Here is a 46,582-nt window from a genome sequence, read left to right on the forward strand (position 1 = left end):
CAGCGCGGCCAAACCATCTTTTTTATGACCAGCTCCTTTCAGCTCAATATCGACAGCTTTGATCACCAATCAGAAATGCCTGACGTGCCGCCACCAGAAAACCTACCAAAGGAAATGGAATTATCTGCAGAGGCGATACGCTTAACACCGGAAGAGTGGCTACCCAAATTTAATGCCGTTCGCGCCATCGATTTTCGCGCAGTCGGTCATGACGACCCCAGCATGCCAAGCAATCACAAGCGCATGTGGATGAAGCCAAACGGACCGCTACCCAATAATCCCTGTGTACACAATTACCTCTTAGCCTACGCTTCGGACTTTTGTTTTTTATCTACCGCGAGCCATCCGCACAATGTGTCGTTTATGACCGAGGATATGCGCATGGCCACCATCGACCACAGCATGTGGTATCACCGTCCATTTGATTTTAACGACTGGTTGCTCTACGACATGGACAGCCCTAGTGCCTCTAACGGCCGAGGTTTCGTGCGCGGCAAGATTTATGACCGCGCCGGAAGGTTAGTGGCCAGCAGCACTCAAGAGGGCATCATGCGTATGAAGCGCGGTAGTTAAATAGCCCCATAACAATACAAACGACAACAATTAATAGCCTACAATCACCTTTAGCGGCGACCTAAACCGGTACAAGAAGAAGGTCGCCCAACTATTTAGCCACGCCATTTAATCCCAGTCGCAACAGCTGCGACTCAATACATATTCTTTTTATAGTCAATCTCCAAACCCTTCTTCATCGCACCAGGCAAAGACACCGCTGCACGGGCGATTTTTGCTTGTATGGACCGCGCATTACTTTGTTGTATGTGGGACTTAAATATTTCTGATGGAATCAGGTCTTTAGGCGCAATTTGCGGCGGCCACAGTGCAGACTTGGTAAGCGCCATACTCGACCGTATTTGTAACGAGTTAGGGTTGATTTTTGTGACCAGCATTGGCTCCTTGTTCTGGACTTTGAAACGCTGCAAGAGATGCTTACCCGTACAAAGCTCTGCAGTGCCCCGCAGCGCTAGGATGTCCTTACAGCCAGACACTATCGCAAAAATACTGATCTTCGGTTGCTCAAGAATATTACGAAAGTTGTCAATTCTGCGATTACCGGGCCGATCAGCCAAATAAATGAAGCCATATTCCTCTTGTATCAAGACGTTCTCCGGGTCGCCCTTGGGGCTAACCCGCTTGCCCGCTGCTGTTGATAATGGCCAGCGCTAAAAATTGCACCTGCTGTATAAATTCCAATACCTCGTGGATTGATTGTTCTAATGAGCGAGGCGCCCAAAAATTTGAGCGACGGAAGGCCTTGGCGCAATGCAAATAGCACTCTTCTACTTCTAGGCTCAGCAGTCCGTCAGCGACATTCGCGACCTTGTCATTCATGCTCGTCGATATGATCGATAACTTTACGGTCACGAGGCGCAGACAGTGTTCCCACTCTTTTCTGCACTTGTTCAAGGCTAGTCAATTTCAAAAGTATTTATTCCCCGTAAACCTTGAGCATAACGGGTTGCTATGCCGAGCGAGTCGAGCACGGTGGCTTTTTCCATGCGAAGCTGTTTAGCCTCGTTATGTTTCTTCTTGGTCATTGCCTGCAAGACACTATAAAACTGGGATCAGGCCCAGTACAAGCAGGCCAAACATCAAGATGTATGAGATCGAGGAGCGGCCGTAATGCAAATTAGGTAGGGCAGAACCACTAGAACCTAATAATTCAGGATGCAAAATTTGACTATTAATTAATGCATCCTGTGTCTACAACGAAAAAGCGGCCTCGATTCTTGGCCTTATTAGGGCTTTTGGTATATATTTGTACGGCATTTCCGTACATAAAGGCAGCCCTCATGGACACAATCAGCGTAAACAAATTTAGGGAGAACCTTAAAAGCGTTGTAGAACAAGTAGTTAGTAGCCATGAACCGCTCAAAGTGACTCGCCGAGCCGGTGAGGCTTTTGTTGTAATGAGCGCCGAAGACTGGGAACGAGAGCAGGAAACCCTGCACGTACTCCAAAGCAAGAATCTCATGCAACAAATTGCCGACTCCCTTGAAACCTATACCCGCGGGCAAGGCTACAAACCGACTGACGAGCAGATGAATGAGATCACTGGTATTTGAGGGTAATACCTGGGAAGCGTATGAAAGCATGCGCGAAACGGACAAACGGCTGCACAAGGCGCTCTGTAAATTACTCAAGGAAATGCTCCAATCTGATGATCCTTCATCCGGTCTAGGCAAGCCTGAACCGCTCAAGCACAATCTCTCGGGCCTTTGGTCAAAACGAATCTCGCAGAAAGACCGTTTGATATATTGTTTCGATGATAAGTCCATTTATATCTTCGCTATTGGTGGGCACTACGATCAGCCCTAACACCATTAGCAGTTGCCTGAGGTGTTTGGCGCTCTGTTTGCGGCTTTATGTAAACAAGGTGACAACTGCCAAACCTTGTTATACGTGTGCATCGGTTCTGAAACCGTCCATATAGGAAATTGAATTGAGATGGGGAACTACGGCAAGTCCCGCTTTTGACATTCAGGCCGCTCGCTGGGGTACTCCGCAGCGAGCAGTGAAATCCAGCCATTACCGTCAGTAAGTACTTAAAAGCTAATGACTGAATCTGCGCGGGGCTGAAAATTGCCTTACGCAACAACGGGCTTTGTCTATTCCCTAAACTGTTTAAAGTCGGGTTTGCGCTTTTCCATAATGGCCATTACCGCTTCTATATTTTCTGGGCTACCGGCTAAGCGCGCCATGCCTTCGGTCTCGCCGCTCATGGCGGAATGAATAGCCGCGCGGTGAACATTACGCATTAATTTTTTGGTTTCCACGAGGGAATTGACCGGCCACTGGGCAATTTCCCGGGCTTTGCCCATTGCCTTGGCAAGAACTTGCTCGTCACTAAACTGAGCCGTGGCAATACCTAAGCTGACTGCACGTTCGGCGTTTATCCACTCAGCTGTGTACATCAGTTCTGCGGCTTTACGCGCACCAATAATCGCCTGCAATTGGTAGCTACTGCCCCACTCGGGCACCAATCCCAATGCGGTGAACGGGAAGCGTAAACGCAGACTCTCGCCAACATAGATCAGATCAGTATGCAGCAATAAGGTCGCGCCGCCGCCTACCGCAACCCCGCAGGCGGCACTCACAACAGGCTTATCGAAATCGACCAGCGCCTTTGCCGATATCGCAAAGGGGTGCTCGCCATCTGACGCTGAAAAATCATTGAGATCGACCCCAGAGGAAAAATCGCTGCCTGCCCCAGTGATCACCACACAGGCAACGGCAGGGTTCTCACCGGCGGCAATTAAAGCATCGCGAAACGCCAGCCACTGTTCATTACTAAAGGCGTTTTTCCTCTTGGGCCGGTTGAGGGTTAACAGCAATACGCCATCGTCGTCGAGTTGTTGTAGAACGGTGTCGCTCATAGTCTTTCTCTGATTATGTAATGTCGTCAATTAGGGGAGACGCTAGACGGGAGACAAGAAATGCTAAACCCCTAGCGTCTCCCGTCTCCCGTTTAGCATCTAGCATCTTGCTTAATCATAAAATCGCACGCAGTCCGCCAACGCTGCCCGTTCAGTTCGGCAGCTATTCACTGAGTCACAGGTGTCTTCATAGCCAAATGACAGGCCAAATAGGAGTTTATGACTAGGGTCGATGCCGAGCTCCTCGCGCACCAAGTCGCAGTTAAAGCTCAGGGCAGTTTGCGGACAGCTGGCTAGACCATGGACTGTTAGGCTAAGCATAAGCGTTTGGGCATACATACCCAAGTCGGCAGCTTCGCGCAGGCCGAAGCCCTCGGGTAAAAATAAAAAGGCGACGTGGGGCGCGCCAAAGAAGGTAAAATTATTAGCAAACTGTTCGCTACGGGCCACTTTGTCGTCGCGGCTAATACCCATTGCGCCATACAATGTTGCGGCGGCGGCGTATTGCCGCTCTTTATAAACACCGGCGTATTTGCCGTCGTAGGGAAAGTCCATTGTCCAGGCACCGCTGTTAAAGGCGTGTGGGATTTTATTGCGCAACCGTTCTATGGATTCACCACTTGCTACAGCAACCTGCCAAGGCTGGGTGTTGCAGTTGGAGGGCGCCTGTTGCGCGGAGGTGAATACTGCCTCTAATATTGCGCGGTCTACTGGCGCGGGCAAAAAACTGCGCACCGAGCGACGCTGCTGTACAACTGCTGAAAATATTGCTGCTGATTCGGACATTTTAATCTGCCTGTTTTACGGCGCCGTTCACCATTAGCTCGGCAATTACCGATGTATCGAAGCCGAGCTGCTGTAACAGTGCGCGGGAGTCTTGCCCCTCTGCTATGGGGCCGTGCTTGAGTTCACCCGGCGTACGCGAAAACCGTGGCGCGGGTGCCGATTGTAAAACGCCATCGCGGCGCACTAGGTTTTGGCGATGTTGATTATGGGCATAGGTCTCCGCTTCATCTAGATCTAAGACCGGTGCAAAACAGGCGTCGCTACCTGCGAAAATCGCACACCACTCCTCGCGGGTTTTCTCTAGAAAACGCGCCGCCATCACTGCTCTGCGCTCGGGCCACGCCGCTTTATTCATTTGGTTCAAATAGTCGGTGGCGTCAAAGTCAAGCTCGAGCTTGTCTAGAAGCTGCGCATAGAAATGCGGCTCTACCGCGCCGACTGACACCGAGCGGCCATCTTTGCAGAGGTAATTTCGGTAGTACGGCGCGCCGCCATCCAGTAAATTTTGCTCGCGCTGGTTTTCCCAATAGCCAATGCCTTTCAGACCGTGAATGGTGCTGAGTAATGAAATTGCGCCGTCACAAATGGCAGCATCAATAACTTGGCCACGCCCAGATTGATGACGTTCTAATAAAGCCGACAATATTCCCAACAACAAGAACATGGAGCCGCCGCCCAGGTCACCAATGACGTTAAGGGGCACCGGCGGCGCCTCATTGGCGTTGCCAAGGCTGTCGAGCATTCCAGTTATCGCAATGTAATTAAGATCGTGGGCGGCGGTTTTGGCCAGTGGCCCGTCTTGTCCCCAGCCGGTCATGCGCGCATAGACCAGGCGCGGATTGCGCTGAGCGCAAACCTCGGGGCCGAGCCCGAGCTTTTCCATGACACCGGGACGGAAACATTCAATAAGCACGTCGGCGTGTTCTAAGAGCTGCAATACAACATCGACCGCACCAGGCTTTTTGAGATCGAGGGCAATGGACTGCCGCCCCCGCGCCGTGACATCGCCGGGGTTCGCGCCCATACCGCCACCGCTGGTGCGGTCAATACGAATAACCTCGGCGCCCAGATCAGCCAATAACATACAGGCGTAGGGTGCAGGACCAATGCCTGCCATTTCAATAACGCGGATACCACTTAGGGGGCCGGACATAGGAAACCTCAAAATGACGGGAGATGCTGTACGGGAGACGGCAAACGCTAAAACCAGAGAAGAGGAGCCCTTGCGTCTCCCCTCTCCCGTCTCGCATTAAGCTATTTTTATTCGCCCTTAAATACCGCTGGGCGCTTTTCTTTGAAAGCGCGCATACCTTCTTTGGCATCTTTAGAAGCGAATACCGGGCCAGCCAGTTCATCGGATTTCTGCATGGCTTCGTCTTCGCTTAGGTGCTCGGTGTGCTCACGTAACGAGCGCACCACTGCCTTCACGGCCAAGGGACCGTTAGCGCAAATTTTAGCAGCAAATTTCTTGGCTTCATTCAGGGTTTCACCCTTGGGCACCACCCGGTTGATTAAGCCAAACTCCAATGCCTGCTGGGCGCTGACACGATCACCTGTTAGCAGTATTTCTGCAGCTATGCAGTAGGGAATTTGCTTGCGCAGGCGAATAGTCGAGCCTGACATAGGGTAAAGGCCGCGAGCCACTTCGGTAACGCCAAAGATGGCGTCTTCCGCCGCCACACGAATATCGGTGCCCTGTAGTATCTCGGTGCCACCCGCCAGCGCATAGCCTTCTACCGCCAGAATAATAGGCTTACAGGGGCGATTTTCCCGCAATAGCGCCTGCCAGTGCACATTGGGTACCGTGGCCATAATAGTCATAAACTCTTCCGCGGTGCCTTGGTCGCTATCCGGGCCGACTTTTAAATCCATACCGGCGCTGAAGGTATCGCCCTTGGCGGTGATAATAGCGCAATAAAGATTGTCGTCTTCGTCGAGTAAGCGCCACGCTTTGTACATACCGAGCAGCATTTCTGAACTAAACGCATTTTTAGCCTCAGGACGATTCAAGGTAACAATTAAAACATTGCCCTCTTGTTCTACGAGGCAGTGTTTGGTGCTAATGTTTAATTCTGTTGGCATATTCGCTCCGTTTTCTTATTGCTCGATACTGAACGGGAGATGGGAGACGCAAAACCCGACGGACATGCGAGCTTCTTCTTAAATTAGCGTCTCCCGTCAAACGTCTCCCGCCTAAGCCACTGCGCCCTTGCCGCTTTCGGCAAAAGCCTTGGCCGTCTTGTAATCTGGCTTGCCGCTTGGCGCACGTGGCAGCTCTTCAATAAGGTGAATTTCGCGGGGGACTTTATAGCCCGCGATATGTTTACGGCAGTGTTCTTGCACATTATTGAGGTCTAGTTTTATACCTTTACGCGCCTGAATAACGGCGCTAACACGACTACCCCATCGGTCATCAGCAACACCGACCACAAGTGCATCAAAAATACCGTCATGGGCTTTGAGCGCGACTTCAACTTCTTCGGGGAAGATTTTCTCGCCGCCACTATTGATGCAGTTAGAACCCCGACCAAATACAGTTATTGAACCATCATCCTCCAGCTTAGCGGCGTCGCCAGTCAGTAACCAACGCTTGCCATCCACTTCCAAGAAGGTTTTTGCCGTTTTAACGGGGTCATTGTAGTAACCCATAGGGATATAACCCGCGCGAGCAAAAATACCGGTTTCACCCATTTCAGCATGGCGCGGTGCTTTACCTTCCTCTTCAACAATGACATCCATATAATCGGTGCGGCTGACATTTCCTAAACCGGAAGCGGTTTTTTTGCTGCCGTTGTCCATCCCCATTTGGCCACCCTCAGAGGAGCCAAAGGCATTAGTGATAAAGACATTAGGGAAAAACTTTTTAAAGGCCTCTTGTTTGGCCTCGGAAAAAATCGCGCCGCCAGAACCCACATTGAATACATTGGACAAATCCCAGCGATCTGGGTTTGCCGCCAAGCTGTCCAGCAGAGGAATAGCCATGGCGTCGCCGACAATCTGCACCGCATGCACTTTTTCATCGGCAACAATTTGCCACACTTTATCGCCGTCAAAAGAACGATTGTGATTGAGAACCAGGGTGTTGCCAGCGAGCAATTGAATACAGGCATACCACCAAGAGGCGCCGTGCATCAATGGCGCTAGGGCGATTCCGCGCAAGGGGTTTTCCATTACCCGCTCGCGAATGTCCTCAGGCTTTTCGCATGGCCCCCGTGGTGAGAAGTGACCACCGCCCCCCATCGCAGCAAAAAAGACGTTCTTGTGAGGCCACATTACGCCCTTGGGCATACCTGTGGTGCCGCCGGTATAGAGAATAAAGTAGTCCTCATCAGCGCGTTCGGCAAAATCACGAGCTTTACTTTGGCTTTCGGTAGCCTTGTGATAATCAACCGCGCCAATAAGAGACAGGTCTTCATTCGTCTCATCGGCTACAGAAACAAAAATTTTCAACTTTTTAGCCGCATCGCGAACTTCCGCAATGGCGGGGATAAATTCGCGATGATGGATACAGGCCACCATGTCGGCATTATCAAATATGTAGAGCAATTCATCTTTTACATAGCGATAATTTACGTTAATGGGTACCGCGCGAATTTTAAAACAGGCGAGCATCGCTTCCAGATACTCACTGCAGTTATACATATACAAACCGACATGATCACCGGCTTTTACACCCTGCGCCGCAAGATAATGCGCCATTTGATTGGCACCGGCATCTAAGGCCGCAAAGCTGCTGCGCCGATCACCACAAACCAAGGCTTCGCGCTCAGGTACTTTGTCGGCGACGGCTTCGAATAAATCGGCAAGATTAAAGTGCATTCCCATAAGGCAGTCCTTTCTTATTTTCAAGGCGATACATCGTCGCGCCCTGCAGTTTTGCGTGATTACTATTGTTACCGCTAAGTGCATCATTGCTGACGTAGTTAACGGTCATTAGAGCTTTTTCGATAGCGCCCAATGTAGCAATCGCTGCCAGCACTGGCCATCCTCCCAAGGGACGAGGCCAGCGACCGGCAGTGCCAATAGTAACAATTAAGGCTTGTCGGCACTGACTACCCACATTGAGAAGAACTGCGCGCCGCCGCCATAAGCGTGGCCAAGTGCGGTTTTTGCCCCCTCAACTTGATGGCCGTGAGCTTCGCCACGGACTTGCTGAGCGGCTTCGGCAAAGCGGATCATGCCTGAGGCGCCAATGGGGTTTGATGACAAGACCCCGCCCGAGCAATTCCAAGGTATATCACCACCCTCATCAAGTGAGGTGGCGCCGCTCATTGTCAATGCCCAGCCCTTGCCAACGTCCGCAAAGCCGAGGTTTTCTAACCACATTGGCTCATACCATGAAAACGGCACGTAAATTTCAGCGCAATCTAGGTCTTTCCGTGGATGATGAATACCGGCTTGGGCATAAACATCTTTAGCACAGTCGATACCGGCTTGAGGATTAACCTGCTCACGCCCGGCATACATAGTCGGCTCCGAGCGCATAGCGGTGCCGCGAATCCAGGCGGGCTTACGGGGTGATTTCGTCGCCAACTCTTCATTGGCAATAATCATGGCACAGGCGCCGTCGGAAGACGGGCAGGCCTCCAAAAAGCGCAATGGCTCCCACAGCATGGGGCTGTCTTCCACTTCTTTCATAGTGATATTAGGCAGCTGCAAATGGGCTAAGGGGTTTTTTGCCCCGTGTAGACGGTCTTTCACCGCGACTTTAATACCCGCGTCATAGGGCGCATCGGAACGGCGCATATACTCGCGAATAATCGGCGCAAAATAGCCACCAGCACCGGCATTTAAATGCGGTGAAAACGGCTGTGGATTGGATAATGCCCACATCGCATTCGACTCTGACTGCTTCTCAAACGACACAGTTAATATGCGTTTAAACACGCCACTTTGCACATAGGACGCCGCCACTATCGCGGTTGAGCCGCCGACGGAGCCCGCCGTGTGCACCCGCAACATTGGCTTACCGTTGCAGCCCAAAGCATCAGTGAGATACAGCTCAGGCATCACGATTCCTTCAAACATATCTGGCGCTTTACCGAGAATAACCGCGTCGATATCGTTCCAAGTAAGGTCTGCGTCTTCCAGTGCGGCCACTGCCGCCTCGCGCACCAGACCGGCAATAGAAACGTCTTTACGCTTGGTTTTATATTTTGTTTGGCCTACGCCAACAACCGCTGCTAACTGGGCCATTATTTCGCCTCCAATACGGTAACCAGATTTTGTTGTAGGCACGGCCCCGAAGTCGCGTGAGCAACCCCACGCTTGGCTTCGCCGCGGATAATACGCATGGCAACTTCGCCAATGCGAGACAAGCCCGACGCCATCATCACATTGCCTGCCAATACGCCGCCCGAAGGATTGATCACGGTGTCGTCGCTCAAACCAAGCGCCTGCTTGAGAATAATTTCTTGATGACTAAAGGGTGCGTACAACTCAGCAACATCCACTGGGCCGCTTGCCACACCAGCCGCTTTACCGGCAATTTCGGTCGACACTGAGCGGCGCAAATCCCGCGAGCCGATATGGTGAGTCTCAATGCGATGGTCAATACCTTTAATCACAGCGTAGGGCTTGCCCCACTCTTTGGCTTTTTCTACCGTGCAAATAATCATTGCACAGGCACCGTCGGAGATTGGGCAGCAATCGTGGCGACGCAATGGCGACATATACATGGGTTCGTCCAGTAGACTTGCCGCATCACCGTCATTTTTTAGCTGGGCGTAGGGATTACTCAGCGCGTTATTACGCGAGCGGGCAACCACTTCGGCCATGTCTAATTCGGTGATAGCACCGGAGTCCAACATCGTGCGAGCCTGCATCGCGGCAAAGGCGATGGTATCTACCCACAGTGGCGCTAGGTAGTAGGGGTCGAGCTGCTGGGACAAGACAATGGGCAGTTCACCCGGCGATGACTTGCCAAAGCCGTAGAGCAGCGCGGATTCCGCGTGACCCATTTGAATTTTTAACCACGCTTCATAAAGCGCCCATGCCGCGTCCATTTCAACGTGAGATTCTTTAATCGGCGGCACCGCGCCCAAGGCGTCGACGCCCGCAACAAAAGCAAATGCCGCGCCCTGCTGGTAATCACAACTACCAGAGCAGGTAAAGTCGACGTCTTGTGCATTGGTGATCCCGGCCTGCTTATAAACTTCTTGCAGCACCGGCATAATCAGTTCTACTTCGTTTTGCGCCCCAGCATCGCGCTGGCAATTAGATTGCGCAAAGGCAACTATCGCAACATCACGCATCTTATTTGCCCCCGTCGATTAATTTACCGATTTCACTAACCGCCATGTCTGGCTCATCAAGCGGTTTGAAATATTGAATATTTTCCATGGCATAACCCCACTCTTCCTCGGGCTTCCACACTGCCTCGACCCGCATACCAATGCGCACATCTTCGTTCTTACATTCGCTAAGCAAATGCAGGAAGCTTAAATTAGCGCCATCCAAAACGAGGTTGGCAATAACATAAGGCGGTTTAATAGGGTTGCCAGGAATTGGGATATAAACAATGGTGAAAGACTCGACCGTTGCCTTATTGCCCAGCACCACTTCTTCTACTGTGGGCACGCCGCAGGCTGCACAAGAGCCGCGCGGTGGAATATAGACATTGCGGCAATTAGGGCAGCGCTGACCTACCAACTGGCCTTTTTTAACTGAGTGCAAATACAGGGCCGTCGCCTTGCCTGCCGTAAAGTTATAGGTAAGATAAATAGGCGCTTCCATACCGGTGATGGTGTCAGTTGCGTCGTTCGGTTTTAATTCGCCCAATAAGGCCACGGCCTCAGGCACAAAACCGTTGATATCGCCCATCAATCCCTTGGTCTCTTCGGCCCAGCGCACTTTAACGCGCATGCCCGTGCTCATTGCCGCTTCTTCACCGGCGTCGACCCAATGCAGCATGGGGGTATCGGCACCATCAAGCTGGATCATTGCCCAAGCAAAAGGCTTATCACCAGGGTGAGCTTTGCGGGGATGACTAACCCAGCACCAGGTCTTGACCACACCACTGTCGGGAAGATCGACAAATTCAGTCAGGGCTGCAGCACTGACTGGATCAAACTCTACCGGAGGCATGAGTACCTTGCCATCGCTAGCTTTAATACCCACCATTTTGCGATTGCGCAATGAGGTCAGGAACTGACCGACAATAGGCCCTGTCGAACGGGTATACGTGTACCCGAGGGTAAAGGCCTGGCTAAGCACTTCAGCCGATGCAGCCATCTGATTTCTCCTTCACAGTTAAATCCGGTAAATTCCAAGGCGCGCCTTAATTGTTAACAAAACGATTGTTACAACAGCGTCGCCCGGAATGAGATATTCTGTAAGGAGTATCTCTGGGCCGCCAAAATCAGACAATGTCGCTGCTGATCAAGTCGCTGACAAAAACGATCATGCCCAGCCGCTTCTTATAGGACCGACAATGCCGCCGAAAGCCCCATACCAACACCGCAACCCCATTGTTCGCTATGCGCTGTTCAGCATAGGCTGGATTTCCTTTGTGTTAGGTATGATTGGTTTGCTGCTGCCGGTGGTGCCGACATCACCTTTTTTATTGCTCAGCGCCGCCTGTTTTTTACGCAGCTCACCGCGTTTTTATGTTTGGCTGACGGAGCATCCCTGGTGGGGCCGGTATATTTGTTATTTTTTAGACGGACAGGGCATTCCACGACGCATTAAAGTACTCATACTCTGTATGCTGTGGATTATGATTTTGAGTAGCGCATTTTTAATCGTGAAGATTATGTGGGTTTCAGTGACGATGATAGTGATTGCCGCTGCGGTCTCTATTTATATTGTTAGGCTGCCCGAGCCCCAAGAGTGACGGTGTGGCTGCTGTGCGCTGTGCGCTGTGCGCTGAACGGGAGACGGGAGACGCTAAGAAATGTCTGGCAGGAAGGCTTTGACGTCCGACCTCGGACACCCGATGCTTTTAGCGTCTACCGTCTCCCGTACAGCATATTGCAAGCTCACCTCAGACGTCCAAAGCCTTAGCCATATTCGCCGCAATGCTACTGGCAACTCGCTTGGCGCGCTCGGTTTTTTCACCGCTAAAGTTCTCATCAGCCGTCACGATAAAATAGTGCAGCCACTGATCGAAATCACTGGCCTGTAAGGCCTTTTTATCATGTAACTGCCGATGAATATTCATCGTATGGCGTTGGTATTCGTTATCACCTAATAACAGCTTTTGCCAGTACGCTTGAATACGGGGAAAGTGTTCACTGATGTCGATATTCGCCACATCGATAAAGATAGGGGCTAATCTCGCGTCGGCAAGTAGACGCGCATAGAAAGCATCGACAAAGGCCGCAATATGTTTAGGGCTATCGAGATCAGGCTTAAAAGTATTAGTAGAGGAATCAGACATCATAATTTAGATATACATAGAGGCGTAAGATTCGCAGCTTAAGCCCCTAATGCAATTGATCATTAGCCGACAAATACGCTATTTTTTCTTCTTGCTCGACTTCTTTTCGGTAAATTTCTTCAAGCGTTGTTTGTGCTCTATTTGTCGCTTTGTCAGCACATTTTTCTTGCCTTCAAAGGGGTTTTCCGAGGTTTTATACTCAATTTTGATTGGCGTACCCATCATCTTCAATTCACGACGGAATACCTTCTCCAAGTAACGCGTATAACTACTAGGCACTTTTTCAGTCTGGTTGCCGTGAATAACAATGATCGGCGGGTTCTGACCACCAGGGTGGGCGTAACGCAGTTTAATACGGCGCCCATTGATCATTGGTGGCGAATGGCCGTGCACTGCGCCTTCCAAAATAGTGGTGAGCATTCGGGTTTGTAATTGCCGAGTCGCCGATTCATAGGCCTTCTCAACCGACTCATACAAATGACCAACACCCGTACCATGCAATGCCGAAATGAAGTGAATCTCGGCAAAATCAATAAACTGCAAACGACGATCTAATTCGCTTTTTATATGATTTTTCTGATCGGCGGTGAGACCGTCCCACTTATTGATGGCAACCACTACCGCACGCCCAGAATCCACCACCTGGCCGAGTAAATGTAAATCTTGATCAACGATACTCTCACGACCGTCCATCACCAGAATGACAACATGCGCGTCATCTATCGCCTTCAGCGTTTTAACAATAGAGAATTTCTCTACCGCTTCGGAAATATGCTTGCGCTTGCGAATACCCGCCGTATCAATCAGGGTATAGTCTTCGCCTTCGCGCTCATAGTTAATATAAACACTGTCGCGGGTCGTACCCGGCTGGTCGTAAACCACCACCCGATCTTCACCCAACATACGGTTAACCAAGGTAGATTTACCCACATTTGGCCGACCGACTATCGCGATTTTTTTACCTGTGGCCAATGCCGCCGGCTTGTCTTCGGCCTCTTGAGAGAACTTGGCAAGGACGTCGCTCATTAAGGCCCGCACGCCTTTGCCCTGGGTAGCCGTTAGGGGGTAGATGTGCTCCGCGCCGGTTTTGTAAAACTCAGCCTTGGCCACTTCAGCATCTACGCCGTCAACCTTATTCGCAACAAAGAACACGGGCTTGGAGCAGCTGCGCAGATGCTTGATTAAACCTTCGTCGGCCGGCATTAAGCCAGCGCGAGAATCCAGCATCAGCAATACCGCATCGGCTTCATCAATGGCCTGCAGAGACTGCTGGGCCATAGGTCCATCTATGCCTTCTTCATCGCCGTTAATACCGCCAGTGTCGATCACAATATAGCGACGACTGCCATGACAGGCCTCACCGTATTTCCGGTCACGGGTGAGACCGGGAAAATTTGCCACCAATGCATCTCGGCTTTTTGTCAGCCGATTAAACAGAGTTGATTTGCCAACATTGGGTCGGCCTACCAAGGCGATTACTGGAACCATAATATTTTACAACTCTGCTCGGCGCTAAGCCGGTATAAAACTAATCAAAAGAATTACAGGTCTTGCAGTTTATAAGCAGCAAGCTCACCGCTATTTCCATAAACGTATAATAATTTACCGTCAGCGATCATAGGCGCACGCAGACCGTCGCTATCTACTCGGGTGCGCGCAATTAAATGGCCATCGACCTGAGCTAACATATGCAAATAACCTTCAAAATCGCCTACGCCAATCGCACCGTCAAAGGCCACGGGCTCGGTTAACTCGCGACGAGCCAACAACGTTTGAGTCCAGCGTGCACCTTGGCCATTGCCATCGAGGGCATTCACACTGCCATCGGCAGCAACGACATAAATATTACCTAAAGCACTTGCCGCGCCAACATAGCTTGAGGTTTCTTTGCCCCACAGTGGGCGACCACTGCCAATATCGATTGCCATAATCTGACCCTGGTAGCCTGTGGCAATGACTGTTTGGTCGTCTTCCATGACCAATAAACGGCCGTCGACATCAACTAAACGCTCAATTTCTGTGCTTCCTTGAGGAACAGAGATTCGCTGTTCCCAGCGTACCGCGCCATTTTCGATATCAAAAGCCACTACACGGCCGTTGGCAAAGCCAACCATAACCACGCCGCGCACAATTGTTGGGGTGCTGGTGCCACGCAAAGTAAGGCGCGGCACTTGTGATATGTAATTCCAAAGGGGCTTGCCGTCGCTAATATTAAAAGCGTGAACTTCACCACTGTAGGTTTGAGCAACGACAACGTCGCCGTCACTTTGCGGCGCACTTAGTACTTCGCTATTAACCGGTGTCGTCCAAATTATTTGGCCTGTCAGACGATCTAAAGCCACCACTTCGCCGTCAGAGGTGCCGACGAACAGCATAGTGCCTGACACACCAATGCCGCCCGAGATCCGCAAATCGTGGGATTTCTTCCAGATTTTTTTGCCAGTTACTTTATTTAGCGCAGCAATCTTGCCATTGGATGAGGCAATAAAAATTTCCTCTCCATCAATTACCGGGGTAATCCGATGGAAAGCCTCAGCCTGGCCGTCGCCTAGCGAATAAGACCAAGCTTCTTTCAGTTTTTTCTCGGCTTTAAAATCAGTGAGCCTAGCGGGCTCACGACTGGTCGGGTCCGAAGCACAGGCAACAACCATCAGCGTAGCCAGTACAAGGCTGAGCTTACGAATAAAAACCATTAGTTAGTTCCTTTTTCAGTAGTAACGGCAACACTTAAGTCGCTGATTTTCAAGTCTAGCAACGCGTTATTGCTCGGCACTTCCTGCTCCCGCGCCAAAACTTTAGCCTGCTGATACGCACTTAATGCGCCAGGCTTGTCGCCTTGAGCAAACAAAATATCACCACGTAGTTCAGCTGCCTGAGCGGCGTAACCGCCGCTGGCAACATCCTTTAACAAAGCTAAGGCCGCGGCATGGTCGTCAAGTGCAAAGCGCACTTGCGCCAAACGCACTTGCGTCTGCGCCTTTAATACCGGCTCCGGACCTTGATCCAGCACCCATTCCAACTCACTGGCCGCCACGTCATACTCGCCATCTTGCACCGCGTATTTTGCTTTGTATAAAGCAGCAAACTGACCATAGCTCAAATTGCCGTACTGGTCTTTTAAGGTATTGGCCAAATGCTCAGCCGTATTGCGACTAGTGCCATCGCGCTGCACGGCCGCGTCGGCAATCATTAAATTGTCGAAAATAGCGGAGGCTTCTGCGCCCTGATCTTTGACATGCCCCTGCCAACCCTTCCATCCAAAAACAATGGCCAATGCTAGAGCAATGCCGAAAACCGTCGATTTACCGTTTTCCTGCCACCATCTTTTAATGGCTTCGACTTGTTCTTCTTCTGTACGAAACGTTTCCACTTAACTTCCTCTCCGACGTAGGCAGTGCCTTAAAATAGTATGTTAAAACTTAGTAAAAAAATGTTTGCCAATATAATCAGGCAATTCGGCCAAAGCCACAAACTGTTGTTCACTTTGGCTATCGCGCAGTGATTTTACCGCCGCGTGCCCCTGGGCCAGCTCATCTTCACCCAGTACAATCGCCAGCGCTGCACCACTTTTATCCGCCTTTTTAAACTGGCTTTTAAAGCTTCCGCCCCCGCAATTAATGACTACTCGCGCGGTTGGTATCGCAGTGCGTATCGCTTCAGCAAGACTTAAGGCCGCAATTTCGGCACTGTCACCAACAGAAACGATAAAAACATCGGCCAAGGCTGGCATGGCTGGTGCTACCGCGAGGGTTTCTAATAATAAACACAGGCGCTCAATACCCATCGCAAAGCCCACCGCCGGGGTTGGCTTGCCGCCCAACTGTTCAACCAAGCCGTCGTAACGGCCACCAGCACATACAGTGCCCTGCGCGCCGAGTTTGTCAGTGGTCCATTCAAACACTGTCAGGCCGTAATAATCCAGTCCGCGCACTAACTGCGGATTGAGCTTATAGGGCACTCCTGCAGCGTCAAGGCGCGCGCACAAACCGTCAAAATGGGCTTTAGAGACCGCATCAAGGTAATCGGCCAACACCGGCGCGGCCCCCAAGATTTCGCGGGTCTTGGGGTCTTTGGTATCGAGTATACGCAGTGGATTACTGCCAAGACGGCGCAAGCTATCTTCGTCTAGGTCGTCTTTAAAGCCAGATAAATAGTCGACCAAGGCTTGCCGATAATTGGCACGCGACTCTGCATTACCAATACTGTTTAGCTCTAAGGTCAGGGCATCACTAATACCGAGTTCTCGCCACAAACGCGCGCTAAGCAGAATCAACTCAGCATCAATATCTGGCCCTGTCATGCCAAAGGTCTCTACGCCAACCTGGTGAAACTGGCGCAAGCGGCCCTTTTGCGGGCGCTCATGGCGAAACATTGGACCGGCATACCAAAGCCGTTGTAGCTGATTGTGCAACAGGCCATTCTGATCGCAGGCACGCACGCAGCTGGCTGTACCTTCAGGGCGCAGGGTTAAACTATCGCCATTACGGTCTTCAAAGGTATACATTTCCTTTTCAACGATATCGGTCACTTCACCAATAGAGCGTTTGAAAAGCTCGGTATGCTCTACGATAGGGAAGCGAATTTCACTATAGCCATAGCGGCTAAGCACATCGCGAATGCGGCCTTCCAGATACTGCCACAGCGGCGTTTCTGTGGGCAGAATATCGTTCATGCCCCTAATCGATTGTATACGTGCCAAAACTGATTCCTGTTTGCCGCTGCTGCAGCACTGCTAAATAAATGTGAAAAGCCTTAGCTGCGCGCTATAAGGTCTTTTTCCTGTTCGGCTTTAACGGCAATCTTTTCCCGAATCAATTTTTCAAGATGATCCACCAAGCCTTCGTTCTTCACTTTGTGGTCAGGCTTACCCGCCACATAGACTAAATTATTAGGCGTACCGCCAGTCAAACCGATCTCAGCTTCTTTCGCCTCACCCGGACCGTTGACGATACAGCCAATGACCGCCACATCAAGGGGAATGGTCACGTCATCAAGGCGTGCTTCCAGCTCATTCATAGTGCTAATAACATCAAAATTCTGGCGCGAGCAGCTCGGACAGGCAATAAAATTGATGCCTTTAGTACGCAGTTTCAGGCTTTTAAGAATCTCGTAGCCGACTTTGACTTCTTCAACCGGGTCAGCTGCCAGTGACACACGAATCGTGTCGCCAATGCCGTCCATCAGCAGTAAACCCAAGCCCACCGCCGACTTAACCGTACCACCGCGTAAACCACCTGCCTCGGTAATGCCCAAGTGCAGTGGCTGATCAATTTGTGCCGCAATTTGACGGTAGGCCGCAACAGCCATAAACACGTCAGAGGCCTTTACGCTGAGTTTAAAATGTTGGAAGTCCAACTTATCGAGAATATCGATATGGCGCATGGCGGATTCCACCAAAGCTTCTGGCGTTGGTTCACCGTATTTACGCTGTAATTCTTTTTCTAAAGAGCCGGCATTCACGCCGATGCGAATCGGAATATTGTGGTATTTGGCAGCATCAATAACTGCGCGCACGCGGTCTTCGCGGCCGATATTACCCGGATTAATCCGCAGGCAATCCACACCGTATTCGGCAACCTTAATTGCAATTTTATGGTCAAAGTGGATATCGGCAACCAAGGGCACCGACACTTGCTTGCGTATTTCACGAAACGCTTCAGCAGCGTCCATGCTGGGTACCGAGACCCGCACGATATCGGCACAGGCGGCTTCTAAGCGCTTAATTTGCGCTACAGTGGCGGCAACATCGCAGGTTTCAGTGTTAGTCATACTCTGCACAGATATCGGCGCATCGCCACCCACGGCGACATTACCGATATGAATCTGCCGAGATACTCGACGCTTTATCGGAGAGGCCATTTTCATAATTCACCTACCTGTACACGCACTGCGTTACTATTTACCAAAGACTTCAACTCAATTTCCTGGCCGTTATATTCACTAATTACAGCCGGCCAATACGCTAAACTGATCGTGACGGGGCCCTGAACATCAAAACGCAGTTTTTCGCCCTTTTCCTGTACGCCGCTCACCACAATATTATTGTGAAAATCACGCAGTTCTAACCAAACGGCCTCGACAAACTCAAACTTCAATTCAGCGGTCTGAGCAGGACCACTGTGCTGAGAAGTGGGCGTCTCGACACTGAGCCCGTCACCTTTAGAAGCCAACAGCACCTCACCCAACGAGGGTTCAACCTCAATTGCGCTCAGGGGGACAAAGCGCTCAGCCAAGACATGTATAGCCAACTCCGGCTCGGACTTACCACCAAACACCCATATCGCTACACACCACAAAAACAGTGATATCAGCAATGCTGATATCAGCGGCGCATTACCCGGCGCCTTGGCAATACCTTGTGGACGAGTCGGTGTATGGTCTTTGTTATCTTCTTCGCGCCGACAAATTCGGTCACAATCTTTTAGCAGGGGTTCTTCATCCAAGCCCATATAGCGGGCATAACTTTTAATATAACCGCGCGCAAACAGCGGCGAGTTAAACCGCGAGTAATCATTGTTTTCTAGCGCCTCTACATAACTATTAAGTAGATTTAACGCTTCAGCCGTTTCGAGCACAGACTTACCTGCGCTCATCCGCGCATCATGTAAAACCGAACCCGGTGGCCCCGGGTAGTAATCATCTTTTCCCGGCATTTAAGATTCCTTAACGGCTTTCACTGTTACCCTGCTGCATATACACTTTATACAATAGGTACTCTTCAGACTTAGGGTATAAATTCTTCAGTGCCAAGGCAAAACTCGCATGGGTATCCTTGTCATCAAATTTATCGGCGAGGCGGATCCCTAACCACAGCGCACTCGCTGATTGATTGACATTTTTAGTGCGAAACGCATCGTAATAGCGCTGGGCTTCGGCAAAACGGCCCATGCGGAAATACACTTCGGCTAACGACATCAGGACATTGGCGTCGTCACCCTGCATCAAAAATGCGCGCTTGAATGCTTCCTCAGCTTTTGGCAGTTCGTTCAATTGCATATAACAGCGCCCGAGATTGACAAACGCCTCAACCCTCTTTTCGTAGAGCAATTCCTGCACCACTACTTCGAGCTGGCTCGCCGCTTCTGCATAACGACCTCGCGCGTACAAAAAAGCCGCGTAATTATTGCGAACCCGAGACACTTTCGGCGCCATGGCAATTGAGCGCTGATAGTATTTTTCTGCCATTTCCAGCTCGCCGGTATTCTGAAATACCAGCGCTAAAGCTTCTAATGTTTCCGGGTTGTTTTTGTCTTTTTCTTCTACATACTGCAAATGACGCTTGGCCTGATTCCAGTTGCCTTGGGAAATATAATTCCGTGCTAGCTGAAGAGATGTATCAAAGGCCTTTTGTTCGTCTTTTTTAGAGGCAAAGCCTCCATTTTTGGTCGTTACGCAGCCATGTATCGATGCTGCAGCGACCACGACAAACAAGACCCGGGCTAATACGGTGATGCCTTTTATTCTTAACCACGACATGCAGTACGCTCCCTTTAAAAATTTAAACTAGACGAATTGGCTGCGCTAGCTCTGCCTTTTGGCGATGACGCTCACTGCGTTTGGTACGGTCTTGAACCTGACCAGCTAACTGGCCACAGGCGGCGTCAATATCATCGCCCCGCGGGGTCCGCACGGTCGTTACATAACCCGCCTCGGTCATTACCAGCCAAAAACGGTTCACCGCATTATTGCTTGGACGCTTATAGTCCGATAGAGAAAACGGATTAAAGGGGATTAAATTAACTTTGCACGGCAAGTCTCGCAACACCTCGGCCAACTCTTTGGCATGCTCGACACCGTCGTTCACTCCTGCAATCAGAGTGTATTCAATGGTTACAACACGATGAGTATCATCTTGTTTGGCAATATAGCGCTTACTTGCCGCAAGCAATTCGGCAATGGGGTATTTTTTATTAATGGGCACTAACTGGCTGCGCAATTCGTCATTGGGCGCGTGCAGTGAAATGGCCAGCGATACGGTCGACACATCCCCGAGCTTATCCAACATGGGCACCACACCAGAGGTGCTGAGGGTTACCCGGCGCTTTGACAAACCATAACCGAAGTCGTCGAGCATCAAGCTCATCGCTTCGACCACATTGTCGAAATTCAGCAGCGGCTCACCCATCCCCATCATGACCACATTAGTCACGATGCGCTTATTGCCACTATTAAAGCCGTCGTAGGATTTAATCGCCAACCACACCTGACCTATAATTTCGGCGGCAGTAAGGTCGCGCATAAAGCCCTGTTTGCCCGTTGCGCAAAAGCTGCAATCCAGACTACAGCCAACCTGAGAGGACACACATAGGGTGCCGCGTTGGCCGTCGGGAATTAAAACAGTCTCAACAAGATTATTACCACCCACTTCTACCGCCCATTTACGGGTTCCATCGATAGAGTCGAGTTGTTTAACCACCGTGGGAGGACGAATCTCAGCAAGCTCCTGAAGCTTAGCCCGCAAGGGTTTGCCGAGATTGGTCATCTCATCAAAATTGTCGATCCCCGAGTGGTGTATCCACTTGAGGATCTGCTGAGCACGAAATGGCTTTTCACCAATAGAGCTGAGGTAAGCCTCCATATTCTTGCGCGACATGCCGAGTAAATTTACTCGGGGCTGCTGCACAAGTTCGGTGGTTTCGGTTTGATTTTCTGATGCCATTATCGTGCCCTGCAATGAGTGTGAACCTACTTAAACGCGGTCGCACAGCTCACTGGTAGCGAAAAAGAACGCAATTTCCCGCGCTGCCGATTCTTCTGAGTCAGAACCATGTACCGCATTGGCATCAATAGATTCAGCGAAATCAGCGCGGATAGTGCCCGCAGCAGCTTCTTTAGGGTTGGTTGCACCCATCAGGTCGCGATTTTTCAATACCGCGCCTTCGCCTTCCAGAACTTGCACAGTTACAGGACCAGAAGTCATGAAATCAATCAGCGCTGGGAAGAAAGGACGACCTTTGTGCTCAGCATAGAAGCCTTCAGCTTGATCGCGGCTTAAACGCAGCATTTTAGCTGCAACAATTCGTAAACCGGCTTTTTCAAAACGGCTGTAAATTTCACCAATAACGTTTTTGCTAACAGCATCAGGCTTGGCTATGGAAAGGGTGCGTTGAACGCCCATCGGTCTTTCTCCAAAAAGTAGAACAATAACAAAGGGTAATTTACCCGGCGCGAAAAATCGTCGAATTATACGCGTATTAGAGTCAAATAGGTACGCGAGTGAGGCTCAGACAGCGGGATATGGCATGGGTTTCGGCCCAGAATGGTTTTTCTACCGGAATTAACCCTATGCCGTCGCCTTGAAACTTAATCTTGCTCGTCGAGCCACGCGGTTTGAATCGCTTCAAGCACTTTTTCACCGCTGCGCTTTGGGTCATCATCAAAATCGTCGAGTTCAATCACCCATTGCCGCAAATCGACGAAATTAACGTAAGTTGGATCAACATTGGGGAATTTCTCTGCCAACTCAATCCCAATATCCAGTACATCTGTCCACTTCAAGCCCATACCCAGCCTCTCTTTAAGCACACGCCCTGCGGGCCATTAATGTTGTTCAGACACCATGTTAATCGTGTAGCGCGGAATCTCGACCACCAAGTCGCGATCGGTTACCACAGCCTGACAGCTGAGACGCGAATCCGGCTCTAAGCCCCAAGCCTTATCTAACATATCTTCTTCAAGCTCGTCGGCCTCATTCAGCGACTCTATACCCTCGCGAACAATGACATGGCAGGTCGTGCAGGCACAGGATTTCTCGCAGGCATGCTCGATGTGTATGCCATTAGCGAGCATAACATCGCAAATGGTTTCGCCACTGGAGGCTTCAATTACGTCGCCCTCAGGGCACAGTGCTTCGTTTGGCAATACTATGATGCGCGGCATCGTGACATCCTTACAATTCGTCTACTCGCCGGCCGGCGAGTGCTTGGTTAATACTGGCGTCCATACGCCGCTCGGCAAACAACTCACTGGCCTTGCCAACGATTTCAATATGCTTGGCAATGCTGGCCACAGTCCCCTGCTCACGCTCGTGGTGCAAAACCTCCATTTTAGCCAATAAATCCTGCTGCTCCGCCTCGCTAAGCATGGCTTCGCCATCTTGCAACAGCGCCGCTGACAAAGCCTGTAACAAGGCGTCCGCTTCAATTTGCTGCTCACGCAGAGCGCGGGCGTCTTTGTCGTCTGCCGCCGCCTCCCAAGAAGACTTGAGCATGTCGGCAATATCAGTGTCATTCAAACCATAAGCAGGCTTCACCGCAATATGGCTTTCGACCCCAGTACTCTCTTCGGTGGCAAACACCTGCAACAAACCGTCGGCATCAACCTGAAACTTTACTTTGATCCGGGCCGCGCCCGCCACCATAGGTGGAATACCCTGCAACTCAAAGCGCGCCAGCGAGCGACAATCTTCAACCAGCTCGCGCTCGCCTTGCACCACATGAATGGCCATGGCGGTTTGACCATCTTTAAACGTGGTAAATTCCTGTGCCATCGCCACGGGAATTGTGGTGTTACGGTGAATCACCTTCTCCGTCAGGCCGCCCATGGTCTCGATACCCAAGGATAACGGGATCACATCGAGCAGCAACATTTCGTCGCCACTGCGATTCCCCACCAACTGGTCCGCCTGCAGGGCCGCTCCCAAAGCAACAACCCGGTCAGGGTCTAAATCGACTAATGGCTCGCGACCAAACCACTGCGCTACCCGCTCGCGCACGCGGGGCACCCGCGTGGAGCCGCCGACCATCACCACATTGGCGATGTCTTCGCTGCGCAATTTAGCATCGCGCAGCGCGCGCTTGCAGGCGCGAATCGCCGTGTCGATCAAGGGGTCAACCAAGCTATTAAACTGCTCGCGGCTAAGGCTTTGACTCAAATCGCCTAACACCACGTTTACAGTTTCCGCATCACTTAAGGCTTCCTTAGCCTGACGTGCAGCCGTTAATAAGCTGCGCTGCTGAAACATGTCGAGATTTTCTAAACCTGTTGCAGCAACAAACCAGTCGGCAATCGCATGATCGAAATCATCGCCGCCCAAAGCCGAATCGCCGCCGGTAGACAGCACTTCAAACACCCCTTTGGTGAGCTGCAACACCGAAATATCGAAGGTTCCGCCACCCAAATCAAATACCGCAATCGCCATTTCATCTTGCTGATCAAGGCCGTAAGCCACTGCCGCGGCAGTTGGCTCATTGAGCAGCCGCAACACGTGAATTCCGGCAATTTTAGCAGCGTCTTTAGTCGCTTGACGCTGAGCGTCGTCAAAGTAAGCAGGTACGGTAATAACCGCACCCGTCAGCTCGCCACCGAGCGTCTCAGCCGCCCGAGCGACGAGACTCCTTAAAATTTCTGCCGACACTTGCACCGGCGATATATCACCAGCACGAGTGCGAATTTTGACCATATCTTGCCCCTGATTCAGCAATTCATAGGGCAGCATTTCTGCCCCGGAAGCCGCCGAGCAATCAGCAAAGGAGCGCCCCATAAAGCGCTTTACGGACATCAGGGTATTGCGAGGATCGGCACTTGCGCCTGCCAAGGCGGCCGCGCCCACTAGGGTTTCTCCGGTCTCAGCGTAATACACAGCCGACGGCAACAGATGCTCGCCACCGAGGTCTGCCAAGGTATCTGCGTGGGCATTGCGGACACTGGCAACCAGCGAATTGGTGGTTCCCAGATCAATTCCCACCGCCAGCTTACGCTGATGCGGCTCGGGGGTTTGTCCAGGTTCTGATATTTGCATCAAGGCCATAAGTGGTTTCTGAACTCCCGGCGATTTTCACGCCTTTTATCAGTAGTCGAGCAATTCGCTCTCTTTCAGTTCAGCTTCGCTGCGCAGTTTTTCTAAAAACTGGAGCTTGGCATAAGCCGCCAAAGCCAAATCGAACTGCTGTTGATTATACGATTGCGAAAAAGCCGCTTTCTGACTCTTCGCCGCCTGATCAAGGTCGCGATAAAATACATCTAGCGCTTGCTCAGGATCTTTTGCATCCTGCAATTCTGACAGCTCTTCGCGCAACTGCATTTGCTGCATCAAAAACGCTGGATCCTGAAAAGTAGTCGAGGACATATCACTGTTCACCCCCGCCAATTTCAGCAAATAGGCAGCCCGCCGCGTGGGCGACACCAAGGTTTCGTATGCTTCATTGATAAGCGAGGATTGTTGCACCGCCATGCGCAAATCACGCTCGGAGCCACTGGCAAAACGATCGGGGTGGGCCTCGCGCTGCAGCGCGCGATAACTGTTGGTCAGGGCCGAGATATCAAGTTCATAAGCCTGAGGCACCGCCAACAGCACAAAGTAATTTTCTTGGGGATTAAATACAGACATAGGTATTGGCCAGCCAGCAGGCCGCTAGACGGTGAAGCTCTCACCGCAGCCACACTCAGCCGACACATTGGGGTTGTTAAATTTCAGGCCTTCATTGAGACCTTCTTTAACAAAGTCCAACTCGGTGCCGTCTAAATAAACCATGCTTTTAGGGTCGATATACACCGCCGCGCCGTCTTTTTCAAAAACCTGATCTTCGGCTTGAGGCTCGTCGACAAACTCCAATACGTAGGCCATACCGGAGCAGCCGGAAGTCCGCACACCAATGCGAATTCCCAAACCCCGGCCACGGCCGAGCATTTGCTTTTTGATGTGACTAGCTGCTGCACTGCTTACTGAAATTGGCATGCACTCTCCCCTAATGTCTAATGCGAGCGATCAAATCAGGATACGGTTCGTTTGTGACGGTAGTCAGCAACCGCAGCCTTAATCGCATCTTCGGCCAAGACTGAACAGTGAATTTTCACTGGTGGCAGCGCCAATTCTTGAGCGATTTCGGTGTTTTTAATTTGCGCCGCTTCGTCAAGGGTCTTGCCCTTAACCCACTCAGTGAGTAGTGAGCTAGACGCAATTGCCGAGCCGCAACCGTAGGTTTTGAACTTGGCATCTTCAATAACACCCTGCTCATTCACCTTGATTTGCAGACGCATTACGTCACCGCAAGCCGGCGCGCCGACCATACCGGTGCCGATCTCATCCGCGCTGTCGTCAAACTTACCGACGTTACGTGGATTCTCGTAATGATCGAGTACTTTTTCGCTATAGGCCATGATCTCGTCCTCTCAATCTGAACAGCTTAGTGAGCTGCCCATACAATACTGTCTAAATCGACGCCGTCTTGGTACATATCCCACAAAGGCGACAATTCCCGTAATTTTTCCACTGCTGCGCGTACCTGTTTAATCGCGTAGTTAACTTCCTCTGCCGTGGTAAAGCGGCCAAAAGAGAAACGCAGTGAGCTGTGTGCCAGCTCGTCGTTCAAACCCAGCGCACGCAGCACATACGACGGTTCCAAGCTCGCTGAAGTACAGGCCGAGCCCGATGACACCGCGAGGTCTTTCAGCGACATAATCAGCGATTCACCTTCAACAAAGGCCAAGCTAACGTTGAGGTTACCCGGCAAACGCTGTTCAAAATCACCGTTTACAAACACCTGTTCCATGTCTTTTAGGCCATCCCAAAACTGATTACGCAACGCTAAAGCATGCTCAGTATCTTGGGCCATTTCTAAGCGGCCGAGTTCACAGGCTGCGCCCATACCCACTATTTGATGGGTTGGCAAAGTACCTGAACGCATGCCGCGCTCGTGACCACCACCGTGCATTTGCGCCTCCAGGCGAATGCGCGGCTTGCGGCTCACATACAGTGCACCAATCCCTTTGGGACCATACATTTTATGAGCAGACATCGACAACAAGTCGATCTTCATGGTCGCCATATCAATAACAACCTTACCTGCCGTCTGCGCCGCATCAACGTGAAACACTACGCCATTAGCACGACATACTTCGCCAATCGCGGCGACATCATTAATGGTGCCAATTTCATTATTGGCGTGCATCACGCTGACCAAGACCGTGTCGTCACGCAGCGCTGCCGAAATCGCTTCAGCGGTAATTAAACCTTTATCAGTCGGATCTAGATACGTCACTTCAAAACCTTCGCGTTCTAATTGGCGACAGGTATCAAGCACCGCTTTATGCTCAATTTTGGAGGTAATAATGTGCTTACCTTTTTTACTGTAAAAGTGCGCAACACCTTTGATCGCAAGGTTGTTTGACTCGGTAGCACCGGAGGTCCAAACAATTTCACGCGGATCAGCATTGAGCAGGTCAGCCACTTGGCGACGAGCGTTTTCAACGGCCTCTTCCGCCTTCCAACCAAACATGTGCGAGCGTGACGCTGGGTTACCAAAGGTACCGGTCGTGGTCAAACAAGCCATCATCTGCTCAGCCACACGAGGATCAACCGGTGTGGTTGCAGAGTAATCTAAATAAATTGGCAATTGCATACACTTCTCCAAAATCTCGGCGTGACTACCTCAGCACCGAGCTAATAACTAATCTACCGCAGTCAGAATAATCGACTGCTCATTGCGCGCCTTTTGTAACTGACGCGCCGAAACCGATTGCACATCGCGCCGCTCAACCAAACTCGCCAAGCTGATATCGCTTAAAAAATGGTGGATCTGATCACTTAAATCAGCCCACAAATTATGGGTTAAGCAGGTATGCCCATCCTGACAATCACTGCTGCCGGCACAACCAGTGGCGTCCACCCGTTCATCGACCGCATCAATAATATCGGCAACGAAAATTTCTTCACTGGGTCGACTTAGGCGATAACCACCACCTGGGCCACGGCTACTGGAAACCAGCTCTTTGCGGCGTAATTTCGAAAACAACTGCTCCAAATACGACAGGGAAATATCCTGCCGACTAGACACATCAGCCAAACTTATGGGACCTCGGTCGCCGTACAGTGCCAAATCCAGCATCGCTGTAACGGCATAGCGTCCTTTTGTCGTCAATCGCATAGCTATACCCGCTTAATCTAGGGTGCAATTATGCAATAACCTAGCAAAATGGTCAACTATATAGCCGAGGAATTTAGTATGGTTTAAATCACGTGGGAGCGGCGATTATAATCACTCTGCCCTACCAACACCACCATTAGGTGCCACAGCACCGCCCCCCTCTACAGACTCATCGACTTTGGCTTTACGCACCCAGTACTGGGTAGACGTTAAGATGCCTCGCAAAATATTCACTTCCATCTCATCGAGTCGAGTACGCTGATAGAGACGACGCAGACGAGTCATTAGCTTTTTAGGTGCTTCTGGACGTAAAAAATTAATATCCCGCAAGGTTTCCTCAAGATGAACCAAATAGCGCTCTAAGTCTTGAGCGCCAGCCACCGGCACGTCCCAGTCGGCCATATCATTATTATTAAGTTCACCACTAAGGTGCTGCATGCGCACCTCGTAGGCCAAAACCTGCACCGCCATCGCTATATTAAGGGAGCTATATTCTGGATTAGCCGGAATATGTACGTGGAGGTTACAGCGTTGCAGCTCTTCATTAGTTAAGCCCCGGTCTTCACGACCAAACACCAGCGCAATTTTATGCCCAGCCACCGCCTCCGCGTAACCTCGCTCCATACAATGCCTCGGGTCGAGCAACGGCCACGGCACAGTGCGCTCTCTGGCGCTGGTGCCTATTACCAACTGACAATCGGCAATCGCCTCATCCAAAGTCTCGCACACCACCGCGGAATTTAGTACATCATCGGCACTCGCGGCGCGCCAAGTCGCCTCATCGTGAGGGTATTTACGAGGCTCAACTAAGTACAGCTGACTCAGGCACATATTTTTCATGGCGCGGGCAACTGCGCCAATATTGCCGGGGTGGGAGGTATTCACCAGCACAATGCGGATATTGTCTAGAGGATTTACAGCGGATTGTTCTACAGTAGTCATGGCTGGCGCTCTTTTTACAAGTTGCGCATTCTAGCAGACCCAAGCGATTAGGTCAGCGTCTCCGGCACCCACTGGATCTTCCAGCCCTCCTCACCCACTGGTGCACTAAAACCCTCACAAACAGCCAAATCGGCAACCGCCGCCAGTTCGCCGTCACAATAGATTAGCGGCAGCACCTCGCGCTGCCACGGCGGCAACCGCCACGCTTGCAGGAGCTTTTTAAGTGGACGGTGATGGGGGTGGCCCGCCAAACGACAGCGCTCACCCCCCTGCCGAAAGCGTATCGACACCGGCCCACGAGGCATAAAGGGGCCGTTAGGCGTAGCAAATAAGCGGCCCACCCCAGGAATAAGGAGCTCACCGCGCAAGTCCCACGCCAATTCACCCGGCAGCGCGCTTGACGCCTTCACTGCACTTCGCTCACAAAACAACTGCTGATTATAAGCGCGCAACAACACACCAGCAGCCAAACGAAATTGTGGCTGCCGGTCGCCACCCGCACAAAGAAATTGTTCAACGATCGTCCCCAGCTGGGCCGAGGACAACCCTAGGTCACTGCGATTAATAATAAATTGCCGCAGGATCGCGCGTTGACGAATTTCTGGTAGCGCCGCCAATTTCCGTAAGTTCAGCGAACCATCTTCTGCGCAAAAACTGGCTAGATCCTGGCTAATATAGCCATGCAATAGCTGGGCAGCTTCCGCCTGCAAAGCAGCCGCCCGGCCAAAGCTTTGACGGTAATCCGGCCAGTGCCGCGTGAGCTGCGGCAAGACTTGCTGGCGTAGAAAATTACGGCGGTAATGGGTGTCGAGGTTGCTGGGGTCGTCGACCCAGGATAACTTCTGAGCTGCCGCATAAGCTTCAAGCTCGGCACGCGAAATCGACAGCAGCGGCCGATACAGCTCGCCGGCTCCCAGCGCGCGCCTAGTTGGCATTGCCGCTAAACCTGCCACCCCCGCACCGCGAAGCAAGCGCAGCAATAAGGTTTCCGCTTGATCATCAAGGTGATGCGCCAATAGCAACAAATCTCCGTCACCCAAGACCGCTTCGAACGCACGGTAACGGGCTTCCCGCGCCAAGCCCTCTAACCCCCGGCGACGCCCCTTGATATTCACAACCTTTAGGGTAAACGGAATATTGTAAGCGGCGCACTGCTGCTCACCTTGTTCGGCCCAGGCCGCCGAAGCTGACTGTAATTGGTGATCGACGTGAATAGCACGAATTTCTGGAAAGGGGGTACTACTGGAATGCGCCTGCTCGCGCAAACGCCAAACTAAATGCAGTAAAACGTGAGAATCTAGACCGCCGCTAAAGGCCAGCCACCAAACTCGCCGAGTCAAATACGGCGCAAGTGATTTTGTGATGAGGGGCAGCAGCTCTGCCATTGCCGACTCCGCCCCCCTCACCCTATAAGTACCTTAATCAGCTGGTGCCGTAGGACATCAGGCGATCATAACGAACTTCTAACAGCTCTTTTTCAGGCAGGGCTTGCAGACGTTTGATCTCCGCCACGAGGTGCTCACGCACCCGCTCGGCACTGCTGTCGATATCGCGATGAGCACCACCTTGAGGTTCAGGAATAGTCGCATCAACAATGCCCAACTCTTCGAGAATCGTTGAGGTTAATCCCATTGCTTCAGCGGCATCAGGTGCAAACTCAGTGCCCTTCCAAATAATATTGGCGCAGCCTTCTGGGGAAATAACAAAGTAGGTTGAATATTGCAGCATGGCAATATGATCGCCTACACCAATACCCAAGGCACCACCAGAGCTACCCTCACCAATAACAACACACACTATTGGGGTTTTTAACCGCGACATTACCGCTAAGTTTTGCGCGATGGCCTCACTGATACCACGCTCTTCACTGTCGATACCCGGATATGCGCCTGGGGTATCAATTAAAGTCACAATAGGTAGTTTATAACGTTCAGCCAGCTGCATTAGACGCAGGGCTTTGCGATAACCCTCAGGCTTGGGCATACCAAAATTGCGCTTAACCTTCTCGGTAACGCCTCGGCCCTTTTCTTGACCGATCACCATGACGGGCATGCCGTTGATTTTACCAATACCACCAACAATGGCGGCATCATCACCAAAATGCCGATCACCGTGTAATTCGTCAAAATCAGTAAAAATTCGGCGAATATAATCCAAAGCATAAGGCCGCATGGGGTGCCGCGCTATTTTAACGACATTCCAAGGCGTGAGATTGGAAAAAATCTTTTCGGTTAATTTGCTGCTTTTTTCCCGAAGTTTCGCGATTTCTTCACTAATATTCAGGTCATTATCGCTGCCAACTAACTGAAGCTCTTCAATCTTGGCTTCCAGCTCCGCAATGGGTTGTTCAAAATCAAGATAATTGGGATTCATCGCTCACTTATTCACTTGTTGTCGTCAGTGAAGCCTATACCATCCAAATAGTAAATAGGCTCATTTAATAGTGTGATTATACGTTAATCATAATTGATGACCACGTTATTTGCGCCACACTCCTCACCTAAGCGCAGTAATAACTCATCATTTGGCAGAATTCGCCAATTGTCACCAAGTCGAATTTTACCACCACCCTCAGGCCGCTGATAATTTATCACGACCGGACAGCGGCCGCCCTTGGCAACACTTAATGCGCCTTTTAAACGCGCAATGGCATCGTCATTGACTAAATCCGCACTCATCGACAGCTGCAGCTCCCGGGCGTGCTGATCCCGCGCCTCGGCAATACTGCGCACCGCCTTCACCCGCATTTTTTTGCCACCGCTGTACTCGTCGTTACTACATACACCCTCAACCACAATGACGGTGTCTTTTATCAGTTTCTCCCGACACTCATCGTAGGCATCGCTGAATAAGGCAACCTCAATTCGTGCACTGCGGTCATCAAGTAGCACAAAAGCCATGGTATCGCCGCGCTTATTCTTCATAGTGCGAGTACTCATCACCAATCCAGCAATGGTCTGAGGGTGCTTCTCGGGGTTAAGGTCGACAATCTTCCTTGGCACAAAGCGACGTAATTCAGCTTCGTAATCATCAATCGGATGCCCGGTAACGTAAAGGCCAAGAGTTTCTTTTTCACCGAGCAAACGCTCTTTGGTTGTCCAGCGCCTTACATTCTTAAAGCCTGCATAAACATCACCACCCTCGACTTCAACGGCGAGACTACCGCCGAACAAGTCCATCATGCCGCTTTCGGCGTTGCTTGCCACCTGCTCTGCGGCCTGCACGGCATCGGGCATAGCTGCCATAAGTACCGCACGATCTTCACCGAGATCGTCAAAAGCACCCGAGCGAATAAGCGCTTCTATAGCACGTTTATTCACTTTGCGCGGATCGGTGCGCTCACAAAATTCAAAAAGGTTTTTAAAAGGCCCACCGCTATTACGGGCAGCAATGATATTTTCGACGGGCCCTTCACCCAAGCCTTTGATTGCACCAAGTCCGTATACAATTTGGCCGCGATCATTGACCGTGAACATATACTCGCCTTCATTTACCGAAGGCAGCTTATAGTCCAACCTCATTTCCCGACATTCTTCTATGAAGATAACGATCTTGTCGGTATTGTCTAATTCCGAACTCATTACCGCTGCCATAAAAGGCGCGGGATAATGGGTTTTCAGCCAGGCAGTTTGGTAGGAGACCAAGGCGTAGGCAGCGGAGTGCGATTTGTTAAAACCGTAGCCCGCAAATTTTTCCATCAAGTCGAAAATATTCGAGGCCAGCTCTTCGGAGAAGCCCTTTTCGACTGCACCGGTCTGAAACAAGCTGCGCTGCTTATCCATTTCGGCAGCATTTTTCTTACCCATAGCGCGGCGCAATAAGTCGGCGCCACCAAGACTGACCCCCCCCATTACTTGGGCGATCTGCATAACCTGTTCCTGATACAGAATAATGCCGTAAGTTGGTTCGAGCACGGGCTTCAAACACTCGTGCTGGTACTGAGGGTGAGGATAGGCCAACTCAGCGCGACCGTGCTTGCGGTTAATAAAGTCATCAACCATACCCGACTGTAATGGACCAGGACGAAACAAGGCCACCAACGCGATGATATCTTCAAAGCAATCCGGCAGGAGCCGCTTGATCAAATCCTTCATACCACGGGATTCCAACTGGAACACCGCCGTGGTTTCTGCGCGCTTTAGCATCTCAAAGGTTGGTCGATCCTGCAGTGGAATCGACATAATATCGAGGGGATCTTCACCCAGCTTGGCACGCTGAGCGTTAACAATTTTTAATGCCCAGTGAATGATGGTCAGGGTACGCAGCCCCAGGAAATCAAACTTAACCAGCCCAGCTTCTTCAACATCGCTTTTATCAAACTGGGTAACCAAACCGCCACCTGCGTCGTCACAATAAAGCGGCGCAAAATCGGTGAGCTTAGACGGCGCGATAACCACACCCCCGGCGTGTTTACCCACGCCCCGCACCACACCTTCGAGCTGGGTCGCCATATCCCAAATTTCTTGGGCTTGTTCATCTGCGGCTAAAAACTCTCTAAGAATCTCTTCCTGCTCAAAGGCTTTCTCAAGCGTGATACCCACTTCAAAGGGAATCATTTTCGACAGTTTATCGGCCAGGCCATAAGCCTTGCCCTGCACGCGAGCGACGTCGCGCACCACCGCCTTGGCCGCCATGGTGCCAAAGGTAATAATCTGACTTACCGCATCGCGTCCGTAATTATCCGCCACATAGTTAATGACCCGATCCCGCCCTTCCATACAAAAATCGACATCAAAGTCTGGCATGGATACCCGCTCAGGGTTCAGGAATCGCTCGAACAGCAGATCGTATTGTATGGGGTCGAGATCGGTAATTTTAAGCGCGTAAGCAACCAGCGAGCCAGCACCAGAACCTCGGCCGGGGCCAACCGGAATATCGTGATCCTTAGCCCATTGAATAAAGTCCATTACGATCAAGAAATAACCGGGAAACCCCATCTGCAAAATAACATTGAGTTCAAATTCCAGACGATCGCGATATTCGCTTTGGTGCGCTTCAAATTCAGGTGAATTGCGGTCAAATAAAAAATCAAGGCGTTGATCCAAACCTTCATGGCACAGCTGACGAAAGTAAGTCTCTTGGGTCATACCTTCAGGTATTGGGTATTCCGGCAAATAATACGTACCGAGCTGAATAGTCAAATTACAGCGTTTGGCAATTTCTACACTATTTTGCAATGCCTCTGGAATATCAGCAAACAGCTCGACCATATCTTCTGGGCTGCGCAAATACTGTTGGTCGCTGTAATTGCGTGGCCTGCGCGGGTCATCGAGAACCCGGCCATCGCGAATACATACCCGAGCATCGTGCGCTTCAAACTCATCGGCATCTAAAAACCGAACATCATTGGTGGCGACCACAGGGCAGTTATTGCGCTCAGCTAAGTCGATAGCCGCATGAATATAATCGTCTTCGTTTTGACGGCCGGTGCGCTGTAGCTCCAGATAAAAGCGATCAGGAAATACCGCCAACCACCGCGACAAACTGTGCTGGGCAATATCAGCCTTGCCGGCGAGTAGTGCCTGCCCAACATCACCCTCGCGACCGCCTGACAAAGCAATTAAGCCCTCGCTAGCCTGTTCTATCCAACTGCGGTACGCATAGGCCTTACCTAAATACTGGCCATCTTGATACGCGCGAGAAATGAGTTCGGTCAGATTGCGGTAGCCTTTTTCATTTTGCGCCAGAAGACAGATAACCGTGGTCTGATCTGGGTCATCGTCATCGCGCATCAGCAAATCGCAGCCAAAAATGGGCTTAACCCCAGCCCCCATCGCCGCCTTTTGAAACTTAATTAGCGCGTAAAAATTATTTAAATCGGTGAGCGCCACCGCGGGCATGCCCAATTTAGCAACGCGCTTGGTCAGCTCTTTAACCCGCACCAAGCCGTCGACCAGCGAGTACTCCGAGTGCACCCGCAAATGTATAAAGCTGTCATTCATCATTGCTCCGGCTCCAGTATTGCCCGCACCGGCGCGTAGCTACGGCGATGAATTGGGGTTACACCTAAGCGTTGCAGGGCCTCCATATGAACCTTAGTTGGATAGCCCTTATGACCGGCCATGCCGTAACCGGGGTAAACGCTGTCAAACGCCACCATCTCGCGATCCCGCGTCACTTTTGCCAATATCGACGCCGCAGCAATAGCGGGAACACGGCTATCCCCCTTCACGACAGCCTCCGCCTTATAGGGCCATTTCGGCACTTTATTGCCGTCCACTAAGACATACTCCGGCTGAACCGACAAACCTGCGACTGCCCGATGCATGGCGAGTAAACTCGCCTGTAAAATATTGATTTCATCTATCTCAGCCACTGATGCCCGGGCAATGCAAAAGCTCAGGGCCTTTTCCTGAATTTCAACAAAGAGCGCTTCGCGGCGCTTTTCAGTGAGCTTCTTAGAGTCATTCAAACCCGAGACCGGTCGCGCCGGATCGAGAATCACAGCAGCGGTGACAACGTCGCCACACAAAGGGCCACGCCCCACCTCGTCCACACCGGCGGTTAATTCGGGCACATCAAATTCAGCAAACAAATCATTAATCTGAGGCATTACTCACTCCGGCGCAGGCCAAAACAACATCGGCGGCCCGTTCGCTAGCGGCTTGGGCAAGCTGGCGATGAATGCATTGAAACTCATTAATCAAACTTTCACGATGATTGGCATTGTTTAACTGCTCCAGCAACAGTGGCCCCATGACCTCGGCCCGCACTTCATCCTGCAGGACTTCAGGTACCAGCGCGCGTTGAGCTAATAGGTTTGGCAATGAAAAGAACGGCGTTTTAACCAAGCGCGACAGCAATTTATAAGACCATTTGCCGAAGCGGTATGCGACAACCATTGGACGCTGCAGTAACAGTGCCTCTAAGCTGGTGGTGCCCGAGGCCATTAAGACGACATCTGACGCAGCCATCACTGTGCGCGACTGACCACTCACCACCCGTATCGGCAAGTCTTGAGAAAACGCGCCAATCGCCTGCAAAATTTGGATTTTGCGCTCGGCATTGGCGGCGGGAATCAAAAACTCAATATTGGGCTGAGCACGGCGCAGCCATTGCGCAGTCTCCAGAAATGGTCTAATCAGCTGAGCGACTTCGCCGCTGCGGCTGCCGGGCAATATTGCCAACACTGGGTGTCCGTCTTCAACGTCCAGCTCCGCTCGGGCTGAACTGCGCTGGTCGGTGAGTGGAATCTGATCTGCTAAGGGGTGGCCCACACAGGTCACCGGTACGCCATGCTCTTGATAAAAGCGCTCTTCAAAAGGAAATAAAGTCAGCATATGACCCACCGATTTCGCAATTCCCTTTACCCGGCCTTGCCGCCATGCCCACACCGACGGACTCACATAGTGCAGTGTTTTAATACCGTGCTCATGCACATAGCGTTCTATATTCAAGGTGAAATCTGGCGAATCGATGCCTATAACAATGGCCGGTTGCCAACTTAAAAAGTGGGACTTCAAGAAACGACGCAGGCGCAGCAACTCAGGTAAACGCTTAAGAGGTTCGACAATACCCATTACCGACAGACGGTCCATATCACAGAGACTGCGACAACCCCGCTCAATCATTAGCGGGCCGCCCACGCCTTCGAACTCAGCATCGGGGTAACGCACTTTGATTGCGCGAATTAAATCAGCGCCTAAAATATCACCGGAAGCTTCTCCGGCGATAATACCGATTCGTAATGCAGTCATAGAATTGCCATGTTACGCAGCAGAAAAACGCAGTTTAGCGCACAATACCGCGCTGGGATTGTTGCAAGGAGTTCGCCAGTAATTGCACGTCTGGAAACTCTGCAATCAGCGGCGCCAATGCCGCCAATGCCTCTTCCACCGTATTATTCTGGCGATAAATAATTTTATAAGCGCGACGAATTGCCGCAATGCTCTCGGCGCTAAAGCCTCTGCGCTTTAGGCCTTCGCTATTGATTGTTTTCGCTTGGGCTGGCGTGCCGCTCACCGTAACATACGCTGGCACGTCTTTACTGATACCACAGCCAAAGCCTGCAAAACTGTGGGCACCGATCAAGCAAAACTGATGAACTAGCGTATATCCACTCAATATTGCCCAATCACCAACCACAACATGGCCAGCAAGCGATGCATTATTTACCAAGATACAATTATCACCAATCACTGAGTCATGGCCCACGTGAACATAGGCCATCAATAAATTCTTATTTCCTATTATCGTTTTGCCACGATCTTGTATCGTGCCACGATGTATCGTCACCCCTTCACGAATCACATTATCGTCACCGATGATGAGTTCAGTTTTCTCACCCTTGTATTTCAGGTCGGGGGTGTCGTCACCAATAGTCGAAAACTGAAAAATGCGATTGTTTTTGCCGATTTTCGTCGGCCCCATTAACACAACATGGGAGCGAATATCACAAGCTTCGCCAATATCAACATCGGCGCCAACCATCGTCCACGGACCAATTTTAACCCCGGCACCGATCACCGCACTGGGATCGATAATCGCACGTGGGTCTATAACAGCCGTAGCGTGGATATTTTCAGTCACAATCACTTACTCTTCCGGTCGATACACAATATCGTCGCAGACGCTGCCAACTTGTCTTCTACATAGGCTTGACATTCAAATTTCCACAAGCCGCTTTTATCTGACACATACTGCGCCTTCAGTATAAGCTGATCTCCAGGCACCACCTGGCGCTTAAAGCGCGCTTTATCAACGCCAGCGAACATGTAGATAGATCCTTCCGCTGGCTTTTTATCGAGGGTTTTAAAACCTAGAATTCCCGCCGCTTGCGCCATCGCCTCGATAATTAACACGCCGGGCATAATTGGCAACTCGGGGAAATGGCCATTAAAATGGTTTTCATTGCCGGTTACATTTTTCAGCGCAACGACTGATTCACCGAGCTTAAGCTCGAGTACCCGATCAACCAACAGAAACGGATAACGTTGCGGTAGGTATTCTTTAACTTCATTGATGTCCATCAGCATGACTCAGCTTTCATCCTTTACTTGTTTTTTTAACTTTTTTTCCAGAAATATGACTCGCCGAAATAATTCGTCGAGTTTCGCAAATCGCGCAGCGTTCCGCCGCCAAACACCCGTCTCCATCATTCCCGTACCACTAGAATAGGAGCCCGATTTCATAATAGATTTAGTAATTAATGATCTAGCCGTGATATGCACTTGATCGGCAATTGTTATATGCCCCACCACGCCCACATTACCCGCAAAAGTACAGCGTTCGCCAATAACTGTACTACCCGCAATCTGGCACGCTCCTGCCATTGCCGTGCCATTCCCCACAATGACGTTATGCGCAATCATTGTGTAATCATCGCAGATTACATCGTCACCAATCACCGTGTCTTCTAGGGCGCCGCGATCAATGCAGGAATTGGCGCCGATGTCGACTCGGTCACCAATTCGAACGCCGCCCAGCTGGTGAATTTTTTGCCAACCTTGAACGCTAGCCGCAAAGCCAAAGCCATCGGCACCAATCACCACGCCGGAATGAATAACAACGTCATTACCAATACTCACGCCGTGATAAATCGACACATTAGCGTGAATATAACAATTATTACCAATTCGTGAGTTAGCACCAATGACCGTACCGGGACCCAGCACAGTGCCAGCCCCAATAACCGCACCTTTCTCAACAACACAATTTGCCCCAATACTCACCGAGTCATCGACATCCTCAGCAACAACGACTGCACTGGGATGCACCCCAGCTTGCGGCTTTTCCAAAGGATCAAACAAGGCGCTTGCCTTTGCATAAGCGAGATAGGGATCCACCGCAATCAAGCAGTTACGACGATAATTGACAGCAAGCTCGGGATGAAGAATGACCGCGCTGGCAGAGCTATTCAACAGTGCAGCTTTAAATTTACTATTTGATAAAAAACTAAGATCACCAGTGTTGGCGGTAGCAAGAGGTGCTATACCGGCCAACCTAGTTGCGGCGTCACCTTGAAAATTTAATTCCAAGACCGCCGCAAGTTCAGCAAGGCTAAATATTTTCGCCCCGGACATTACTTAGCGTTATTCAACTTATCAGCCACTTTAGCAGTAATATCGTAGCTGCTATCAGCGTGAAGGACTGATTTGCGAGGTAGTAACAGGCCGATGTTTTCGTCTTTAACCAGCTGAGGCAGAATCGCCTGCAGTTTTGGTCCCAGCTCTTGCAGAATAGCCTGCGCTTCCTGCTGATTAGCACCTTCAATTTTACGGGCTAAATGTTCACCGTCAGCGCGCGCGGCATCTATTTTGTTCTTAGTTGCTTGACGTTGTTCCGCGCTAAGAATGTCGAAATCTTTCTGGAACTGCTCAACTATCTTGTCGTAGTTCTTCTTTAAAGACTCTAATTCAGAAACATTCTTTTTATAGTCCGCTTGATTGCGCATCGCGGTTAAGCGCTTTTTCGCCACATCGGTATTCAATACCGCAGCCTCTACATCAAATACAGCAATCCGACCTTCTGCAACAGCACCGCAAGCCCAAAGAGCCATAACAGCAACGGCAACTACCTTATAAAACTTCATGAAAAACTCCTATCCATTATTTTACTATCAGTTAGAAACTACGACCCAATGAGAACTGAAAGATTTCAGTATCGTCAATTCGTTCTGGATTTAGTGCCCGGCCCAAGCTGAAGGTCAGCGGCCCAAACCCAGTGATCCACGTCGCGCCCACCCCAGCAGAAAAACGTAAATCCGAAAGTCCAGGAGTAGTACAGTTGAGCTGACTCGTACTACAGTCCGTACTAAACACATTACCGGCATCAAAGAAAAAGCCGCTGCGCACAGAGCGCTGATCTTTCACAAAAGGCAGTGGGAACAACAATTCAATACTGCCCTCAACCAACACATTGCCACCAAAGGGGTCAGGGTCGCGATTATAGGAATTAGCACTATCAATCACAAGTAATCCGGTAGCGGGGTCTAAAACATAAGCCCCTTGCGCTGACAAGGCACGGGCATTGCCATCTGCATCAATGGCGGTTGCCGCTTGGCTGATACTGTAAATATCGGCAGTCGAGCTACGCGGCCCCAGCGTATTGCTCTTATAGCCACGAACCGAACCAAAACCACCGGCGTAGAAGTTTTCATAGAAAGGCAGCTGATCAAGCTCGCCATAGCCGTCGCCATAACCTAACTGGGTGCGGAAACGAAAAGTGAAACTATTCGTTATCGGCACATACAACTGGCCTTCGTAACCTAACTTGAAATACTCCAGATCAGAGCCTGGTACGGCAATTTCAATCGAGACCGACTGTGACGCACCTCGGGTCGCTAATAAGCCTCGGTTCAATGTTGATTGGCGCCAAGACATACCAGCAGTGAAATTATTAAATTCCTCACCGTATTTATCTAAAAATCCTTCCTCGTCAGGAACGGTTAAGGCTTCAGGAGGAAGCAGATCAACACTTTCCAGCACTTCCGCGACGGTGTATTTACCGGTCGTTACATCCCGGGTACTAACAAAGTAATTGTCAATAATATCGAGAATACGCGGGCTGGTTTTAATTTCTTTAACCGCGCTGACACCCGCCTCAATTAAGGTACGGTTAAAGCCTAGATTAAATCCTAAACGCTCAATTTCAGAAATAGGGTAACCAAAGTTTACGCTACTGCCGTAGGTATCTGCAGTATAGCTCGCCACGTTAATTTCTTCGTAGTCGGTGGTGCGATAAAACACGGAGAAACCACGACTCACACCGTCTTCAGTAAAGTACGGATCCAAATAATTGAAGTTCACGCTGGTGGCGAAGTCACTGCGCGACACACCAAAACCAACCTGCTGCCCAGTACCAAAAAAGTTGTTTTGTTGAATATTGGCACTCAACAATAGACCACTGTCCTGAGAGAAGCCGACGCTGGCGCCAAGACTGCCAGAGCTCTGCTCTTCCACCTTATAGTGCAAATCGATTAAATCATCGGTGCCCGGCACATCTAAGGTATCAACCTTAGCTTCTTTAAAGAAACCAAGACGCTCTAGGCGAATCCGAGACATTTCAATTTTATCAGCCGATGCCGGCGCCCCTTCAAACTGGCGCATTTCCCGACGCAATACTTCGTCAGACGTTCTCGCATTGCCTTCAAAATCAATGCGGCGCACATAGGTGCGTTTGCCTGGGTCAATAAAGAATTTGAGGGCAACGGTTTTCGCGTCTTCATCGCGTTCGGGAATACCGCGAACCTTGGCAAAATTGTAACCTTCATTACCAAGGCGCTTCGTCAAAAACTCTTCGGTGCTAGTCACTAGGGCTTGCGAGAACACTTGGCCTTCTTTAACTAAAACAAAACGCGACAGATCGTCTTCTGGCAAGACCAAATCGCCGGACAGTTCTGCACCGCTAACGGTGTATTTCTCACCCTCTTCCACATTCACAGTGATATACACTGACTGGCGGTTAGGGCTAATAGCAACCTGAACCGAGTCAGCATTAAATAATAGATAGCCGCGATCCAAGTAATAGGAATTAAGTTTTTCAAGGTCGCCTTTTAACTTCTCGCGGGAATATTTGTCTGCGCTGCTGAAGAAGGAAAACATGCCACCTGTCTTCAATTCAAACAAATCGAGTAAGGTCTCGTCGTCGTAAACGGTATTACCAACAATATTGATGTGTTCAATAGTAGCGTTGCTACCTTCATCGATAATAATACTGATCGACACGCGGTTGCGAGGTTCAGCAACGACATCGGTTTCAATGCTGGCATCGTAGCGCCCCTGAGAGACGTACTGCCGAGTCAGTTCCATGCCCATGGTCTCGAGCGTCGAACGTTTAAAAACTTGGCCTTCAGTCAGTCCCGCTCCTTTAAGGCCATCCATCAGCGCCTCTGTCGCTAGCGCTTTGTTGCCTTCCAAGCTAATCGCGCTGATGGCAGGTCGTTCAACCACCCGCACCACCAACACATCGCCGTCGACACCAATTTGAATATCATCGAAGTTACCGGTATAGAACAAGGCCCGCGATGCATTCGCCAAAGACCGGGGTTCAATTTGGTCTCCGACGCTGATGGGCAGCGCCGAAAACACCGTTTCCGATGAAATTCGTTGCAAACCCTCAATACGGATATCCGTCACTGCGAGTGAATCTTGGGCCGAGGCGAAAAAACTCGCCGACCACAGAAAAAGACTAAGTGCTAAAAGGCGTTTCATCAACAGCTAAAAACCAAGGCTCGGGGCGACTGCCAAAACATAACCAACAGCGCCAATATGTAAGATAAAAAGCATCGCATAGACCAAAAATTACAGCCGCAACACATCGTTATATAAAGCAAATACCATGACAAAAACTACCAACACCAAGCCCAGCTGATTCGCCCAGATCTGAACTTGTTCAGCGACGGGCTTACCGGTCAGCCATTCAAAAAGCGCGTAAACTATATGTCCACCGTCCAATACTGGAATTGGCAGTAAATTCAATACGGCAAGACTAACACTCAATAGCGCCAAAAACGTCAGCCAAGAAAAAAAGCCGTACTGCACTGAGGAGCTGGCCACTTTAGCAATGGTTATAGGCCCACTCAAGTTTTTTGGTGATAACAGCCCAGTCAACATCTTTTTAATAGATGTCAATGTAAATGCGCTCATCTGCCAAGTTTTATCGACTGCCGCTACTGCTGCCCCCAAAAGACCGTATTCTACCTCGCGCTGCATCTCTTTCGGCCATTCTGGCATCGCAACACTGACGCCCACATAGCCGTAGGCATTGGCAGACTCGTCGAGTTTGCGTTCTGGGGTAATCTGTAATTGTCGCTGCTGACCATTGCGATCAATCAAGAGCGTAGCACTTTGCTCAGGTATGCCCCGCACATATTCAACCCATTCAGACCAACTAGCAACGTCCCTACCGTCAATAGCCAATACCACATCGCCCGGCTGAAGCCCCGCACGCTCAGCGGGGCTACCTGGCATAATTTTATCCAGCGTTGGCAACAGCGCTGGGGTATACAGGGTCACACCTAATTCCCGAACCGGGTTGGGTTCCTCGACCCCTTGCATCCAGCCACTCAACGCTACCGTGCTCTCGTAAACCAGATCCGAGTCGGGATACTTGAGCGACAAATGAATATCTCCGTCCTCACCAATGCGCTCTAACAATTGCATTTGCAGGGTCTCCCAGGTCGGCGTCGCCGTGCCATCTACTGCGATAAACTCCTGCCCTGCAACAATCCCAGCACGCGCCGCGAGAGACCCTGCCTCAACTTCAGCCACAATGGGCGCAACGCCCGTCACCCCATTTAAAAATATCAGCCAATATACAAAAATCGCCAAAACGATATTCGCCAGTGGTCCAGCTGCCGCAATCCCTATCCGTGATTTGGGGGTCGCTCGATTAAATGCCTGACTTTGCAGTTCAGCGGGAACTGGGGCTTCCCGCTCGTCCAGCATTTTAACGTAGCCGCCTAACGGAATACCGGCGACGACAAACTCCGTACCGCGGCGATCAGTCCAAGTAAGCAAGGGACGACCAAAGCCCACGGAAAATCGCAAGACTTTAACGCCGCAGCGTCTCGCCATCCAAAAGTGACCATACTCATGCACGGCAACCAGTATTGCCAAGGTCGCTATCGTGACCAAAATTGTTTGCAAAATATCTAGCACGCCTGTCGTCCCTTATCTAAGCCTGTAAGCAGCCTTGGTAAAAAGCATTTCATTATATTAGGTACTAATCCCGAATTTTGGCGCTAATAAGATCAACGGCTAAGGCCCTCGCAGCGGAGTCCGCAGTTTGGACATCAAGCAAAGACTGGGGTTCACCAATATTTGTCTGCGCCATCACGTCAGCGATAACCTGCGCGATATCAACAAAGGCGAGCTTACCATCCAAAAATGCCGCCACTGCAATTTCGTTTGCGGCATTTAATGCTGCGGGCGCCGTGCCGCCGCGAATAGCGGCATCCCTGGCCAAGCGTAAACAAGGAAAACGCTTTTCGTCTGGCGCTTCAAAATCAAGACGAGCCTGACTTATGATATCTAGGCTCGAGACCCCAGAATGAATGCGCTCCGGCCATGCTAACGCATGAGCAATAGGGGTTCGCATATCGGGATTACCCAATTGCGCCAATACCGAACCATCTACATATTCTACCATGGAGTGAATGACACTCTGAGGGTGAACAATAATCTCAATCGTGGCTGGGTCTGCCTGAAACAGCCAGCAGGCCTCGATGAGTTCAAGACCTTTATTCATCATGGTCGCAGAATCGACCGAAATTTTGCGTCCCATCGACCAATTAGGGTGGGCACACGCCTGATCTGGCGTAACGGTAGTCAGTTCAGCGAGGGGCGTAGCGCGAAATGGCCCACCAGAACCAGTTAGCAATATCCGCTGGACACCCTGGGCTTGAATGCCACCCTCTGCCGCTAGGGGCAAGCATTGAAAAATAGCATTATGCTCGCTGTCGATAGGCAGCAAGGTGGCACCGCTTTTAGCGACCGCGTCAATAAACAGCTGCCCGGCCATCACTAACGACTCTTTGTTCGCTAACAAGACCTTTTTACCGGCTTCTACGGCCGCCAGCGTCGGCAACAAGCCGGCTGCGCCAACAATCGCCGCCATTGTAATGTCAGCAGCGGCAGCGACCTCACACAAACCAGCTTCGCCGCTCAACACTTCAGCCTTACTACCTGCGGCGCGCAGCCGCTCCGCAAACTCCGCAGCCAAGCCCGTATCACGTAACACAGTGTAACGGGGGGAGAATGCCATAACCTGAGCAAACAGTTTGTCCGTGCTCGTATTGGCAGTAAGTGCGAAAACAGAATAGCGATCTGGGTGGCGCGCAAGTACATCCAGCGTACTAATGCCAATTGAGCCAGTTGAGCCCAACACGGTAACTGACTGCATTACACCCATCCCGCGACAATAAGTCCGAGCGAAAATACCGGCGCGGCGGCGGTAATACTGTCGATCCGATCCATAATGCCGCCGTGGCCAGGCAGCAGATTACCGCTGTCTTTAATACCGCGATGGCGCTTGATCATGCTTTCCAACAAATCACCCAACACTGAGGCCAAACCGGTGACCAGGGCTAGACCCAACGCTGCGGGCAAGTTTATTGGCATACCCTCGGGCCAAACTCGCCACAAAATCGCCATCAGGGTCAGGCAGCTGGCCAAACCGCCCCAAAACCCGGCCCAAGATTTACCCGGACTCACCGCAGGAGCCAATTTAGCTTGGCCAAAGGCTCGCCCGGTAAAATAAGCACCAACATCGGCCGCTACAACCAAACCAATCACCATCAGAATGAGACAGACGCCTTCGGGCAAACTCCGCAGATAGCTCAGTGCCAACCATGCGGGCACCAACACCAACAAGCCCATTATGCTGCGCGCACCTTTAGAACCCCATAAGCCGGAGCTTAGGGGGTAAGCTTTAACCCATAACAAAGCAATAGCCCACCACAAGCACGCAGCAATAAATATCTCGCGCAACACCAAAAAGTTTTGCTCGGCATACAAACCGGACTGCCAGGCCAGCAAAGCCATGCCCAGCGCGCACACCACAACATATATGCTGCGACCAGTGCGGCTGGCAAAACCACTAAGATTCGCCCACTCCCATGCAGCCATTAATACTGCCAGCGCAAAAACCCCAGACAGCGCCACCACGGACAAATATGCCAAGGCCGCAAAAAGCGCTAACACGATCAGCACCGCGGTGATGATCCGCTGCTTTAGCATAATTTGACTCCCTTAATCTGTAATGGCCGCATTATTATTCTTCATCTCGCCCACCGAAACGTCGATCCCGCTGAGCATAAGCCCGCAAAGCCCGATCTAACTCCGCTGCGTCGAAATCTGGCCAAAAACAATCGGTAAAATACAGTTCACTATACGCCAGCTGCCACAGCAAGAAGTTGCTAATACGCTGCTCACCCGCGGTGCGAATACAAAGATCTGGCTTGGGGACGTCGGCCAAAGACATATGCCGATCAAACAATGCGACATCAAAATCGTCAAGCGCCAGCGTGCCGGCCTGCACTTGCTCTGCCAGTGATTTCGCTGCACTCACAATATCCCACTGACCACCATAATCCACAGCAATCACCAATTGGGTATCGCGATTAAACCGGGTCAATTGCTCGCTATAGTCCATCTGCTTGCGCAGACTTGCCGAGAATTGATCGCGCTTGCCAATAAAACGAATGCGCACACCATCGGCGTGAAGCTGCTTAGTTTCCGAGTCTAAGTAGCTCGAGAATAGCCGCATCAAAGCCTGAACCTCAAGGCTCGGCCGCTGCCAGTTCTCACTGGAAAAGGCAAACAAGGTCACAACCTCAACGCCCCGCTCACGAACCAATTTCAGTAGTGGCCGAATAACCTCAACACCAGCGCGATGGCCAGCCGAAGACTTGAGCCCCTGACCTTTGGCCCACCGATTGTTGCCATCCATAATGATGGCAACGTGGCGAGGAATATTTAGAGATGCGGCTGGCCGCGTAGATACTGCCATGACAAGGATGTTCGCCGCTTAGATAACCATGAGGTCAGTTTCTTTGGCCGCAAGCGCCTTGTCGACTTCCGCAATAAACTGGTCGGTAATTTTCTGAACTTCGTCTTGGGCGCGACGCTCATCATCTTCGCTTATTTCTTTTTCTTTTAGTAAATCTTTGATATCAGACAGCACATCACGGCGCGCATTGCGAATCGATACCCGCGCACTCTCAGCTTCATGACGCGCAGTCTTGATATAGCCCTTGCGGGTTTCCTCAGTCAGCATCGCCATGGGAATGCGGATAACACTACCGGCGGTGCTCGGGTTTAAACCCAAATCTGACTTCATCAAGGCCTTTTCTACGTCGGGAACAATATTCTTTTCCCAGGGCGTGACGGTTAAGGTTCGCGCGTCTTCAATACCAATATTAGCCACTTGCGATAGTGGTGTATCGGTACCGTAATAAGACACTCGCACCCCGTCGAGCAGGCTCGGATGCGCGCGACCAGTGCGAATTTTGTTAAAGTTGCTACCTAGCGCCTCAATGGCCTTGGCCATACGTACTTTGGCGTCTTCTTTCAGTTCATTAATCACGCTGTTTTCTCCTCGCGCTTAGTGGCGGCCACTAGCGTTCCTTCTTCACCACCCACAACAATATTCAAAAGAGCACCCTGCTGCTCCATCGCAAATACCCGCAAAGGCATATTATGATCTCGGCACAAACAGATGGCCGTAAGGTC

At 50.9% G+C, this 46,582-nt stretch carries 50 protein-coding genes and 1 pseudogene; 4 read left to right on the forward strand and 47 right to left on the reverse strand.

The window, feature by feature from the left end:
- Positions 1 to 573, forward strand: a 573-nt coding sequence (locus tag ABYP33_RS04325) for an acyl-CoA thioesterase II (protein WP_373088774.1), incomplete at its 5' end; no start/stop codon positions are given.
- Between the two features lie 134 nt (positions 574 to 707).
- Here ABYP33_RS04325 and ABYP33_RS04330 read toward each other — a convergent pair.
- The 3 genes from ABYP33_RS04330 to ABYP33_RS04340 all read right to left on the reverse strand — a co-directional run bounded on the left by ABYP33_RS04330 (position 708) and on the right by ABYP33_RS04340 (position 1,598).
- Complete coding sequence (locus ABYP33_RS04330; RefSeq protein ID WP_373088776.1) at positions 708 to 1,160, reverse strand: hypothetical protein; 453 nt, start codon at positions 1,158 to 1,160, stop codon at positions 708 to 710.
- Positions 1,161 to 1,185: 25 nt separating this feature from the next.
- A complete protein-coding gene (locus tag ABYP33_RS04335) occupies positions 1,186 to 1,392 on the reverse strand; it encodes a hypothetical protein (protein ID WP_373088778.1) in 207 nt (68 codons plus the stop codon).
- A gap of 77 nt (positions 1,393 to 1,469) precedes the next feature.
- Positions 1,470 to 1,598, reverse strand: coding sequence for a hypothetical protein (locus ABYP33_RS04340; RefSeq protein ID WP_373088780.1), 129 nt, complete (start codon positions 1,596 to 1,598; stop codon positions 1,470 to 1,472).
- Between the two features lie 255 nt (positions 1,599 to 1,853).
- Here ABYP33_RS04340 and ABYP33_RS04345 point away from each other — a divergent pair, with 255 nt between their 5' ends.
- Positions 1,854 to 2,126, forward strand: a complete 273-nt coding sequence (locus ABYP33_RS04345; RefSeq protein WP_373088782.1) for a type II toxin-antitoxin system Phd/YefM family antitoxin — start codon at positions 1,854 to 1,856, stop codon at positions 2,124 to 2,126.
- Entirely contained in the window at positions 2,107 to 2,379 is a 273-nt protein-coding gene (locus ABYP33_RS04350; protein WP_373088784.1) for a Txe/YoeB family addiction module toxin, read from the forward strand. Before ABYP33_RS04345 ends, ABYP33_RS04350 begins: the two co-directional genes overlap by 20 nt.
- A 290-nt stretch (positions 2,380 to 2,669) precedes the next feature.
- On the opposite strand, the gene ABYP33_RS04355 is transcribed toward ABYP33_RS04350, so the two are convergent.
- The 9 genes from ABYP33_RS04355 to ABYP33_RS04395 form a co-directional block, all read right to left on the reverse strand.
- Complete coding sequence (locus ABYP33_RS04355; RefSeq protein ID WP_373088786.1) at positions 2,670 to 3,437, reverse strand: enoyl-CoA hydratase-related protein; 768 nt, start codon at positions 3,435 to 3,437, stop codon at positions 2,670 to 2,672.
- A gap of 111 nt (positions 3,438 to 3,548) precedes the next feature.
- Entirely contained in the window at positions 3,549 to 4,223 is a 675-nt protein-coding gene (locus tag ABYP33_RS04360; protein ID WP_373088788.1) for a nitroreductase, read from the reverse strand.
- A gap of 1 nt (position 4,224) precedes the next feature.
- A complete protein-coding gene (locus ABYP33_RS04365; protein ID WP_373088790.1) occupies positions 4,225 to 5,376 on the reverse strand; it encodes a CaiB/BaiF CoA transferase family protein in 1,152 nt (383 codons plus the stop codon).
- 107 nt (positions 5,377 to 5,483) lie between these two features.
- On the reverse strand, positions 5,484 to 6,305 hold the full coding sequence (locus ABYP33_RS04370; RefSeq protein WP_373088792.1) for a crotonase/enoyl-CoA hydratase family protein: 822 nt from the start codon (positions 6,303 to 6,305) through the stop codon (positions 5,484 to 5,486).
- Between the two features lie 111 nt (positions 6,306 to 6,416).
- Positions 6,417 to 8,048, reverse strand: coding sequence for an acyl-CoA synthetase (locus tag ABYP33_RS04375; RefSeq protein WP_373088794.1), 1,632 nt, complete (start codon positions 8,046 to 8,048; stop codon positions 6,417 to 6,419).
- Positions 8,032 to 8,202, reverse strand: a complete 171-nt coding sequence (locus tag ABYP33_RS04380) for a hypothetical protein (RefSeq protein ID WP_373088796.1) — start codon at positions 8,200 to 8,202, stop codon at positions 8,032 to 8,034. Before ABYP33_RS04380 ends, ABYP33_RS04375 begins: the two co-directional genes overlap by 17 nt.
- A gap of 53 nt (positions 8,203 to 8,255) precedes the next feature.
- Positions 8,256 to 9,419 carry a thiolase domain-containing protein gene (locus ABYP33_RS04385; protein ID WP_373088798.1) on the reverse strand — a complete coding sequence of 388 codons (1,164 nt, stop codon included), beginning with the start codon at positions 9,417 to 9,419 and terminating at the stop codon, positions 8,256 to 8,258.
- Positions 9,419 to 10,477 (reverse strand): thiolase domain-containing protein, encoded by a 1,059-nt coding sequence (locus tag ABYP33_RS04390; protein WP_373088800.1) that lies wholly within the window; start codon positions 10,475 to 10,477, stop codon positions 9,419 to 9,421. The genes ABYP33_RS04385 and ABYP33_RS04390 overlap by 1 nt, the downstream gene beginning before the upstream one ends.
- 1 nt (position 10,478) lies before the next feature.
- Positions 10,479 to 11,456 (reverse strand): Zn-ribbon domain-containing OB-fold protein, encoded by a 978-nt coding sequence (locus ABYP33_RS04395; protein WP_373088802.1) that lies wholly within the window; start codon positions 11,454 to 11,456, stop codon positions 10,479 to 10,481.
- A gap of 199 nt (positions 11,457 to 11,655) precedes the next feature.
- Between ABYP33_RS04395 and ABYP33_RS04400 the strand changes: the two genes are divergently transcribed.
- On the forward strand, positions 11,656 to 12,057 hold the full coding sequence (locus ABYP33_RS04400; RefSeq protein ID WP_373088804.1) for a YbaN family protein: 402 nt from the start codon (positions 11,656 to 11,658) through the stop codon (positions 12,055 to 12,057).
- A gap of 150 nt (positions 12,058 to 12,207) precedes the next feature.
- Here the strand turns inward: ABYP33_RS04400 and ABYP33_RS04405 are convergent, their stop codons facing one another.
- The 35 genes and pseudogenes from ABYP33_RS04405 to ABYP33_RS04575 all read right to left on the reverse strand — a co-directional run.
- A complete protein-coding gene (locus ABYP33_RS04405) occupies positions 12,208 to 12,606 on the reverse strand; it encodes a group III truncated hemoglobin (protein ID WP_373088806.1) in 399 nt (132 codons plus the stop codon).
- Between the two features lie 75 nt (positions 12,607 to 12,681).
- On the reverse strand, positions 12,682 to 14,091 hold the full coding sequence (gene der, locus ABYP33_RS04410; protein WP_373088808.1) for a ribosome biogenesis GTPase Der: 1,410 nt from the start codon (positions 14,089 to 14,091) through the stop codon (positions 12,682 to 12,684).
- 53 nt (positions 14,092 to 14,144) lie between these two features.
- The gene (bamB, locus tag ABYP33_RS04415; RefSeq protein ID WP_373088810.1) at positions 14,145 to 15,296 is read right to left on the reverse strand and encodes an outer membrane protein assembly factor BamB; all 1,152 of its coding nucleotides are present in this window, start codon (positions 15,294 to 15,296) and stop codon (positions 14,145 to 14,147) included.
- Positions 15,296 to 15,973 (reverse strand): YfgM family protein, encoded by a 678-nt coding sequence (locus ABYP33_RS04420; RefSeq protein ID WP_373088812.1) that lies wholly within the window; start codon positions 15,971 to 15,973, stop codon positions 15,296 to 15,298. The genes bamB and ABYP33_RS04420 overlap by 1 nt, the downstream gene beginning before the upstream one ends.
- A 42-nt stretch (positions 15,974 to 16,015) precedes the next feature.
- Positions 16,016 to 17,302: a histidine--tRNA ligase gene (gene hisS / locus ABYP33_RS04425; RefSeq protein WP_373088814.1), complete on the reverse strand. Its 1,287-nt coding sequence runs from the start codon at positions 17,300 to 17,302 to the stop codon at positions 16,016 to 16,018.
- A 53-nt stretch (positions 17,303 to 17,355) separates the two neighbouring features.
- Complete coding sequence (gene ispG, locus ABYP33_RS04430) at positions 17,356 to 18,468, reverse strand: flavodoxin-dependent (E)-4-hydroxy-3-methylbut-2-enyl-diphosphate synthase (RefSeq protein ID WP_373088816.1); 1,113 nt, start codon at positions 18,466 to 18,468, stop codon at positions 17,356 to 17,358.
- A complete protein-coding gene (locus ABYP33_RS04435) occupies positions 18,465 to 19,256 on the reverse strand; it encodes a helix-turn-helix domain-containing protein (RefSeq protein ID WP_373088818.1) in 792 nt (263 codons plus the stop codon). The genes ispG and ABYP33_RS04435 overlap by 4 nt, the downstream gene beginning before the upstream one ends.
- A 10-nt stretch (positions 19,257 to 19,266) precedes the next feature.
- Entirely contained in the window at positions 19,267 to 20,079 is an 813-nt protein-coding gene (gene pilW, locus ABYP33_RS04440; protein ID WP_373088820.1) for a type IV pilus biogenesis/stability protein PilW, read from the reverse strand.
- Between the two features lie 22 nt (positions 20,080 to 20,101).
- A complete protein-coding gene (gene rlmN / locus ABYP33_RS04445; protein ID WP_373088822.1) occupies positions 20,102 to 21,262 on the reverse strand; it encodes a 23S rRNA (adenine(2503)-C(2))-methyltransferase RlmN in 1,161 nt (386 codons plus the stop codon).
- A gap of 30 nt (positions 21,263 to 21,292) precedes the next feature.
- On the reverse strand, positions 21,293 to 21,721 hold the full coding sequence (gene ndk, locus ABYP33_RS04450) for a nucleoside-diphosphate kinase (RefSeq protein ID WP_008248907.1): 429 nt from the start codon (positions 21,719 to 21,721) through the stop codon (positions 21,293 to 21,295).
- 185 nt (positions 21,722 to 21,906) lie between these two features.
- Positions 21,907 to 22,107, reverse strand: a complete 201-nt coding sequence (gene iscX, locus ABYP33_RS04455) for a Fe-S cluster assembly protein IscX (protein WP_373088824.1) — start codon at positions 22,105 to 22,107, stop codon at positions 21,907 to 21,909.
- A 36-nt stretch (positions 22,108 to 22,143) separates the two neighbouring features.
- On the reverse strand, positions 22,144 to 22,482 hold the full coding sequence (gene fdx / locus ABYP33_RS04460; RefSeq protein WP_373088826.1) for an ISC system 2Fe-2S type ferredoxin: 339 nt from the start codon (positions 22,480 to 22,482) through the stop codon (positions 22,144 to 22,146).
- A gap of 10 nt (positions 22,483 to 22,492) precedes the next feature.
- Positions 22,493 to 24,352, reverse strand: a complete 1,860-nt coding sequence (gene hscA / locus ABYP33_RS04465) for a Fe-S protein assembly chaperone HscA (RefSeq protein WP_373088828.1) — start codon at positions 24,350 to 24,352, stop codon at positions 22,493 to 22,495.
- 39 nt (positions 24,353 to 24,391) lie between these two features.
- Complete coding sequence (gene hscB / locus ABYP33_RS04470) at positions 24,392 to 24,931, reverse strand: Fe-S protein assembly co-chaperone HscB (RefSeq protein WP_373088830.1); 540 nt, start codon at positions 24,929 to 24,931, stop codon at positions 24,392 to 24,394.
- Positions 24,932 to 24,955: 24 nt separating this feature from the next.
- Positions 24,956 to 25,279, reverse strand: a complete 324-nt coding sequence (iscA, locus tag ABYP33_RS04475) for an iron-sulfur cluster assembly protein IscA (RefSeq protein ID WP_373088832.1) — start codon at positions 25,277 to 25,279, stop codon at positions 24,956 to 24,958.
- 35 nt (positions 25,280 to 25,314) lie between these two features.
- The gene (gene iscU / locus ABYP33_RS04480) at positions 25,315 to 25,701 is read right to left on the reverse strand and encodes a Fe-S cluster assembly scaffold IscU (RefSeq protein ID WP_373088834.1); all 387 of its coding nucleotides are present in this window, start codon (positions 25,699 to 25,701) and stop codon (positions 25,315 to 25,317) included.
- Positions 25,702 to 25,727: 26 nt separating this feature from the next.
- A complete protein-coding gene (locus tag ABYP33_RS04485; protein WP_373088836.1) occupies positions 25,728 to 26,942 on the reverse strand; it encodes an IscS subfamily cysteine desulfurase in 1,215 nt (404 codons plus the stop codon).
- A gap of 48 nt (positions 26,943 to 26,990) precedes the next feature.
- Positions 26,991 to 27,467 (reverse strand): Fe-S cluster assembly transcription factor, encoded by a 477-nt coding sequence (locus ABYP33_RS04490; RefSeq protein WP_373088838.1) that lies wholly within the window; start codon positions 27,465 to 27,467, stop codon positions 26,991 to 26,993.
- A 111-nt stretch (positions 27,468 to 27,578) separates the two neighbouring features.
- Positions 27,579 to 28,409, reverse strand: a complete 831-nt coding sequence (trmJ, locus tag ABYP33_RS04495; protein WP_373088840.1) for a tRNA (cytosine(32)/uridine(32)-2'-O)-methyltransferase TrmJ — start codon at positions 28,407 to 28,409, stop codon at positions 27,579 to 27,581.
- Positions 28,410 to 28,456: 47 nt separating this feature from the next.
- Positions 28,457 to 29,794, reverse strand: coding sequence for a tRNA lysidine(34) synthetase TilS (tilS, locus tag ABYP33_RS04500; RefSeq protein WP_373088842.1), 1,338 nt, complete (start codon positions 29,792 to 29,794; stop codon positions 28,457 to 28,459).
- A gap of 37 nt (positions 29,795 to 29,831) precedes the next feature.
- On the reverse strand, positions 29,832 to 30,782 hold the full coding sequence (locus ABYP33_RS04505) for an acetyl-CoA carboxylase carboxyltransferase subunit alpha (protein ID WP_373088844.1): 951 nt from the start codon (positions 30,780 to 30,782) through the stop codon (positions 29,832 to 29,834).
- An 83-nt stretch (positions 30,783 to 30,865) separates the two neighbouring features.
- On the reverse strand, positions 30,866 to 34,351 hold the full coding sequence (gene dnaE, locus ABYP33_RS04510; RefSeq protein WP_373088866.1) for a DNA polymerase III subunit alpha: 3,486 nt from the start codon (positions 34,349 to 34,351) through the stop codon (positions 30,866 to 30,868).
- A complete protein-coding gene (rnhB, locus tag ABYP33_RS04515) occupies positions 34,351 to 34,962 on the reverse strand; it encodes a ribonuclease HII (protein ID WP_373088846.1) in 612 nt (203 codons plus the stop codon). Before rnhB ends, dnaE begins: the two co-directional genes overlap by 1 nt.
- A complete protein-coding gene (lpxB, locus tag ABYP33_RS04520; protein ID WP_373088848.1) occupies positions 34,949 to 36,106 on the reverse strand; it encodes a lipid-A-disaccharide synthase in 1,158 nt (385 codons plus the stop codon). The genes rnhB and lpxB overlap by 14 nt, the downstream gene beginning before the upstream one ends.
- A gap of 34 nt (positions 36,107 to 36,140) precedes the next feature.
- Positions 36,141 to 36,944 (reverse strand): acyl-ACP--UDP-N-acetylglucosamine O-acyltransferase, encoded by an 804-nt coding sequence (lpxA, locus tag ABYP33_RS04525; RefSeq protein WP_373088850.1) that lies wholly within the window; start codon positions 36,942 to 36,944, stop codon positions 36,141 to 36,143.
- Positions 36,941 to 37,381 carry a 3-hydroxyacyl-ACP dehydratase FabZ gene (gene fabZ, locus ABYP33_RS04530; RefSeq protein WP_373088868.1) on the reverse strand — a complete coding sequence of 147 codons (441 nt, stop codon included), beginning with the start codon at positions 37,379 to 37,381 and terminating at the stop codon, positions 36,941 to 36,943. The genes lpxA and fabZ overlap by 4 nt, the downstream gene beginning before the upstream one ends.
- A gap of 6 nt (positions 37,382 to 37,387) precedes the next feature.
- Positions 37,388 to 38,431: a UDP-3-O-(3-hydroxymyristoyl)glucosamine N-acyltransferase gene (gene lpxD, locus ABYP33_RS04535; RefSeq protein ID WP_373088852.1), complete on the reverse strand. Its 1,044-nt coding sequence runs from the start codon at positions 38,429 to 38,431 to the stop codon at positions 37,388 to 37,390.
- Positions 38,431 to 38,940, reverse strand: a complete 510-nt coding sequence (locus tag ABYP33_RS04540) for an OmpH family outer membrane protein (RefSeq protein WP_373088854.1) — start codon at positions 38,938 to 38,940, stop codon at positions 38,431 to 38,433. The genes lpxD and ABYP33_RS04540 overlap by 1 nt, the downstream gene beginning before the upstream one ends.
- Positions 38,941 to 38,971: 31 nt before the next feature.
- Positions 38,972 to 41,560 carry an outer membrane protein assembly factor BamA gene (bamA, locus tag ABYP33_RS04545; protein WP_373088856.1) on the reverse strand — a complete coding sequence of 863 codons (2,589 nt, stop codon included), beginning with the start codon at positions 41,558 to 41,560 and terminating at the stop codon, positions 38,972 to 38,974.
- A 90-nt stretch (positions 41,561 to 41,650) separates the two neighbouring features.
- Complete coding sequence (gene rseP, locus ABYP33_RS04550; RefSeq protein ID WP_373088858.1) at positions 41,651 to 43,009, reverse strand: RIP metalloprotease RseP; 1,359 nt, start codon at positions 43,007 to 43,009, stop codon at positions 41,651 to 41,653.
- Between the two features lie 64 nt (positions 43,010 to 43,073).
- A complete protein-coding gene (gene ispC / locus ABYP33_RS04555) occupies positions 43,074 to 44,252 on the reverse strand; it encodes a 1-deoxy-D-xylulose-5-phosphate reductoisomerase (RefSeq protein WP_373088860.1) in 1,179 nt (392 codons plus the stop codon).
- Positions 44,252 to 45,088 carry a phosphatidate cytidylyltransferase gene (locus ABYP33_RS04560; RefSeq protein ID WP_373088862.1) on the reverse strand — a complete coding sequence of 279 codons (837 nt, stop codon included), beginning with the start codon at positions 45,086 to 45,088 and terminating at the stop codon, positions 44,252 to 44,254. The genes ispC and ABYP33_RS04560 overlap by 1 nt, the downstream gene beginning before the upstream one ends.
- 34 nt (positions 45,089 to 45,122) lie before the next feature.
- Positions 45,123 to 45,860, reverse strand: coding sequence for a polyprenyl diphosphate synthase (gene uppS, locus ABYP33_RS04565; RefSeq protein ID WP_373088864.1), 738 nt, complete (start codon positions 45,858 to 45,860; stop codon positions 45,123 to 45,125).
- A gap of 18 nt (positions 45,861 to 45,878) precedes the next feature.
- Positions 45,879 to 46,436, reverse strand: coding sequence for a ribosome recycling factor (frr, locus tag ABYP33_RS04570; protein ID WP_184460943.1), 558 nt, complete (start codon positions 46,434 to 46,436; stop codon positions 45,879 to 45,881).
- A pseudogene (locus tag ABYP33_RS04575) lies at positions 46,433 to 46,582 on the reverse strand (UMP kinase); the annotation flags it as partial. The gene frr and the pseudogene ABYP33_RS04575, both read right to left, overlap by 4 nt.

This window comes from Zhongshania sp. (assembly GCF_041584495.1).
Classification (GTDB): Bacteria; Pseudomonadota; Gammaproteobacteria; order Pseudomonadales; family Spongiibacteraceae; genus Spongiibacter.

Excerpts from the sequence above, each read along its gene's own strand:
- ABYP33_RS04335 (WP_373088778.1), bottom strand. The coding sequence starts at position 1,392 with ATGAATGACAAGGTCGCGAATGTCGCTGACGGACTGCTGAGCCTAGAA.
- ABYP33_RS04340 (WP_373088780.1), bottom strand. The coding sequence starts at position 1,598 with ATGACCAAGAAGAAACATAACGAGGCTAAACAGCTTCGCATGGAAAAA.
- ABYP33_RS04345 (WP_373088782.1), top strand. The coding sequence starts at position 1,854 with ATGGACACAATCAGCGTAAACAAATTTAGGGAGAACCTTAAAAGCGTT.
- ABYP33_RS04350 (WP_373088784.1), top strand. The coding sequence starts at position 2,107 with ATGAGATCACTGGTATTTGAGGGTAATACCTGGGAAGCGTATGAAAGC.
- ABYP33_RS04355 (WP_373088786.1), bottom strand. The coding sequence starts at position 3,437 with ATGAGCGACACCGTTCTACAACAACTCGACGACGATGGCGTATTGCTG.
- ABYP33_RS04360 (WP_373088788.1), bottom strand. The coding sequence starts at position 4,223 with ATGTCCGAATCAGCAGCAATATTTTCAGCAGTTGTACAGCAGCGTCGC.
- ABYP33_RS04365 (WP_373088790.1), bottom strand. The coding sequence starts at position 5,376 with ATGTCCGGCCCCCTAAGTGGTATCCGCGTTATTGAAATGGCAGGCATT.
- ABYP33_RS04370 (WP_373088792.1), bottom strand. The coding sequence starts at position 6,305 with ATGCCAACAGAATTAAACATTAGCACCAAACACTGCCTCGTAGAACAA.
- ABYP33_RS04375 (WP_373088794.1), bottom strand. The coding sequence starts at position 8,048 with ATGGGAATGCACTTTAATCTTGCCGATTTATTCGAAGCCGTCGCCGAC.
- ABYP33_RS04385 (WP_373088798.1), bottom strand. The coding sequence starts at position 9,419 with ATGGCCCAGTTAGCAGCGGTTGTTGGCGTAGGCCAAACAAAATATAAA.
- ABYP33_RS04390 (WP_373088800.1), bottom strand. The coding sequence starts at position 10,477 with ATGCGTGATGTTGCGATAGTTGCCTTTGCGCAATCTAATTGCCAGCGC.
- ABYP33_RS04395 (WP_373088802.1), bottom strand. The coding sequence starts at position 11,456 with ATGGCTGCATCGGCTGAAGTGCTTAGCCAGGCCTTTACCCTCGGGTAC.
- ABYP33_RS04400 (WP_373088804.1), top strand. The coding sequence starts at position 11,656 with ATGCCGCCGAAAGCCCCATACCAACACCGCAACCCCATTGTTCGCTAT.
- ABYP33_RS04405 (WP_373088806.1), bottom strand. The coding sequence starts at position 12,606 with ATGATGTCTGATTCCTCTACTAATACTTTTAAGCCTGATCTCGATAGC.
- der (WP_373088808.1), bottom strand. The coding sequence starts at position 14,091 with ATGGTTCCAGTAATCGCCTTGGTAGGCCGACCCAATGTTGGCAAATCA.
- bamB (WP_373088810.1), bottom strand. The coding sequence starts at position 15,296 with ATGGTTTTTATTCGTAAGCTCAGCCTTGTACTGGCTACGCTGATGGTT.
- ispG (WP_373088816.1), bottom strand. The coding sequence starts at position 18,468 with ATGAAAATGGCCTCTCCGATAAAGCGTCGAGTATCTCGGCAGATTCAT.
- ABYP33_RS04435 (WP_373088818.1), bottom strand. The coding sequence starts at position 19,256 with ATGCCGGGAAAAGATGATTACTACCCGGGGCCACCGGGTTCGGTTTTA.
- pilW (WP_373088820.1), bottom strand. The coding sequence starts at position 20,079 with ATGTCGTGGTTAAGAATAAAAGGCATCACCGTATTAGCCCGGGTCTTG.
- rlmN (WP_373088822.1), bottom strand. The coding sequence starts at position 21,262 with ATGGCATCAGAAAATCAAACCGAAACCACCGAACTTGTGCAGCAGCCC.
- ndk (WP_008248907.1), bottom strand. The coding sequence starts at position 21,721 with ATGGGCGTTCAACGCACCCTTTCCATAGCCAAGCCTGATGCTGTTAGC.
- iscX (WP_373088824.1), bottom strand. The coding sequence starts at position 22,107 with ATGGGCTTGAAGTGGACAGATGTACTGGATATTGGGATTGAGTTGGCA.
- fdx (WP_373088826.1), bottom strand. The coding sequence starts at position 22,482 with ATGCCGCGCATCATAGTATTGCCAAACGAAGCACTGTGCCCTGAGGGC.
- hscA (WP_373088828.1), bottom strand. The coding sequence starts at position 24,352 with ATGGCCTTGATGCAAATATCAGAACCTGGACAAACCCCCGAGCCGCAT.
- hscB (WP_373088830.1), bottom strand. The coding sequence starts at position 24,931 with ATGTCTGTATTTAATCCCCAAGAAAATTACTTTGTGCTGTTGGCGGTG.
- iscA (WP_373088832.1), bottom strand. The coding sequence starts at position 25,279 with ATGCCAATTTCAGTAAGCAGTGCAGCAGCTAGTCACATCAAAAAGCAA.
- iscU (WP_373088834.1), bottom strand. The coding sequence starts at position 25,701 with ATGGCCTATAGCGAAAAAGTACTCGATCATTACGAGAATCCACGTAAC.
- ABYP33_RS04485 (WP_373088836.1), bottom strand. The coding sequence starts at position 26,942 with ATGCAATTGCCAATTTATTTAGATTACTCTGCAACCACACCGGTTGAT.
- ABYP33_RS04490 (WP_373088838.1), bottom strand. The coding sequence starts at position 27,467 with ATGCGATTGACGACAAAAGGACGCTATGCCGTTACAGCGATGCTGGAT.
- trmJ (WP_373088840.1), bottom strand. The coding sequence starts at position 28,409 with ATGACTACTGTAGAACAATCCGCTGTAAATCCTCTAGACAATATCCGC.
- tilS (WP_373088842.1), bottom strand. The coding sequence starts at position 29,794 with ATGGCAGAGCTGCTGCCCCTCATCACAAAATCACTTGCGCCGTATTTG.
- ABYP33_RS04505 (WP_373088844.1), bottom strand. The coding sequence starts at position 30,782 with ATGAATCCCAATTATCTTGATTTTGAACAACCCATTGCGGAGCTGGAA.
- dnaE (WP_373088866.1), bottom strand. The coding sequence starts at position 34,351 with ATGAATGACAGCTTTATACATTTGCGGGTGCACTCGGAGTACTCGCTG.
- rnhB (WP_373088846.1), bottom strand. The coding sequence starts at position 34,962 with ATGCCTCAGATTAATGATTTGTTTGCTGAATTTGATGTGCCCGAATTA.
- lpxB (WP_373088848.1), bottom strand. The coding sequence starts at position 36,106 with ATGACTGCATTACGAATCGGTATTATCGCCGGAGAAGCTTCCGGTGAT.
- lpxD (WP_373088852.1), bottom strand. The coding sequence starts at position 38,431 with ATGTCCGGGGCGAAAATATTTAGCCTTGCTGAACTTGCGGCGGTCTTG.
- ABYP33_RS04540 (WP_373088854.1), bottom strand. The coding sequence starts at position 38,940 with ATGAAGTTTTATAAGGTAGTTGCCGTTGCTGTTATGGCTCTTTGGGCT.
- bamA (WP_373088856.1), bottom strand. The coding sequence starts at position 41,560 with ATGAAACGCCTTTTAGCACTTAGTCTTTTTCTGTGGTCGGCGAGTTTT.
- ispC (WP_373088860.1), bottom strand. The coding sequence starts at position 44,252 with ATGCAGTCAGTTACCGTGTTGGGCTCAACTGGCTCAATTGGCATTAGT.
- ABYP33_RS04560 (WP_373088862.1), bottom strand. The coding sequence starts at position 45,088 with ATGCTAAAGCAGCGGATCATCACCGCGGTGCTGATCGTGTTAGCGCTT.
- uppS (WP_373088864.1), bottom strand. The coding sequence starts at position 45,860 with ATGGCAGTATCTACGCGGCCAGCCGCATCTCTAAATATTCCTCGCCAC.